Genomic DNA, 57671 nt, shown 5'->3' on the forward strand with positions numbered 1-57671 from the left:
CCGTACTTGGAGCGGGCCTGATGGCGGTTTGCAACGCCCTGGGTATCGAGGGAACCGCGGATGATATGGTAACGAACACCCGGAAGGTCCTTGACACGGCCGCCGCGAACCATAACGACGGAGTGCTCCTGCAGGTTGTGGCCGATGCCCGGGATATAAGCGGAAACTTCCATACCGTTGGTCAGCTTAACACGAGCGACCTTACGCAGTGCGGAGTTCGGCTTTTTCGGGGTCATGGTCTTGACAGTAGTGCAGACGCCTCTCTTCTGCGGGGACGGCTGGCTGGTTGCCTTCTTCTTCAGGGAGTTCAGACCTACCTGAAGAGCCGGAGCGGTAGACTTGTACGCTACTTCCTGTCTGCCCTTGCGAACGAGCTGGTTAAAGGTTGGCATTTAACTGGCACCTCCTTAAATAAGAATGAATAGATTTATTTCAGCGGGAGTTTGTCCCGTTAAAATCGGACTTATTCTGTGACCGCGACAACGGCAGCGCCGACGGCGATGCCGACCGCCTCGCCCAGCTGTTTCATGGACGAAACCCCGGTCACTTCGACATTGTGCTGCTCACACAACGCCCGGATAGGGTCGGTAATCCGCCGCTCTGCGTCCGCGGCAATGAATACCTGCTTTGCGCCGCCGTCACGGATGACTTTCTTAGACTGCTTGACACCGACGACTTTTGCCGCCGAAGACAGCTCTGAGAGCATAACGATACCTCCTTATCGCATACCCGTTTATTTTACCCCATGAACCCCCTGTTGTCAATCTTTTTTTCTTCGATTTTACAAAGCAGAAAACAGCATTCCCTCTCAGCCGGGTTTTATTCATACATTTGCACAAACCGGTAAAATTTTTTTGAAAAGCCGGGGAAACCCGGGCAAAAAAACGCATGCAGGAGGCGTCCTGCATTCCTGCAATGTGTCACCGGAACAGGCCTTTGAGATCGTATAGCAGCCCCTTATCCCACGCCTTGTCATACTTCGCCTGCTTTTCACTCGCCTGATACACTGCATTGTGATATCGCAGATATCCGCCAGACAGAAAGCCGAACGAAAACACGGCCGCCAGCGTAACGGAGATCAGCTGCCTGCGCGCGGCAGGGCGGTCGGCAATCCATTGCCACAGGGCAAAGACTGCATATGCCCCCACCAGTACGATCAGCAGCGGCAGCGCCAGTTCCCCGAAAAACGAGTCGAGTTCCACATCCTTACAGTATTTGCGCAGCATCAGATCGCGGCGCGCAACGGAAACACAAATGACAAGCATAGCTGCGGTCACAGCGGAACAGCCGTATTTCCAGTATTTGTCGTTCTTCATGGTTTTATCCCTCATACCAGCCAGTTTTCCGGATTTTCTGCCAGATTCTCAATATCCCGGAAGGCCTTTGCCGCATGCCAGCCGTCTGCCGCCGCGTGGTTGAGCGAAAGCGAGACCGGCAAAAGCAGTCTCCCATCGCGCGCGTGCCACTTCCCCATCAGGAAAATCGGAAACAGCATTTGTGGCGCAGTATAGGTATCGCAGCCGTGCCCGGTAAAGCTGAGCCATGGCAGCATGGACAGCGATGTAAAATTGTCCGGCCTGCCCGCCTTTGCTTTGACCCCCTTCACCCCGGCATATTTTCCCATGTCTTCCGCAGCCTGTGCATAAAACACGCGAAAATCATCGTTCCATTCCGTCCAGATATCGGAAAACGTATGGTCATCCTCATGAAAAATTGTGTACGACGGCACACAGTACTCCCAATAGCCCGGATTGCCGTCAGCATCTGTCGCCATGCGCAGCTCCATTGTGTCATTGACCACGCGCATGACCATCCAAAGCGCCACAGGATAAAATCTGAGCTTTTTCTGTTTCACATGTTGATGCAGTGCGGTGATATCAATCTCATAATTCAGGTTGTAGCGCGTGCGCACAACGTCGGTATAATACCGGAAATGCTCCGCACGCGGCCAGGTTTTACAGTCCAGCGGATGAAACAGCATCGTTCTTCGCCTCCTGCTGACAGTATACCATACCCGCAGGAGATTCGCACGCACTTGTTCGGCCACTGTCTGCGCCAAATCAATCGCACTTGCAGAAATATAAAAGAAATTGAAAAGAAGTTAGGGCGTATCTGAAAAGAAGCATAACAGAAGTATAACAGAAGCATAAAAAAGTATAGGTATAAACAGAAAAACAGACGCTGTGCGCGTTTGCACAGCGTCTGCCTGTATCTCGTTGTACCACAAACCGGAAATCCTCGCCAGCCGGCGGACCGGTATGTCCGCCGGCACGGGTTCGCGCGGGAGCGCGCGGAAAGGTTTTCTTTTGCGTACTTTTCTTTTCCTCAAAAAGAAAAGTACGGTACGGTTAATCCAGATTGTGGATTTCTTCGTAATGGCCGTCGCGGTATTCCTTCAGACCGGAGCCTGCCGGAATCAGCTTACCGATCAGGACGTTCTCCTTCAGGCCGGTCAGCGGGTCAACCTTGCCCTTGATGGCTGCATCGGTCAGGACACGGGTGGTCTCCTGGAAGGATGCGGCAGACAGGAACGAATCGGTTGCCAGTGCCGCCTTAGTGATACCCATCAGTACCGGCGAGTAGGTTGCCAGCTTGAGCTCGGTCTCACCTGCGTCAATGCGCTCCTGAATCTTGTTGTTCTCATCCTCGAACTCGATCAGGCTCATCATTGCGCCCGGCAGCATATCGGTGTCGCCTGCGTCCTCAACCTTGATCTTGTGCATCATCTGGCGGACAATAACCTCAATGTGCTTGTCGTTCAGATCAACGCCCTGCTGACGGTAAACCTTCTGAACTTCCTTAATCAGGTAATCCTGTACCGCGCGCGGGTCGAGAATGCGCAGGATGTCATGCGGGTTGAGCGCACCTTCGTTCAGCTGCTGACCCTGTACAACCTCTTCGCCATCGGAAACACGGATGCCGGAGGACGATGCGAGCTGATAGCTTCTGGTCTCGCCGGTCTTGCTGTTGACAATATTGACCGTCTTGACAGTGGTACGCTTGCTTTCCTCGATGGTGACAATACCGCCGATTTCTGCCAGCGTTGCAACCTTCTTCGGCTTTCTTGCCTCGAACAGTTCTTCAACTCGCGGAAGACCCTGGGTAATATCGGAACCTGCGATACCGCCGGAATGGAAGGTACGCATGGTCAGCTGGGTGCCCGGCTCGCCGATGGACTGTGCCGCAATAATACCGACGGCCTCGCCCATTGCACACGGCGCATCGAACGCCAGGTTGGAACCATAGCAGTGTGCGCAGACGCCCTTGCGTGCGCGGCACTGCAAAACGGTACGAATCTGCACCTTTTTGATGCCTGCATCGACAATGCGCTTTGCATCGTCTTCCGTCATCATGTCGTCCTTGCTCTGGAGCAGCTCGCCCGTTGCCGGATTATACAGGTCTTCGACCAGATAACGGCCTGCCAGACGCTCTGCAAACGGCTCAATGACAGAGTTGCCATCCATAATGTCCTCAACCCAGATGCCGCTGGTCGCGCCGCAGTCTTGCTCACGGATGATGACTTCCTGCGATACGTCAACCATTCGACGGGTCAGGTAACCGGAGTCCGCGGTACGCAGTGCGGTATCCGCCAGACCCTTACGTGCGCCTCGTGCGGAGGTGAAGTACTCCAGTACGGACAGACCCTCACGGAAGTTCGACTTGATCGGAATCTCGATGGTCTTACCGGCTGCGTTCGCCATCAGGCCACGCATGCCTGCCAGCTGACGAATCTGATTGATCGAACCACGGGCACCGGACTGTGCCATCATCGTGATCGGGTTGAAGCGGTCCATGTTGGAGGTCAGCGCCTCGGTAACGTCATTGGTGGTCTTCTCCCACTCGCGGACAACCAGACGGTAACGCTCTTCATCGGTGATAAAGCCGCGCTTATATTTCTTATCGATCATGGCAACCTTCTTCTCGGATGCCGCAATCAGCTCCGGCTTCTCCTTCGGAACGAAGATATCGGAGAACGAAACGGTCAGTGCGCCCTTGGTGGAGTATTTATAACCCATCGACTTGATGGAGTCCAGAACCTCAGCGGTCTTGTTGAAGCCATGGATGCGGATGCAGCGGTCGACAATCTTGCCGAGCTCCTTCTTGCCGCAGGTCTGCATGATCTCCAGCTTGAGCATATCCTGCTTGGTCTTTCTCTCAACAAAGCCCAGATCCTGCGGAATCTTCTGGTTGAAGATCAGGCGGCCGGCGGTCGCATCGACCAGACCGCTGACGATCTCACCGTCGATTTCCTTGGTCATGCGCACCTTGATCGGCGCATGAATTTCAATGACGCCCTCATCATATGCCATGAGTGCCTCATCGGTATTGCGGAATACCTTGCCTGCGCCGCGCTCGGTGTCGCGGTCGATGGTCAGGTAGTACGAACCGAGTACCATATCCTGCGACGGAATGGTGACCGGCTTGCCGTCCTGCGGCTTGAGCAGGTTATTGGCGGACAGCATCAGCAGGCGTGCCTCTGCCTGTGCCTCGACGGACAGCGGCAGATGCACTGCCATCTGGTCGCCGTCGAAGTCCGCGTTAAACGCGGTACAAACCAGCGGATGCAGCTTAATCGCACGACCCTCGACCAGAATGGGCTCGAATGCCTCGATGCCCAGACGGTGCAGCGTCGGTGCACGGTTCAGCATAACCGGATGGCCCTTGATGACGGTTTCCAGTGCGTCCCAAACCTCCGGCTTGCCGCGCTCAACCATCTTCTTGGCCGATTTGATATTGGAAGCCAGACCATCCTGAACCAGACGCTTCATGATAAACGGCTTGAACAGCTCGATTGCCATTTCCTTCGGCAGACCGCACTGATAAATCTTCAGATCCGGGCCTACGACGATAACCGAACGGCCGGAGTAGTCGACACGCTTGCCGAGCAGGTTCTGACGGAAACGTCCCTGCTTTCCCTTCAGCATGTCAGACAGCGACTTGAGCGGGCGGTTGTTCGGGCCGGTGACCGGGCGGCCGCGGCGGCCGTTGTCAATCAGCGCATCGACTGCTTCCTGAAGCATGCGCTTCTCGTTGCGGACGATGATATCCGGCGCACCCAGCTCAAGCAGACGCTTGAGTCGGTTGTTTCGGTTGATGACACGGCGGTACAGATCGTTCAGGTCGGAGGTCGCAAAGCGGCCGCCATCCAGCTGTACCATCGGGCGGATTTCCGGCGGGATGACCGGGACAACATCCATAATCATCCATTCCGGGCGGTTGCCCGACTTGCGGAACGACTCGACAACCTCGAGGCGCTTGATGATGCGCACGCGCTTCTGACCGGTTGCATCGCGCAGCTCGTTCTTCAGCTCCACGCTCAGCTGCTCCAGATCCAGCTCTGCCAGCAGCTTTTTGATTGCTTCCGCGCCCATTCCGGCCTCGAAGTCATCCTCGAACTTCTCCTTCATGTCGCGGTATTCTTTTTCTGTCAGAATCTGCTTCTTAATCAGGCCAGTGCCTTCGCCCGGATCGGTGACGATATAAGCGGCGAAGTACAGAACCTTCTCAAGCAGACGCGGGGACATATCCAGAATCAGACCCATACGGGACGGAATGCCCTTAAAGTACCAGATATGGGAAACCGGAGCGGCCAGCTCGATGTGGCCCATGCGCTCACGGCGTACCTTGGACTTGGTGACCTCGACGCCGCAGCGCTCACAGATCTTGCCCTTATAGCGAACCTTTTTATAGCGTCCGCAGTGGCATTCCCAGTCCTTCTGCGGTCCAAAGATGCGCTCGCAGAACAGGCCGTCGCGCTCCGGCTTGAGGGTGCGGTAGTTGATGGTTTCCGGCTTCTTGACCTCGCCGTAAGACCATTCGCGGATGAGCTCCGGCGAAGCAAGGCCGATTTTGATTGCATTAAACGTATTGTATCCCATGCTTACTCCTCCGTCTCGCTGTAATCATCGTCGCTGCCAAACAGATCGTCGGATACGTTAGATTCCCCGTCCATGAGCGGATGATCGCCGTCCTCGACGTCGGAAATGCCGAAGCCGGAAGCCTCGAACTCCGAATCGCTCGCGGTTGCGCGCTCATGCTGCTCGTAGCTGGTGGTATCGTCGTCGTCGTCCGACAGAATAATTTCCTCGCCGTTCTCGTCGAGAACGCGGATGTCCAGACACAGCGACTGAAGCTCCTTGACCAGAACCTTGAACGATTCCGGTACGCCCGGCTGCGGGATGTTGTGACCCTTGACGATTGCTTCGTAGGTCTTGACACGGCCGACAATATCGTCCGACTTGACGGTCAGAATTTCCTGGAGCGTATAGGCTGCGCCATATGCTTCGAGAGCCCAGACTTCCATCTCGCCGAAGCGCTGGCCGCCGAACTGTGCCTTGCCGCCGAGCGGCTGCTGGGTAACCAGCGAGTACGGGCCGGTGGAACGTGCGTGAATCTTATCGTCGACCAGATGATGCAGCTTGAGGTAATACATATAGCCGACGGTTACTTCGTTGTCAAACTTCTCGCCGGTACGGCCGTCATACAGAACCGACTTGCCGTTCGGGTTCTTGCCGGCTGCGGTCAGCGCGTCTGCAATGTCCTGCTCGTTCGCACCGTCGAATACCGGCGTTGCGATCTTCCAGCCCATGCTCATCGCTGCGTAGCCCAGATGAACCTCCAGTACCTGTCCGATGTTCATTCGGGACGGTACGCCCAGCGGATTGAGGACGATGTCCAGCGGTGTGCCGTCTTCGAGGAACGGCATGTCCTCCTGCGGCAGGATGCGCGAAACGACACCCTTGTTACCATGGCGGCCTGCCATCTTATCGCCGACAGAAATCTTTCTCTTCTGCGCGATGTAGACGCGGACAGTCATGTTGACGCCAGGCGACAGGTCGTCGCCGGCTTCTCTCGTAAATACCTTGACATCGACGACAATGCCTGCCTCGCCGTGCGGTGCACGCAGGGAGGTATCGCGTACCTCGCGCGCCTTCTCGCCGAAGATCGCACGCAGCAGGCGCTCCTCTGCGGTCAGCTCGGTCTCGCCCTTCGGCGTTACCTTGCCGACGAGGATATCGCCGGAATGAATCTCGGCGCCGACGCGGATGATGCCGCGCTCGTCGAGGTCGCGCAGCGCGTCCTCACCGACATTCGGGATATCACGGGTAATTTCTTCCGGTCCCAGCTTGGTGTCGCGGGATTCGGATTCGTATTCTTCAATGTGGATGGAGGTGTATACATCATCACGAACCAGACGCTCGTTCAGCAGGACGGCGTCCTCGTAGTTGTAACCTTCCCAGGTCATGAAGCCGATGAGTGCGTTCTTGCCCAGCGCAACCTCGCCGTTGCAGGTAGACGGGCCGTCCGCCAGCACATCACCCTTCTTGACGCGCTCGCCGAGGTTGACGATCGGGCGCTGGTTGATGCAGGTGGACTGGTTGGAACGCAGGAACTTGGTCAGGTGATAGGTCTTCTCGCCCATCGTGTCATAGTTGACAGTAACATCGCGCGCAGTAACGCGGGTGACGGTGCCGTCGCCCTCCGCCAGCGGAACAATACCGGAGTCAACACATGCCTTGTACTCCATACCGGTGCCGACAGCCGGGGATTCGGTCTTCAGCAGCGGAACGGCCTGGCGCTGCATGTTCGCACCCATCAGAGCACGGTTTGCGTCATCGTGCTCGAGGAACGGGATCATTGCGGTCGCAACGGATACCATCATGCGCGGCGAAACGTCCATCAGATCGACATCCTGACGGTCAACTTCGACGATTTCTTCGCGGCAGCGGCAGGTAATACGCGGATTTGCCAGACGGCCTTCCTCGTCCAGCGGCTCATACGCCTGGCAGACGGTGTACTCGTCCTCAATGTCCGCGGTCATATAGTGAACCTCATCGGTGACACGGCCGGTCTCCTTGTCGATAACACGGTACGGCGCCTCGATAAAGCCAAATTCATTGATGCGTGCATAAGTTGCGAGGTAGGAAATCAGACCGATGTTCGGACCTTCCGGCGTCTCAATCGGGCACATACGACCATAATGGCTGTAGTGTACGTCTCGAACCTCGAACGATGCGCGGTCACGCGACAGACCGCCAGGACCCAGTGCGGACATACGGCGCTTGTGCGTCAGCTCTGCCAGCGGGTTGGTCTGATCCATGAACTGGGACAGCGGGGAGGAACCGAAGAATTCCTTGATCGCTGCGGTGACCGGGCGAATATTGATGAGCGACTGCGGGGTGACGATGTCAAGATCCTGAATCGTCATGCGCTCACGGATGACGCGCTCCATGCGGGAGAAGCCGATGCGGAACTGGTTCTGCAGCAGCTCGCCGACACAGCGCAGACGGCGGTTGCCCAGATGGTCGATGTCATCGGTCGTGCCGATGTCATGACCGAGGCCCAGCAGGTAGCAGATGGAAGCCAGCATGTCGTCGACGATGATGTGCTTCGGAATCAGATCGTCCTTTGCCGCACGGATGTCGTCAATCAGCTCGTCCTCGGTCTTGCCCTCGGCCTCTGCGTCGTCCAGCAGTTCCTTCAGGACGACAAAGCGAACCTTTTCCTTGATGCCGCACTTTTCCAGCGGGTCGAACGAAACGAAGTCCTTCATATCGACCATGCCATTGCCGAACACCTTGACCTTCGTGCCGTCGTTGGCCTCGATAATCGTACCGTGTACGCCGCGGCGCGCGATGAGCGTTGCCTGCTCGCGGGTGAGGATCGTGCCCTCTTCCGCCAGGATCTCACCGGTCATCGGGTCGGTGACGGTCTCGCACAGCTTGTGGCCGACCAGACGGCGTGCAATGTTCAGCTTCTTGTTGTACTTATAGCGGCCGACCGCAGAAATATCATAGCGGCGGGTGTCAAAGAACAGCGCGTTGAGCAGGCTGCGGGCGGAATCAACCGTGGGAGGCTCGCCCGGACGCAGCTTTTTATAGATTTCGATGAGGGCGTCCTCGACCGTCTTGGACGGATCCTTGTCGAGGGTTGCCAGAATGCGCTCGTCCTCGCCGAACATCTCGATGATCTCCGCGTCGGTCTCAACGCCGATGGCACGGATAAACGAAGTGATCGGGATTTTTCTGTTTTTATCGATGCGGACGTAGAAGACATCATTGCTGTCGGTCTCGTACTCCAGCCAAGCGCCGCGGTACGGGATGACGGTTGCGGACAGCAGCGGCTTGTCGGTCTTATCCAGCGTCATGCCGTAGTAGACGCCCGGAGAACGGACGATCTGGGAGACAATAACGCGCTCCGCGCCGTTGATGATGAACGTGCCGGAATCGGTCATGCGCGGGAAATCGCCCATGAACAGCTCCTGCTCCTTGATCTCGCCGGTTTCCTTGTAGCGCAGGCGCATGCGCACGCGTAGCGGGCAGGCATACGTGGCGTCGCGCGCCTTGCATTCCTCCACGCTGTACTTCGGTTCATCGTCCAGCTTGTAGTCGATGAACGACAGCTCCAGATTGCCGGTGTAGTCGCTGATGGACGCAACGTCGTCGAATACCTCGCGCAGTCCGTCCGTCAGGAACCATTCATACGATTTTTTCTGAACCTCGATGAGGTTCGGCATGTCCAGGATTTCCGGAATCCTGGCAAAGCTCTTTCGGGTGGTACGTCCGTACTTTACGTCATGGACATGGACACCGTTGATTGTTGCCTCGTTTGCCATATTGTACCCATCACTCCGTTTCTCAAGTATTCGATACGCCTGGCCGCGTAGTGATTATTGCTATGCTCTTTCTTGCATCTTGACTGAAAAAATGCTAGAATGTATTTGGACAAAGTTCCATATACTTATGTGGAAACTATTAAATGATAGCATACTTATGCAAATTTGTCAAGCTGACCAAGATTGTAAAACCTCTCCAAATCGGAGAGGTTTTGTTGTTTTTGTTTGTGTTTTTCGACCAAAGAAACGCAATTTGTGCACTTTTCCGTGCGTTTATTCCGCGCGCTTCGCGCCCGGCGCACGCCCCTGCTTCAAAAACGCGGAGCGGAAGCGCAGATCCTCCGGCAGATGCGACTGGTCGTCATAAAATTTTGTTTCAAAATCGCCGTTTTCCCCGTACACTATGCAGGAAATTGAGGCATTGCCCACAATATTCGGCTCCATCTCGTCGAACGGGGTATCGAGGCACGCGAGATACGATTGCAGCGCAAAGCCATGCGACACGATGACGATGGATTTGCCCGCGTTTTCGCGGATCAGCCGATTGACGGTCTCCGTCATGCGCGTGTGAATCTGTCTGGCGCTCTCGCCGCCCGGCGGACAGAACCTTGCCGGATGGTTGCGGAAATTGTCCATCACTTCGGGATACGCCCGCCGGTTTTCCTCATTGGTATGCCCTTCGAGCAGACCACCGTCGATCTCGCGCAAACCGTCCACCAGCACCGGCTGTACCGACAGATGGCGGCACACGCCCTCCGCCGTCTGTCGTGCGCGCGTCAGCGGGCTGCTGTATACCGCATCCACCGGCATGCCGGCAAACCGCTCGCCCAGATAGTACGCCTGCCGCAGACCGGTCTGTCCCAGCGGAATATCCGAGCTGCCTTGAAACCGCCCGCCGACGTTGTTGTCCGTCGTGCCATGGCGGATGAAATAAACCGTTGTTTTCACAAAAAATTCCCTTCTTCCAAAAACAGAGCGGCCAGGCGGCCGCTCTGTATGTGTTTTACAGGCACTGTAAGTACTGTCCGTACAGCGTTTTTCCCAGCTGGATTCCAACTTCGTGCACCTGCTCTGCGGTAATCAGGCCCTTGTTGTAGGCACATTCCTCCGGACAGGCGATGTAGCGCCCGGTGCGCTCCTGTACCTCGCGCACACAGTTTGCCGCTTCGAGCAGGTTCTCCGCCGTGCCCGCATCCTTCCACACAAAGCTGTCGTTCAGCGGAACGACCTTCAGCTGGCCGCGGCGCAGGTATTCCAGATTGACATCGGTAATTTCCAGCTCGCCGCGCGCGGACGGCTTGAGATTCTTCGCAATATCCAGCACATCTGCGTTGTAGAAATACAGCCCCGGAATGATGTAATTGGACTTCGGAAAGCGCGGCTTTTCCTCAATGCTGATGGCATTGCCGTTCTCGTCGAACTCTACCACGCCGAAGGCGCGCGGGTCATCGACATAATAGCCGAACACGGTCGCGCCGTCGTTGTCGTCCACCGCCTGCATGAACTGATATTTCTTGGTTTCATCATAAAAAATATTGTCACCCAGAACCAGGCAGACCGATTCGCCCCGGATGAAATCCTCCGCGACAAGGAAAGCATCCGCAATGCCGCGCGGCACCTTCTGCACCGCATAGGATATATGAATGCCCCACGCACTGCCATCACCGAGCAGGCGCTCAAACGTCTCCTCCTCTCCATCCGGGATAATCACCATAATATCAGTAATCCCCGACTGGATGAGCACAGAAAGCGGATAATAAATCAGCGGTTTATCATAAACCGGAAGCAACGGCTTGCATACGGGCTTTGTCATCGGATACAGCCGCGTCCCCTTGCCTGCCGCAAGAATCAATCCTTTCATATTATCTGTCCCTCCATCACATCAGCTCTGCCCGTCCCCATTTTTCAGGCGCAGAAAGGTCTATTCCTCTATCTTATTCTTATTATACCGATACCGGCGTTGCCCTGTCAAGGAATCCCCTGCCATTTCCGCATAAAACCGCATCAAATCAGCTGCATGACGCGCAAAAGGAAAATCCATCCGGTCAGCGTGACTGAGGAAAGCAGGGTTGTCAGCACGATGATACTGGACGACAGTTCTCCGTCGTTGTCCATATTTTTTGCCATAATATAAGATGTGACGGTTGTCGGCGAACCGAGCATGATGAGCACGGCTACCATCTCTGTGCCGGAAAAGCCGAGGTGCACCGCCAGCGGCAAAAACAGCGCCGGCAGTGCGAGCAGCTTAATCACTGTCGCAGCAATCGTCGGACGAATCTTTGCGAGCGCCTGCGCGCCCTCAAAACCCGCGCCGACCACGAGCAGCGCAATCGGCGTCGCCGTAGACGCCACGCTGTCGATCATCTTGAGCGGAATGGTTGGAATCTCAATGCGCAGCAGCGAGAACGGCAGACCCGCAAAAATGCCGAGGATAATCGGGTTTTTGAGCACATTGATGCACGCGCGCTTGACCGCAGCCCGCCCATGTGCCCCGCCGCCCGCAGAAAATGTCAGGATGACAACGGAGAACACATTAAACAGCGGCACAGCAGAGACAATCATCAGTGGGGTCAGTCCCGCGTCGCCGTAAATATTCTGAACAAACGCGATGCCGAGCACGGCCACACTGCTGCGCGCAGCACCCTGTACAAACGCGCCGACCATCGTCTTGTCCGGCATGAGCTTTGCTGTCAGCAGCCACAGCCCGAGGAACATCACGATGGTCACACCTGCGCAATACAGCACAAAGCTCAGATTGAAATCCTGATACAGGTCGGTCTGTGCAATGTCACGGAACAGCAGCACCGGCAGTGCAACTTTGAACACATATTTGTTGGCAACGGCACAGAATTCCTCCGTGAACATGCCGATCTGTTTTAAAATATAGCCGAGCACCATGACGAGGAAGATCGGCACGGTGGCGTTCAGGCTGAATACAAAACTATCCATTTGCTTCCTCCACAGCCGGACGCCTGCGCGGCGGCAGCTGCAACACCAGAATCGAACTGAGGATCAGTGCCATGCCAAGCACGGTCCAGATGGTAAACGGGTCGCCAAACACAACGACTCCCAGCAGGCTGCCTACCAGCGGTTCAACCGTCGCCAGCACAGCTGCCTGCGACGCGGGCACACCGTCCAGCCCGCCGGTATACAGCAGGAACGGCACAACCGTGCACACCACTGCCAAGCCGAGCCCGACCAGCAGCGTATGTGGCTGAGCCAGCACCTTTTGCGTGCAGTGTGCCGCACTGAACGGCGCAGTTGCAAGTGCCGCAAACACAAACGTATAAAACGAAACGGTCATCGCGCTGTAACGCCGCAGCGCAAATTTTCCAAAGATACTGTACAGCGCGTAAAACAACCCCGAGCCGAGGCCGCACAGCACCGTCATCGGTGCAACTGCCTGCGCCTGTGAAAACACGCCTGTGATGCACGCGCAGCCCGCAATTGTGATGACAATTGCGGCAAGCCGATGTGCCGTCAGACGTTCGCGGAACAGCAGGATGGACAGCAGCAGGACAAACACCGGCGAGGTGTACAGCAGCAATGCCGCCACCGCTACGCTGCTGCGCGAGAGCGTATAAAAATAACACAAATTAAACAGCGCAATGCTGACCATGCCTGTGCCGACAAACATCCAGACATCGCGCAGGCGGATGCGCAGCGCTGACCGGTCGCGCACGGCTACCACAACGCCGAGCGCCGCGGCCGCAAGCAAGTTGCGAAAAAAGACGATCTCCAACGCGGACAGCCCCGCCGCGTTCAGCGCGCGCACAAACAGGGCAATCATGCCCCACAACGCGCCCGCGCCTGCGATCATCCACGCTGATTTTGCTTTCGTATGCATGTCGTTCCTCCTCTGCGGAAACCGCTAAAATTTCCGCCTGTCCAGTATAGCACCGTTGCGCGCCGAATGGGAAGTAAAATCGATTGTTTTCCCAAAAAACTCCTGCCCTTTTGCCAGATACGCCGGAAATCCTGCATTTTCGCGGTTCATTTTACACTTTCCCGGAAACGCACCGAACTTTTTGCACAAAAAATTGCAGTTTTTTTTGGGAGGTTTGCCACTACTCTTTCTCTATCCAGTGTGGTATATTTATAACTGTACTTTTTAGCAGGAGTACCGCATCATCCGCCCTATACAGAGGGCGTGAGTAATATGCCATACAGAGAAGAGAGAAGAAACGAGACGGTTGGGTGAACCGTCTCGTTTCGTTTTTCCGCTATTTTTGCACAAAAAAGCTGTTTCGGATACTGAAACAGCTTTTTTCTTTATTCTTCGGTTTCCTCCGCATCCGCATGGCGGAGCGCAGTATATGCGCGCATTGCGGCATACGTAAGCGCGAGGAATGCGGCCGCACAAAGCGCGTCCAGCACGATTTCCAGCCAGCTGCCGCCCCGCACGATAAGCTGAACTACATCCAATACGCGGCGCACACACAGTACGGCACAGGCAAATGCCGCCGCACGGTAATACCGCAACACATAGCACACAAAGCACAGTGCAAGCGCAAGCTCAACATATCGAATTCCAATTCCGGCGAGTACAAGTACGACAACCGTCAGCAGCGCCGGCCACAACAGGCGTACGGAAAATTCCTTCCGGGGTTTCTCCGGCTCAGACATGTCCGCCGATTCCGTCTGCTCGGTATCGTCAGATACTTCCATCAGCTCATCCGCTGCTTCTGCGGCGATTTCGGGTTCTTCTTCCGGTTCCGCGTCAAAATCCTCTTCCGGTGGTTCCTCTTTGAACATCGGCGGGAACATCTGCTCCCATATCGCGTCCTCCTCCGAATCCACATCCGATTCCACACGGTTCGCCTGTTCTTCCGATTCCCCGACAGATCCCTCTGCTGTCCGTCCCGTGTGGGCAGGTGCCTCCGGCCGATCTTCCTCAGACGGGAACAGCTGCTCCCACATCATATCCACATCCGGCTCCGCATCGGTTTTTTCCGGCTTTTCCAGCGCACCCAGCGCCTGTTCCAGCGCACGGGTCAGGTCTGCTGTGCTGCTGAGCATCTGCTCTATATCCGCCGCAGCTTCCGGCTCCACGCTGTCTGACTCCGATGCCTGCGGCAGGTCTTCGGTTGATTCCACTGCTGCCGGTTCGGTTTCTTCCACTGGCTCGGCTTCTTCTCCCGGCTCGGCTCCCGGACGGAAGATGTCGTTCCACATGCCGCGCAGCGGCATCGTGCCCTCCGGCTCCGCATCGGAAGCAGGTGTCTCTACCGGCTGTTCGGACATCCAGGCAAACTGTGCCTGCTGTTCCAGCGGCACATCCTGCTGTTGGTTCAGCACATCCTCCAGGGAGAGCAGTATCGTGCGGTCTTCTGCCATTTCCGGATCATCTGAACTGGACAGCTCTCGCACGGGTTCTTCTTCCCGCGCAATCTCCGGATACAACGGCTCGGTCCCCCTCGCCTGCTCCGGTGTCATCGGCTCCGTCAGGCCGATATGTGCCGCCACGGTCTGAGAAATCGAATCAATTTCATCCGGTTCCTCCTGCGGCAGCTGGCTGAGATCCAGCCCATGTGTGTCGTCGTCCACTCCGTCTTCTTCGGGCGCAGGCGCACGCAAATGAGCATCTCCGCTGTCCTTTGGTTCTGCTGCAACCGTGCGTCCATTCCTCTCGCCGAACGGGAGCACATCCGCACCGCGACCCGTCACAGCCTGCACAGCACAGCCGGCAAGCGTCAGCGCCAGCCCGAGCACAACGGTTGTGAGCCCCTGCGGTCTGGCAAACAGGTCTACCAACACGAATGCGGCAAAAAAGCCGAACACACCGGTGGACAGAATACCCGCCGGGCGCAGGAACAGCACGCCCGTCACGCCGAACAGCACGGCACCGCCTGCCAATACCAGCCAAAATGCCGCCTGTGCATGCTGCGCCACAAATAAGCCGGGCAGATACACGACCGCCGCACCGGCACAGGCACATACTGTAAACACACCGAGCGGATACCAGCAGAAAAATACGACACCGAGCGCAACGCCGAGCACCACGATCGCCAGCACGGTCAGCGTCAGCCCGAGCAGCTCGTTCATCGACGCGCTGAACAGGCTGGTGACACAGATGCCGAGCACCACGCCCAGTGCAACACCGCTCAGCGCGCTGACCGCGCGCAGCAGCCGGTACCCGGCAAAGCAGAACAGCAGGGACAGCAGCAGCAATACGATTTTCACCGGCATGGCGGCATACAATGCCGCCAGCGTCTGTCCCGCAATTCCGATTGCACTGTTAAGGGTAAGATCCATCTCGTTTCAACCTTCTTTTCTGTTATCGTCCGCTTTCCATCCAGCGGCACACGCCGGAAACAATACCCGACGCAATCTGCTGTCGATATTCGTCCGTCGCCAGCAGGGCATCCTCCTGTGCGTTGCTCAGGAACCCCATCTCCAGCAGCACACACGGCACCTCTGACCAGTTAAAGCCGGTCAGGTCGCTGCGCTGCACCAGTCCACGGCTGCGCGCGCCAGTCGCCGCGGTCACCTCTTCGAGAATGATCTCGGCCACCCGCGCACTCGGCTGCTCGATCTCCGGTGTCCCCAGCAGGCTGCCCGCAGGCACCTGCATCGACATGCCGGAAACCGAGGAATCCTCTGAGCCATCCGCATGAATGCGGATGCACAAGTCTGCACCCGCATTGTTTGCAATCTGTGCGCGTTCGATGTTGCTGACCGTTGCTTCATTGGTCTGCCGTGTCATGACAACCTGTGCCCCGCGCTCTTCCAATCCCGCGCGCACCAGCTGTGCAACGGCGAGATTGAGTTCTTCTTCGGTCTGACTGTTGCCCGCAGCACCGCTGACATAGGCCGCCTTGGTCTCCTGCGAAAGCGGAGAAACCCGCTCCTGCCCGGTGGCGTCCGTCACGCCGTGACCGGGGTCAAGACAGATGACAATGCCCGCAAGCGGCTGCGCCTGTTCGCTGGTGTCGGATGCTTCCTCCTCCAGCGGCGGGTCAATCAGCTCACCGGTATCCTCCGCAGCTCCTGCCGCGCTGCCGGAATCCACAGTCTGTCCCGCAGAACCGGAATCCGCACTCCCTGCCGGACTCACGGCGGCTTTGCCGCAGCCATACAGACACCACAGCAGCCCTGCAAGCAGCACAGTCAGAACCCATCGTTTCAGCGCCATCCCTTGCTCTCCTCATACGCAACTATGGTGCTGATATTCGCGCGTTCTATCGAGGACAGACGTGCACGGATCGTCGATTCGGTGCAGGTGCTGTCGCGGTCATACCATGTCTTGGATGCAAAATAGGTCTGCCAGCGCGCCGTGGTAAACGCATAGCCGTGGCGCGCATAAATTTCATTGCGGATGGCCGCAACCGTGTCCTGACTCAGACCACGCAGGTCAGAGGTGGAAATATATTGTGTATCCGTCGGCCACAGGTAGCCCGAGCTGGTCACGCGCGTGTAGTAATCGTTGTCACTCGCTGCGCCGTCACCGTAATAATAATAGTTGTTGGTGACTGTTGTCGCGGCTTGCGTGCTCTCGCCGCTGCTGTCTCCGGTCTCCGTTTTCTCCTGTTCGGAAGCCGTGCTGTCCAAATTGCCGTCTGCCTTGTCCGCATCCGCTGTCTGGGTGTTGCTCTGCCCGCTCTGCTGCTGTGTCTCCCCCACCGCTGCAAGCTGTGCCTCCTGGCTGCTCCGGTTTATCAGCGTAAAGCAGATGATACATGCCACCAACACGACAGTCACGGCTGCAATTGCCGCAATGACAATCGAATTTTTTCCGTGTGCCTGACGCACCGGCTGTGCCTGTCTGGGCGTGGGGGCGCCGCAGGTCGGACAGAAATCTGCATTGTCCGGCAACAATGTGCCGCATTTATTACAGTACATACTCTCTCTCCTTTTTCCGATGTGAAGGTATAGCTATTGGTATTATAGCATGGCATGTCGTATCTGTCACGGATTTCCCGCCATATATCCGCTTTTCCGGCACAAAAACCGGCCGATATCGCGTGGATACCGACCGGTTCTGTCTGACTTTATTTACTTGCCGACATTGATTCTGGTCAATGCACGCTTGAGCTTGGCCTGCGCCAGCTCATATTCACGCTGATCCAGATGCTTCTGCATCAGTTCCTCCGCGCGCTGGCGTGCACGCTCGGCGCGGCTGATGTCAATGTCTTCCGCCCATTCAAACGTAGTCGCAACGAGATTTACCTCGTTGTTCATCACGGACAGCATGCCGCCGATGCAGGCGGCGCGGCGGGTCTCGCCATTGCTGCCGGTCACGCGGCACTCGCCCATGCCGAGCGCAGTCAGGTACGGCGTATGATGTGCCAGAATGCAGACATCGCCGTCAATCGTGCGCGCGATGACGCGCTGCGCCTCGCCGTCAAAATACAGGCCGTCAGCCGTGACAATCCTCAGATGGAATACACTCATGCGTTATTCCCCCTTCTGGGCTTTTTCAACGGCCTCCTCAATGGTACCGACAAACAGGAAGGCGGACTCCGGAATATCGTCGTGCTTGCCCTCAATGATCTCCTTAAAGCCGCGGATGGTCTCCTTCAGCGGGACATATTTGCCCTGCATGCCGGTGAACTGCTCTGCGACGGAGAACGGCTGGGACAGGAAACGCTGAATCTTACGCGCACGCGATACGGTCAGCTTGTCCTCCTCGGACAGCTCGTCCATACCCATGATGGCGATGATATCCTGAAGCTCCTTATAGCGCTGCAAAATCTTCTGTACGTCGCGCGCGACCTGATAGTGCTCCATGCCGACGACTTCCGGCGACAGGATACGGCTGGTGGAATCCAGCGGATCGACTGCCGGGAAAATGCCCTGGGACGAAATGCTTCGATCGAGGACCGTCGTCGCATCCAGATGGGTAAACGTGGTTGCCGGCGCCGGGTCGGTCAGGTCGTCCGCCGGGACATAAACCGCCTGTACCGACGTGATCGAGCCGCGCTTGGTGGATGTAATGCGCTCCTGGAGCGCGCCCATCTCGGTTGCCAGCGTCGGCTGGTAGCCAACGGCGGACGGCATACGGCCGAGCAGCGCGGATACCTCCGAGCCGGCCTGCGTGAAGCGGAAGATGTTGTCGATAAACAGAAGTACGTCCTGACCCTCGCGGTCACGGAAATATTCTGCCATCGTCAGGCCGGACAGGGCGACACGCATACGTGCTCCGGGCGGCTCGTTCATCTGGCCATAAACCAGCGCGGTCTTGTTCAGAACGCCGGACTCGGTCATTTCTCCGTACAGATCGTTGCCCTCACGGGTACGCTCGCCGACGCCTGCGAATACCGAAATACCGCCGTGCTGCTTGGCGACGTTGTTAATCAGTTCCATGATAAGGACGGTCTTGCCGACACCGGCACCGCCGAACAGGCCGATCTTACCACCCTTTGCGTACGGGCAGATCAGGTCGATGACCTTGATGCCGGTTTCGAGGATGGTGGTTGCGCCCTCCTGATCTTCATAGGACGGCGCCGGACGATGAATTTCCCAATACTCTTCTGCCTTGACCGGCTCGCCGTTGTCGATCGGCTCGCCGAGCAGGTTGAACATGCGGCCGAGCGTCACATCGCCGACCGGAACGGAAATGCTCTTGCCGGTGTCGAGCGCCTTCTCGCCGCGGACAAGGCCGTCGGTGGAGCTCATGGCGATGCAGCGCGCGGTGTTGTCGCCGATGTGCTGCGCAACCTCGGCAATCAGCTTGGTACCGTTGTGGTCAATTTCAAGTGCATTGAGAAGATTGGGAAGCTTTCCGTCTGCAAATTTTACATCCAGTACAGGGCCGATAACCTGAGCCACTGTACCAAAATTTTGCTCGTTCATGCACATATCTCCTTCTTGGTTTGGGTAAGGCAGGCGGGGAACTTAGTGCTCCGCACCGGCCACAATTTCGGTAATTTCCTGCGTAATCGCACCCTGACGGGCACGGTTATACTTCAGGCTCAGATCGTCAATCATATCGCTGGCGTTCTGGCTGGCCGCGTCCATCGCCGTGCGGCGGGCCGCCAGTTCAGATGCCCAGGACTGGCTGAGCGCACCGTAGAAAATACCGGAAATATATTCCGGAACGACCGCGTTGAACACGGCTTCCGGGTTCGGTTCATACAGCACCAGGCTCTTCAGGTCATCCTTTGCCTCGCTCTTCTCATACGGAATCGGAAGAATCCGCATCGCCGTCGCGTTCTGCGACAGCATGGAGACAAAGTTTGTATAGACAATATACAGCTCGTCAAACGCGCCCTTACAGAATTCATCTGCGAGGAAGTGTGCCGCCTCAAAGCAATTGCCGACGGTGACATCTTCGACAATGTTGTATTGCTCGGTCAGAATTTCCAGCTTCTTGCGCTGGCAGTACTCCACGGCCTTCTTGCCTACCGGCACAACACACACCGGCTTGCCGTGCGAGGCGATATGCGCCTCAAGCGCTTTGTTGATGTTGCTGTTATAGCCTCCCGCAAGGCCTCTGTCGCCCGCGATTACGATATAGCAGACCTTTTTGATCTCCTCACGCGGCTCGACGAACGGCGAGCGGAAATCGCGCTTGCCGTATGCAATGGTGCTCAGCGTCTCGTGCACGATGTTGAAATACGGCTCCGTGCGCTCAATGCGCTCCTTGGCGCGGTTGAGCTTGGAGGACGCGACGAGCTCCATCGCCTTGGTGATCTGCATGGTGCTCTGCACACTTTTGATGCGCAGCTTAATTTCCTTCATCGAGGCTCCCATGTCTCAGCCCCCTTATCTGGTCTTCAGAAAAGCGGCTTTGACTGTACCGATGGCCTCTTCCAGCTTGGATGTCGTTTCGTCACCCATGGTTCCCTTTTCGCGGATTTCTGCCAAAATATCCGGGTTTGCGTCCAGATATTCGTACAGCTCGCCTTCAAACTCGCTGATGTCGCTGACTGCGATGTCATCGAGGAAATTCTTCGTAACGGCGTAAATGATTGCGACCTGATTTTCAACGGCAATCGGGCAGCTGCGATTCTGCTTGAGCACCTCTACGATGCGTTCGCCCTGTGCCAGACGGCGCTTGGTGTCGGCGTCCAGATCGGAGCCGAACTGTGCGAACGACTGCAGCTCGCGGTACTGCGAATATGCCAGCTTCAGCGTGCCGGCAACCTTCTTCATCGCCTTGATCTGTGCGTCGCCACCGACTCGGCTGACCGAAATACCCGGGTTTACTGCCGGCATGATGCCGGAATGGAACAGCTCGGTCTCAAGGAAGATCTGGCCGTCGGTGATAGAAATGACGTTGGTCGGAATGTAGGCCGAAACGTCGCCCGCCTGCGTCTCGATGATCGGCAGCGCGGTCAGAGAGCCGCCGCCGTATTCCGGAGCCAGACGCGCTGCGCGTTCGAGCAGTCTGGAGTGCAGATAGAATACGTCGCCCGGATACGCCTCACGTCCTGGCGGTCTGCGGATCAGCAGAGACAGTGCACGGTAAGCGACTGCGTGCTTGGACAGATCGTCATATACGACCAGGACATCCTTACCCTTATTCATGAAATATTCGCCCATAGCGCAGCCGGAATACGGCGCGATATACTGGAGCGGAGACAGCTCGCTGGCTGTCGCGGTGACGACGATGGTGTAATCCATCGCGCCTGCCTTGGTCAGCTCTTCTACCAGCGTTGCAACGGTAGAGTTCTTCTGGCCGATGGCGACATAGATGCAGATGACATCTTTGCCCTTCTGGTTGATGATGGTATCGGTTGCCAGGACGGTTTTACCGGTCTGGCGGTCGCCGATGATAAGCTCACGCTGACCGCGACCGATCGGGATCATGGAGTCGATTGCCTTGATGCCCGTCTGGAGCGGCACGTTTACCTTCTGGCGCTCGATGATGCCCGGAGCCGGAGATTCGATCGGGCGGTTTTCGGTCGCCTCGATCGGGCCCTTGCCGTCGACCGGCTGGCCCAGTGCATTGACAACGCGTCCGATCAGTGCCTCACCGACCGGGACGGAAACTACTTTGCCGGTACGCTTTACGATATCGCCCTCACGAACCCCTTTGTCGGAACCCAGCATTACGATGGATACCGAATTTTCTTCCAGGTTCAGAGCCATGCCGTATTCGCCGTTGGCAAACTCAACCAGTTCGTTTGCCATACATTTTTCCAGACCGGATGCACGCGCGATGCCGTCGCCGATCAGGATGATGCGGCCGGTTTCGCTCTGCTCGATCTTGGTATCATAATTCTTTATCTGTGCCTTAATGACACTGCTGATTTCTTCAGGACGTAACTGCATAGTCTCACCAACTTTCTGCTTTATGCGATCGTGTGCAGCAGACGGCTGCGGATCGCATCCAGTTTATTCTTAACGGTGCCGTCCATCTGAAGCCCCTCCATTTGCAGGCGGATGCCGCCGATGACAGCCGGATCGACCTTTTTCTCCAGATGGATGGTCTTACCGGTCACCTGGCTGAGCTTTTCCACCAGCTGAGCTTCCTGTTTTGCACCGAGCGCGACGGCGGAAACCACCGTCACGGTTTCAATCCCGTTTTCCCAGTTATATTCATTGCGGAACTGTCTGGCCGTGTCGATAAACTCGTGTGCCGTGCCGTTTTCCGCGATGATCTTGAGGAAATTGAGCAGATAAATATGGATCTTCCCGCCGAAGGTCTCATCGACGATGGAAACGCGCTCTTCCTTCGTGAGGTTGGGCGTGTTCATCAGTGTCAGAAACTGCGGGTTCTCCTCGAAAGCCTGCCGAAGGGTGGTTATTTCGTCGAGCATCTGCTCTACGCTTTCACATTCGACTGCCAGATCGTACAGCGTTTTGCCGTATGCTTTTGCAATCTCTGTCATGAAGCCTCACCTACACCCTTGATAAACTCCGAGATCAGCGCTTCGTGATCCTTTGCATCGATCTCACGCTCGACGACCTTGGAGGCAATATCGACGGCAATGCCCGAAATCTCATTTTTGAGCTCGTTCATGGCTTTCTTCTTTTCCTGCTCGATCTGTGCGTCCGCCTTCTCCATCAGGCGGGAAGCCTGGGACTGGGCATCACGGACAATTTCCTCACCGTGAAGCTGCGCCTTGCGGGTCGCGCTCTTGACGATATCGGAAGCCTCCGCCTTTGCGTCGGCGATACGCTTCTCATATTCGTCGCGCAGCGCCTCAGCCTGGGTCTGTGCGGCCTCGGCATCGGCGTAGCTCTTGTCGATCTCCGCCTGGCGGGCGTTCAGGACATTCTGCACGGGCTTGAAAAGAAAGTGTTTGAGCAGCAGGAACAACAGCAGAAGGTTAATCAGCTGTGTAATGATTTCCCACGGGACAATGGAAACTAGATCTAATGTACCCAAATTCGTTCTCCTTTCTCAAAAAATGATTCCGCCTGCGCGGAAATCCCGGCAATTACAGCTTGCCGAGGAAAGGATTGACGAACATCAGGATCAGCGCAACAATCAGGCCATACAGACCGGTGGTCTCTGCCAGTGCACAGCCGAGGATCAGGGTGCTGGTAACCGGGCCCTTTGCTTCCGGCTGACGTCCGATTGCTTCACAGGCCTTGCCTGCTGCATAGCCTTCACCAATACCAGGGCCAACGCCCGCGATCATTGCAAGACCGGCGCCGATTGCAGATGCTGCAAGTACGATTGCTCTTTCCATAATATTTTCCTCCTGAAATTATCTGAATGTTGAATCTCCAAGAAACGGTTTGCCGTCATGCGGCATATGGTTCTCTCCACACATTGCCGCATGCCGCAAAAGCATGTTGAAACGGTGTGTGTGCTCCTCATTCGTCCGATGCAGCGGATGCAACGAACTGCATAGTCAGCATACAGAAGATGTATGGCTGAACGCAGCCGGAGAAGCAGGTAAAATAAACGTTGAGCACAGCGGGAATACCGATTTGCAGAATCGGTATTGCGCTCAGGGATCCTGGCAGCCAGAACAGGACTGCCTTGCTCACCGCGCCGAGTGCCGCATACAGCAGCAGGCCGATGACGTAGCCGGATACGATGTTTGCGAAGTGACGCAGAGCCATGGACACCGGCGTTGCAATCTCACTGATGATGTTCATCGGTGTCATGACAAAAATCGGTTCCGTAAAGCTCTTCAGGTAGCCGCCAAACCCCTTTGTCTTGATTTTGTAGTATGTGATGAGGACAAAGACCACAATACTCCATGCGAGAAACGTGTTCAGGTCATTGGTCGGCGAATATGCACCGGTCAGGCTCATGAACGAGCTGACAACCGACATACTCAGGATTGCGGCAATGAACGGAACAAAATCGTCCCAGCCTTCACCCATGCTGCCTCTGACCAGATTCTGCGCCATCTGAACAGCCATCTCGGCGACCGTCTGACGTTTGGTCGTTGCATGAACCTTCAGCCCGCGGGTCAGCCAGATACACACGCCCACGATGATAATCATTGCAATCCAGGCATTGACGACAGTCTGCGTCACCGGATAGTTGATCCCGGGAATCGTATAGTATATTTTGGCACCAGCGATGGATATATTATCCATGAATCATTCTTCCTCCTTTCTGCGAAAGATAGGCAGGGTTTTGGCGTAAATGATGAGTTTTGGAAAAAACAGCGGAAGCACAACCGCAACCCAGTTGAAATAGGGCAGCTTGATGCCCACAATCACGACTACCGCCAGCAGGAGCAGCCGTCTGGTATGCGAATTCTGAATGACCAGCTTGGCTTCCTCCGGGGTATCCCGCTGCACCGACTTCTGGACTGCAAGCGCCATCAGGAAAAACTCCAGAATAGCAAACCCGCCGCCCAGCAGGGTTCCAAGCAAAACTGTGTAGTCAAACTTGCCGATAACCGCAAAAAAAATCACCATGATGACGCTCATGACGGTAACACCGATGGCGATATCCCTGCTCTCGTGTTTGACTGCCGGTTCAATCTTGATATTCCTCACCACCAATCACGTTAAAATTCACCTGCGCCGGGCTCATTCCCTGTGCTGTTTCTCTCCGCGCCGTTCAATCATCTTCCACGTCCGCCAGACGTTGACTGCCGCGCCGCCCATGCCGAGCAGCAGCGCAATGGCCATGATCCACAGTCCGAGATTCAGCCGGTTCCGAAGCCAGTCCGCCGCATACAGGCAAAGCAGAGGCGGCACAACCACAGAGAGTCCGAGCTGTGTCAGAAGCGCAAGATTCTCCGCACATTCCCGCAGGATCTGATGCTTATCCACCCTGTCCTCACAATCCTTTCCGAAACATGCGCAAAATTTACTCTTCTTCAGGTTGCCTTCATTATATCAACTCATAACCAAAAGTTCAACCGTCTTTTATACATTTTAGTGTGCACGCGCCCGTCCGTCTGTGAAATTTTTACCAATCTGTACAACTTTCTCCGGCGTTTTGTGCCAGAGAGTGACACATTCTGATGTATTTGATTTTCTGTCTCCTCCCCAATTGTACCCCTCCCCCCGGAAAAGTATGCAAAAGATTACCAAAAAGCGCCGCTCCGGCGGAAACCCGGAGCGGCGCAGGCGCTTGTGAATTAGAAAACACAGTATTTTTCCATATAAGATTCCATCAGCGGGAGAATGGACGCATACTCCGCCTGTCCCTGCAGATATTCATGGATATCACGGACATCGATGAGCGAATGCACGCGGATGCCGAATTCCTCGCCGACCTCCATGACAGCGGTCTTGCCGGGGGTCTGGCCGACCTCACAGCGGTTGACCGAAATGAACATATCGGTTACCTTGACGTCAGCCGCGCCGTACAGCACCGGCAGTGTCTCGCGGATTGCGGTGCCCGCCGTGATGACGTCTTCGATGATGACAATGCGGTCGCCGTCCGCCGGCTTGTAGCCGACCAGGCTGCCGCCCTCGCCGTGGTCCTTCGCTTCCTTGCGGTTGAAGAAGAACGGCTTGTCAATGCCATAGGTGCGCGCCAGCGCGCCTGCAACCGAGGTCGCCAGCGGGATACCCTTGTATGCCGGGCCGAACATCGCGTCAAAATCTTCCCCGATGGTCTCCTTTACCATAGCGGCATAGAACTCGCCCAGTTTGGACGACTGCAAACCGGTCTTGTAGTTGCCCGTGTTCACAAAATACGGCGTGTTGCGTCCGCTTTTGGTGACAAAGTCGCCGAAACGCAGCACATCCGCGCTCATCATAAATTCAATAAATTCCTTTTTTGCCGGTGTCAGCATGGAAATCAGTCCTTCCTGATTGATGTTGCTTCCAGTATATCAGAAATCCATGGGCAGGACAAGAAAAACCGGCTTACAGTCACTCAAATGCCCCGATTTGATACAGCATGCCCCCTACTGCTACGGCAATGACAGCCAACAGTACCGCACCAAAGGCAAGCAGGCCGCCGATCCTCGCCGGTCTTCTTTCACGTGAGAACAGGATTTTCACCAGGCTGTACAGCATATAGCCCGCGGAAACAATCGCAAATGCTTCCAGCATCAGAAGTGCATTCTTGAACCCGCCCCGAAGCCCGTCTTTCGGCAGGATATAAAATGTATACAAAAACCAGTTCAGCAGCACGTAAAAACCAAACGACACAATCGCGCCCTTGGTATAGGAGCCTTGAATGGAAAATATGCCCCATGTCTTTTCAAAATAATTCTTCTGGTAGTCCTCCAGAATATCCCCCATCACATCACGGAACTTCTTGCCTTGCTGTTCGCGCTGCCGGATCAGTTCATCATATGTATCCACGGAAAGTGTCTCTATGCTTTCCTCCCGCTCCTGCATGATATCACACAGCTCCAGTGAGCCCTGCAATTGTTCCAGCCGTTCCTGTAACGCCTGTTTTGTCTGCTGTACCGCATCCTGTAAAGCCAGTTCACCATTCAATATCGCCTGAATATCCTCGATGGACATATCCAGCCGCCGGAGCAGGATAATCTTCCGCAGGGTCTCCACATCCTCCTCGGAATAATCGCGGTAGTTGTTGCCCTGCCGTTCCGGATGTACAAGGCCCTTGCTCTCATAAAACCGGATATTCGCACGGGCAAGCCCGGTTCTTTCCTCAATCTCCTTGATTTTCATGGCTGTCTCCCTCCTTCCTTTCCCTATCTTACACGTTCAAGCTGGTTTACAGTCAAGCCTTTTCTCCAAATTCCCGGTAAAAAACAGCCGGCAGGGAATCCCACCGGCTGTCAAACGCAATATAGACTTATCTGTTCGGGTTCTGGATGGTCTGGATGCCGTCCGGGCCTGCGGAAATGATGATATCCGTGCGGTTCAGGAAGAAGCCGGTTTCCAGAACGCCGAGCGTGCCCTTGAGGAAGGCTTCCATTGCGGCATAATCCTTGCCGAACTTCGAGTTGGTATACTTGGTGTCAAGGATGTAGTTGTGGTTGTTGGTCTCGTAGATCGAGCCATCCTTGTTCATGCGGAGTACCGGCTCAAAGCCTGCCTCCTGCATCTTCTTGACAACGTGCTTGTAGCCAAACGGCAGAACCTCTACCGGCAGGCCGAACGCGCCGATCTCATCGACCAGCTTCGCGCTGTGGCAAACCCAGATGTTGTACTTTGCACTGGAAGCGACAATCTTCTCGCGGAACAGTGCGCCGCCGCCGCCCTTGATGCCGTTGAACTGCGGGTCGACCTCATCGACGCCGTCGATGCAGATATCCAGCTCCGGTGCATCGTTGGTGTCCAGCAGCTCGATGCCGAGGCTCTTCGCCTGCTCGGTGGAGGCATCCGACGTGGAAACACACTTGATCTTCAGGCCTTCCTCCTTGACACGCTGACCGAGCTTCTCAATCAGGTAATATGCCGTAGAACCGGTGCCAATGCCGACCAGCATGCCGTCCTTGACATATTTTGCAGCTTCGTAGCCTGCCATCTGCTTTTCATTCATTTCGCTCACCTCATAAACATTCAATAATTTGTCAAACCAATTCCTGCTTGATTTCTCTTTTCCTATTGTAATACACGCGGCTGCCGGAGTGCAATAGATTTCCTGCTTTTTCTTACACAGAAAAACAACACACTTACCCATTTTTGTGTTATACTGTAACCACAGAGGAGCGCATGAGAGGGGAGGTATCCGCATGGAGCATATTTTTCTGTTATGTGCGGCAAAGCCGCACAGGCAGGCAGACAGCCGACTGGTTGCGCGCATCCGCACAGCAGCCGCGCAAACCGGTGCGCTGTGTCTGATCCGCGAATGCCGCAGGCCGGGCGACATTGCATCCGTCATCTGCCGCGATGCGGCGCGCGGCGGCGCCATGCGGTTTTATGTATGCGGCAGCGACGCAGACCTGTGCGCCGCTGCGCGTGTTGCCTCCGGCTTTTCCAACGCGGAAATCGGCATTATTCCGGATGCACGGGGCTGTGACTTCGCGCACAGCTATCCACATGCCGATTTTTCCAGCCCGCTGGCACAGCTGCGTGCCACGCCGCGGGCTGTCGATATGATCGACTGCAACGGGCAGCGCTTCCTCAGCTCAGTGCGCATCTGTTCGCCCGGCACCCTCAGCCGTGCCGGAGGGCAGCTCTCCCCGCCGGTATCGCTCGCCGCCGCCTGTGATGACGGGTCCTTGCTGACTGGAGCCTTTGTGGTTGCCGCAGTCGGCAACAGCGCCCATTCCGGCAGGAAAACCCTCTTCCGGTACGCCGACCCATCTGACGGGCAGCTTGACCTCACGTTGCAGCGCAGCCTTCCGCCGCGCGGTACGGCGGCATTCATCCGCAAGCAATTCCGCCGCCTCACACTGATTCCACATCAACCGCTGTATGTCTGCGGCGACGGACAAAACTTCCGTGCGCTGCGCCTGTCGTTTACCGCAGTGCCCGGCTGTGTGCGTTTCCTGATCCCGGCGGCGCGGACGCATCACCTTCCGATTCAGCTCACATGAATGACCAGAACCGGACAGCCTTCTGCGGCTGCCTGTACGTCCTGCTCTTCCGCCGCATCCGGCTGGCGGATGACCTGTGCCAGTCCGTCTGACGCCATTTCAAACACCGACGGACAGGTTCCGGCACACTGGCCGCAGGCAATACAGCCCGCTCTGTCAATTTCTACCTTCATAACCAGACCCCTCCTCTCATCAAATCTGATCCAGCATGCGCAGGATGGCTTCCTTGCTGTGCACGCCGGTCACGGACGCCGCAGGTTTTCCGCTGCGGAACAGCATCACGGTCGGAATTGAGCTGATGTGGTACAGGCTCGCCAGCTGCGGGTCATGATCAACATTGATTTTACACACCCGCACCGCGTCGGTTTCCGCTGCAATTTCCTCCACAACCGGCTCCAGCTTGCGGCATGGGCCGCACCAGTCCGCCCAGAAATCCACCAGTACCGGTTTTTCGGCGCGCAGCACCTGCTCCTGAAAGCTGTCTGTTGTCACGGCAATCGGCTGATTCATCGCCATTCCTCCTCCGCCCGCCATCCGGCGGGCGGTTTTAGTTTTCCCGTTTTTGCACATGCTATCCATTCGCCCGCCGCAGCACAGGCTTTTTTTCGTTTTTCGCACATTTTCTGTTCCACGAACGCACACCTGTGGTATAATAGACCAAACCCATGCCCAATGCGCCCAGATCTGAGGCAAACCCTGGGGCATGTGAGGAATTTTTACCGCATGGCACACGCCATGCGTACATGAAATTTAGGAGGGAATTTTTTCATGAGTAAAAAACGCAGCAGCTTTTCCAGCCGCATCGGCTTTGTCCTGGCCGCGGCGGGATCTGCCGTCGGTCTCGGCAACCTGTGGCGGTTTCCGTATCTGGCAGCCAAATATGGCGGCGGTACGTTCCTCGTCATTTATCTGATTCTCGTGCTCACCTTCGGCTATTCGCTGATGACGGCAGAGATCACTCTGGGACGCAAAACCCGTCTGAGCGCAGTCGGCGCCTATGGCAAAATCGACAAGCGGTTTAATTTCATCGGCCTGTTGTCCTGCCTCGTGCCGATTATCATCATTCCGTATTACTGCGTCATCGGCGGCTGGATTCTCAAATACCTCGGCGTATTTGTGACAGACGGTGCGAAAACCACAGCGGCAGACAGCTATTTTACCGATTTTATCACCAGCCCGCTTCAGCCTTACGTGCTGATGGTCATCTTCCTGACCATTACGGCAGTGATTGTCTCGTTCGGCGTCAAGCGCGGCGTTGAAAACGCCAGCCGCATCATGATGCCGCTGCTGATCGCGCTCTCTATCGCCATCTCGATTTATTCCATGACCCGTCCGGGCGCATGGGAAGGTGTAAAATATTACCTCACCCCGCATTTCTCCGATGTTTCGCTGAACACACTGCTCGGCGCACTCGGCCAGATGTTTTTCTCCATGTCGCTCGCCATGGGCATTATGATTACCTATGGCTCGTACATGATGGATGATACCGACATTGAAAAGTCGGTCTCTCAGATTGAAATTTTTGACACCGGCATTGCATTCCTTGCCGGCCTGATGATCGTCCCGTCTGTCTTCGCCTTTTCCGGCGGCGACGAGGAGGCACTCAACGCAGGTTCCGGCCTGATGTTCGTCACCATGCCGAAGGTATTCGCAAGCATGGGCTTCGGCACTGTCATCGGCATTGCGTTTTTCGTGCTGGTCTTCTTCGCAGCACTGACGTCGAGCATCTCGCTGTATGAAACCGTCGTCTCGATTTTCTGCGACAAGTTCCATATTTCGCGCAAGCTGTCCTGTGTCGTCACCTATGTCATCTGCCTTGTGCTGGGATTCTTCAGCGCACTGGGCTACGGCACACTGTCGGGCATTGCACCGCTCGGCATGAGCTTCCTCGATTTCTTCGATTTCATTTCCAACAGCATTTTGATGCCGACTGTCGCCTTGCTGACCTGCCTCTTCCTCGGCTGGATTGTGGGACTGGACACGATTTTGGATGAGGTCAAGAAAAATTCGTCCTTCAAGCGCGAGAAGATGTTCCGCGTCATGATGCGCTGGATTGCGCCGATTTTCCTCATTGCAATCCTCATCAGCTCGGTACTCAGCGCGCTCGGCATCATCAGTATCTGACCCCATTTCAGACAGTACAAAAGCCGCTCCGGAAAACCCGAAGCGGCTTTTTGCATATCCTGCCGTGTGTACCCGTTTTGCTCACACGGCGCAGCACCGGACGAATGACGGGGATGGATCCTACGATCCGCATCCGCCCGGCGCGCCCGTGCGAGGAAAACAAAAAAACTGCCGTGCAGGGCTGTGAATGCACGGGGAGCACGCTTCACAGAAACACCCATAAGCAGTAGTCTATGCAGACGGCAGTCTGTATATTCCAAATGCATTGCGGAGCCGTCGCACTGCGCAAAGCGCTACAGGTTTTGCTGTCGGTACAGGCGGTCAGCTTTTCGATAAAAGGGGAGAATGCCCCTAAAAACGCTTGTATCCGGCAGAAAAAAGAGCTACAGGTTTTCCGGCGGCACAAGCGGTCAGCTTTTCGATCAAGGGGAGAGTGCCCCTAAAAATGCTTGTATCCGGCGGGAAAATAGCCTATAATAAGTGTGCGGTGCGGATGATCCGCTGTGTATGGTGTCGTAGTCACCTGCGCAGGCTGTGGGAAGGTTCCAGCTTTCCACAGCTGCCGCATCTTTTTGTTTCCTCATGCCTATTATACATAATCCGGCAGGGAAATGCAAATCTTTTTCACAGCCGCACAAAAGCCGCTTCGGAAAACCCGAAGCGGCTTTTCAGCCTGTCGAAAAAGTCGCCGAAAGGCGGCTTTTCTGTTATAATAAAGATAAGAAAGACAGGTGATAAAATGATAGTAAAAGGGAAGGAAAACAGAGAGGCAGTAGAGATTGTAAGTCTGGATATGTTAGTGCCCGAGGATCATCTACTGAGGAAAATAGATGCAGCAGTAGATTTCAAACAAATTTATGAATTTGTAGATGATTTGTACTGCAAGGACAACGGCAGGCCAGGTATCGATCCGGTAGTATTGTTTAAGATTGTAATGATACAGCACATATATGGGATACCATCGCTCCGGCGGACGCTGGAAGAAGTGAATATGAATGTTGCATACAGGTGGTTTATCGGTTATCCATTGAATGAACAGGTGCCGCATTTTTCAACAGTAAGCTATAATTTTAAGCATCGTTTTACAACAGCAACTGTAGAATATATATTTCGGTGGATATTGAACACAGCAGCAAAGGAAGGATTTCTGGATACGAGTGCAATTTTTATCGATGGGACACATATCAAAGCAAGTGCAAACATGAAGAAAAAAGCACGAAAAGCTGTTCCAGTTGAAGCAAAACGATATGCAAAGGAGCTGCGGGAAGAAATTAACAGAGATCGCGAAGAACACGACAAAAAGCCATTCAACGGTGATGACGATTCAACACCGCCAAAGGAGAAAGAAATAACAGTTTCGACAACGGATCCGGATGCCGGCGTATTCCATAAAGGTGAACACAAGAAGTGTTTTGCCTACGAAGCGCATACAGCCTGTGACAAGCATAATTTTATTCTCGACGTAGAAGTAACAGCAGGAAATGTACATGACAGTGTAGCGTTTGACCCGTTATATGACCAGCTTTGCGAACATTACCCAGAACATAAAACGATAGTAGCAGACAGCGCCTACAAAACTCCTTCGATTTGCAAACGTATTTTTGAGAGTGGAAGAGTATTATCTACAGCATATAAACGTCCAATGATAAAGAAAGAAGGTCATGAATGGTGGAAATATGTTTATGATGAGTATTATGATTGTGTAATCTGTCCGGAGTATAAAACACTTCATTATGCAACAACGAACAAAGATGGATATCGTGAATATAAGAGCAGGTCATACGTCTGCGAACATTGTCCGACCAGAGAGCTGTGTACATCGAGTGCAAAGTTTGAAAAGACTGTCACCAGACACGTATGGGCTGATTATGTAGAGTTGGCAGAAGACGCACGTCATATGACTGAATATCGTGACTTATATAAACTCCGACAACAAAAGATTGAACGTGTATTTGCAGATGCCAAAGAAAAGCATGGTATGCGCTATACACAATATCGAGGCTTGGCTCAAGTTACCAACTGGGTGAAGCTTAAATTTGCTGCCATGAATCTGAAAAAGCTGGCTATGTGGAAGTGGAAGATCCATTTCCCTATTCCAGTTTTCCGGCTTTTTCCCTATATGTGCCAAAATCTGGCTCTCGCTTAATGCGCGGCCGGGTTCTTCGACAGGCTCAAAAGCCGCTTCGGAAAACCCGAAGCGGCTTTTTTCTGTCATTGCCGGAGCGCCAATGCCTCCCTCCGATGAGGCAGGCTGTCTGTATGATTTACGGGTTTCCCTTCACCCGCTCCAGAATCCAGTCGGCACAGCGGGCAGATGCCTTTCCGTCCACACAGAAGCCCATCTTTTCAAAAAATGCCGCGCAGTCGCGCTGATACTCTGCCTCATCAAATGCCGCAATGTGCTGCATCATTTCCTCATTGGATTTCGCCAGCGGGAACGGTGTGTCATCAATCGGAAAATAGAAATTCCGGTCGTTTTTATAGGCGTCAATATCGGTCGCAAACTGGAAGCACGGACGGCGTGTCAGCGCAAAGTCGAACATCAGCGACGAATAGTCCGTAATCACCGCGTCGCAGGCGGACAACAGAAGCTGCATGTCGTCAAATGCCGTCGCGTCAAAGGTCGTCTTATTATCAAAATGAAGGTCTTTTGCACGCTGCATCACATGCGGGTGCAGGCGCACAAGCGCAATCCATTTTCCGCCGAACCGTTTTTCACAGGCGGCACAGACCGCATGATAATCCAGACTGTATGCATCCAGCGAGCCGTCCGCACGAAAGGTCGGTGCATACATGACCAGATTGCTGCCCTCCGGCAGGTGCAGCGCACGACAGACCTTCTCCTTTGCATCCTTCGGCGGATGCACGAGGATGTCATTGCGCGGTGAGCCGTACTGCTCAACCGGGCCGTCATACCAGAACGATTGCTGATAAATTTTCGTCATGAAGGTACTGTCGGAAATAATCGCATCAATCTGCCGGGAATCACGCTGCGCATAAGCCGCATAGGTCGCATCTTCCTTGCTCAGCGTGTCCGCTACATCGCGCTCAATGCGCTTGAGCGCAAAGCCATGCCAGGTCTGCATATAATACTGCCCGGCTTTCTTGTGACGCGCACCCTTGCGGCAGTTATCCACCCAGACACGCGCCGTGCACAGCTCCCGGATCGCCGCCATGGTGTCATATCTGACCACGCGCACGCCGGACGGCGTGCCTGCTTTTTCCGGGTCATTTGCCAGCCAGACGAGGTCGAGGTCTTCATCCCGCTTGAGCAGCTCATCGGCAACTGCCTTCGGATTGTCCGAATAGCCGCGGCCATAATAGCTGGTGAATACAATTTTATTTTTCTTTACCGGCAGGACGCTGCCCAGCGTCCATGCCAACCCCTTTTGGAGCTTCTTTCCTATGGACATGTGCTCAGTCCTCCTGTTCCACGTGCAGCAGCGCACGGTTTTTCCAGATTACGATAATACGGAACAGCAGGATGGCAATTTCCGCAATCGATACCAGTGCGCCGAGCGTGACCATATTCATATTGTCGGTGAAATACAGCACCAACAGGTTGAACACATGCAGCGCTGAACCAAAGACAACCGAATAATTCGCATATTTTGACAGTCCCATTGCGCTCAGCGTCGGGAAACCGAGGATATAGCTCGGCAGGATGACAATGACAACCGGCAGCATCGCGCGCAGTACCGGTGCCGCATCGCCATAACCCGCGCCAAACACGATTTCACACAGCGGGCGCGCAAATACAAAGACAACCGCACAGCCGCCGATGATAATCGGCATGAAAATCTTCAAAATCTTCCAGACCAGCTTGAAATCCTTGTTTTTGGTCATATACGGATACATACTGTCGGAAATTGGCGACAGACCGTTTTTTGCAGTCGTCACCAGCTTGTCCGCCAGCGTATAATAACCGATGGACGAGCCCGCGGAAATAATACTCAAAATAACCGTATTGCTCGCGGTGTATACGGAGGTTGCAATGCGCGAATAGAAAAATGTGCTCGATCTGCGGAAGCTGTCCCAGATCTCCCGTGCCCGGCATTTGACAAACCGGATATTCATCTGGCGGTACAGATGCAGATATACGCCGAGAAGCGCGGCTGTATTGCCGATAATATTTAAAATCGGGATAATACAATACTGCTCCGGCTGCTTGAGCAGCAGCACAATCATGACAGTGAAAAACGTCTTGATCGCAACCGTCCGCACCGTAATCGCAGTCATCTGCTCCAGTCCACGGTACAGGTAATCCGGAATCATGGAATTGACTGCGGTGGCAATCAAAAACAGCAGATAAAATGTGCGGTCTTCGCGCCACGACGGCAAAATCTGACACAACACAAGCAGCACAATGACCGAACCAATGGTCAGGAAAATTTTGTCGATTGTAACTGCGGTCAAAATCCTGGATACCTTTCCCCTGTCCTCGCGGTTGCGGGAAACATCTTCTGTTGCGCTGAGCAGAAAGCCGAAATCAATGACCAGCTGGAAATATACCATGATTGCCGTCGCAACACCCAGCTTGCCGTAATAGGTCGGGCCGAGCACACGGGTCTCATATGGAACGACAATAAAGCTGAGCAGATACGTCGAAAACTGCATGATATACAGCATGACCGTATTTTTTAACAGCACGCCCTTTTTGGAGCTGAGGGCATTTTTATTGAGCTTCAAAACAGGAAATCCTTTCTTTTTTTCTCAACCGCCAACTCTGTTCTTTGCGCGGAACAGGGTGGCGAGCAGACGGTACCGGCGATGCAGCAGCAGATTGAATGCCAGCTTTTTGGAGCGCGGCAGCTGTGCCACATAGCGGTTTTTTTCAAACCCCGGGAAATATTTGCGCATGTACTGATAAAACTCCTGAAGCAATGGATGCTTCGGGTCGGTCATCAGCACACGGACAGAAGCCGCGAGGAAAATATGATCGATTGCCAAACGGCACAGTTCATCGCGGTAGCGTTCAAACAGCCCGTTCTCGCGGTACCAGCCCAGCAGGTCGTCAAACGCATCCATAATCTCATGGTTGCGGTCGACATTCTTGTTGCGCGTGATGGAATTTTCCCGCACGACATAGTAGTAATACGGCCGATGGACAGAAGCGACACTCTTTGCCTTTGCAAACAGCTTAGTGGTCGTGCGGATGTCCTCATACCACACGCGGCCCGGATACCGAATCCCGGTTTCCAAAAACAGCCGGCGCGCATAAATGCGTGTCCATGCATTCGGCAGGGCAAGCAGCAGCTCCGGCGTATCCGCCAACGTAAACACCCGGTCTTCCGGCAGCGGGTCAATGAACACCTGCGAAGTATCTCCGCCATTGTCCACGCGGAAACCAAAGCTGATGATTTCAGCATGTGTCTCGTCTACTTTTTCAGACAGCTCTGCGAGCATTGTCTCGTCGATATAATCGTCGCTGTCCAGAAAAACCAGATAATCGCCCAGTGCATGTTCCAGGCCGACATTGCGCGCATCACCCAGTCCGCCGTTCGGCTTATGGATGACACGGATTTTTTCCGGCGCCTGCGCCGCAAGCTCATCGCACAGCGCACCGCTGCCATCTGTCGAGCCGTCATCTACCAGAATCATTTCATACTCGTTATTGTTCTGTGCCAGAACCGACCGGACACACTTTTCCAGATAGTCTTTTACATTGTATACGGGGATTACTACACTGAATTTCATACCATTCTCCTCATTTCCCGATATGGGGTTATTATAATCCCTTTATACAGCGTATGCAAGGGAAAGTACATCGTGCAACCGCCGGTTGCGGATAAATCACCCGCAAATGGTAGCCATGCAACCGTTATTTCTGGTATGATAGAAACAGAAAGAGAGGTGTTGATGATGACGATCTCCGACCGAATCCGTGAGCTGCGCCGCACCCGGGGCATTTCACAGGAAGAGCTCGCCGCACAGATCGGCGTATCCCGCCAGGCGGTGTCCAAATGGGAGAGCGGACAGAGCGTGCCCGACCTCGACCGGGTGATTGCGCTCAGCGATTATTTTGATGTCACAACCGATTATCTGTTAAAGGGCATTCAGCCGTCTGCGCCGCAGGCGGGCAGACAGGCGCCCAACGCATCGGTATTTGCCATCGCCGGGACGGCATTCAATGTCATCGGGCTTGCCGCCGCCTGCGGCATCTGGTACGAGCAGCAGACAGCAACCGCCATTCTTATCGGGCTGATTCTCATGGCAATGGGCTGCATGATTTTTGGCATCGGCATCGTCTGCTCCGCAGAAGCCACCAGACCGGCAGCAAACCACTTGTTCTGGAAGGTCAATATCTGGGTGCTGGCATTCTTGCCGCTGGCTGTCGTATACAACCTCCTGACATACGGGATTCCGGCACCTTATCCGCTGCTGTTCCGGCCAATCTTCCTCTTTTTCCTCTTCTGGCTGGTGTATTTCGCCATCTGCCTGCTGGCGCGGCGGCAGCTCTTGCGAAGTGACCGCACAAACGACGAATAACGCACAAAAAGGAGACATCCGCGGATGTCTCCTTTTTCTTTGTCCATTGTATCCGGCTCGTATATCCAAGCGGCGTTGGGGGGCGGACTGGCGGACGCGTTCGTCCGACATGTCCGCAGTGCGCGGGAGCGCATCGGAACGATTTTCTTTTGCTTCTCCCCGAACTGCTTCCAGCCCGCTTCAAAATCCACTTCTGCGGCGTTGGGGCGGACTGGCGGACGCATTTGTCCGACATGTCCGCGGTGCGCGGGAGCGCACCGGAAAGGTTTTCTTTTGCTTACTTTTCTTTTCCTCAAAAAGAAAAGTAAGAGAGAGAGTTAGAATAGACCCTTAATGCGATCCCACAGGGTTTCCTTTTCCGGCTCCTGCTTTGTCGTGTCGTCCTCGTCCTCTGTATTCTGCACTTCTTCGGTACGCATGACATACTTGGTCGTGGTCTCCGTGGCCGACTCCGGTGCGCCGGAATAGCAGGACGCAGACTGTGCAAATTCGCGCTGTTCATCCAGCACCTTGGCTGCCGTGCGCAGGTTGGTCAGCATCTCGTTATCCGTAATCTTGCTGATACCCTCTTCATTGTATTCTACAATGCCGTCATACAGCTCGCCGGAACCGTCCGAAAGCTGGGTACCCGCTTCGTCAAACTGCCGGATGGCATCCTGTACCGTCGCACTTGCGGAGGAAAGCTGCTTCATGCCTGCTGACAGGTCATCTGCGCCGGAGGTCAGCGAATCCGCACCATCTGCCAGCTGGTTCACACCGCCAGTCAGCGTCGGAACCTGACTGTTCAGCTCACCAATGCCGCCAGACAGCTGATTTGCACCGGAAACCAGTGTGCCGGTACCGTCTGCCAACGCCGACGCACCGCCATACAGCGTCTTTGCACCGGAAGCCGCCTGACTGACGCCCTTTGTGTACTGCGCAATCCCGCTGTCAAGCTGAACTGCGCCCTCCTGCAACTGTGCAACCGAGGTTCCGAGCGTCTTTGCCAGCTGTTGCAGACCTGCATCCATCGTGCTATAGCTGGATGCCGCTGTTTCCAGGCCGCTGTTAATTGTACCCAAATTCTCGCTGAGACTGGACATCGAAGAAGAAATCCCACTCTTTACGCTGCCCGCACCGGAGGCAATCTGTCCCGCCGCGCCAGCAAGCTGACCGCAGGCCTGCGCCATCGCGTCGACGGTCTGACGGTTGGTCTCAAACTTGCGCAGAATCTCCGCGCCGCCCTCCATACTCTGGAGTGCGGCAATTTCACTCTCACTCAGCGATTCGCCCGACTTGGCCGACAGTGCGGACAGATTGCTCTCCAACTCGGAGGCACAGGAAGCAATGCTGTCCAAACCATCCATTGCTTCCTGTAATTTACCGGAATTCAGCGCCTGCATGACCTGATTCATGCCGCCGGACAGCTGGTTCAGGCTGCTCTTCATTTTGGACGAACCAGAGAACAACGCCTGTACATCGTCACTTTCCAGCGCCGCACCCAGCTGGTTCAGGCCGTCCGCCAGATCGGACGCACCGGCGGACAGCTTGCCGGAATTGCCGTCAATCGTGCTCAGGCCCCCGGACAGGTCACCCGCACCCGATTTCAGCGACTGTGCACCGCTGTCGACCTGTGCCGCACCGCTTGCCAGCGACTGTGCGCCGTCCGCAAGCTGTCCGACACCATCTGCCAGATCGCCTGCCCCCAGCTTCAGCGTGCGCATGCCGGAAGACAGCTGCTTTGCGCCGTCGGTCAGCAAGCCCGCACCAGAAGTCGCGTCGATAATGCCGTCATGAAATGCGACATAATTGGAGGACAGTTCACCCAGCTTTTCATCCAGCGTATGGCATCCGTCTGCCAGCTGCTCTGCGCCGTCAATCAGCTGCTGTGTTGCGTCCTTCAGGTCATCCAACTGGTCAAACGTATCATCCAGATCAAGGTCTTCTGCATCCAGATCATCCAGATCAGACGCACAGGCGAAATAGATGGACGGCAGTTCGCCGTCAGTCATATCGCATTCAATCTCAACATCGTCCAGCAGCATGTCGGCAACATCGCTCAGGTCATCGGTCAGCAGATCGCCATAGGTCTCCTTCATGCCCGGCATGGCGAGAAATGCAACAATCTGGTTGCTGCTGTCCGTCTGTACCGTGCCGTTTTCCGCCTTGATATTTTTGAAGTGATCCACCGACATGTCCGTGCCGATAACTGTAAAATACGGCATGCAGACGGTATACTTCTTCCCGTCTACCGTGACCGTTTTGGTCTGTTTGTTTTCCAGCGCGATATGAATGACAAGATGCCCGTCCGCACCCTCCAGCTGGGACGGCTCCACCTGCTTGCCATCCAGCGTGTAGGTGATCTTCGCCTGTACCGGCAGCTCTGCTGTGGAGGTACCCTGATAATAGACATCATTGCCCTCGATGTTCCAGGTCAGCTTACTGCCATTCTGCTTCGGCTGTTCCTTGCCTTTGAGATTTACAATATCGTCCAGATTACTGACATCCGCAAAGTTACTCAGCCCCTTATCCGAATGCAGCCAGTCACTCACCGTCTGATGTGCAACCGTGCCGTCCGGCTCGAGCGTTGCAAATACCGTTTCATCCTTGCTGACAGATGCCGCCAGTGCGGGCGATACCATGCCGCACACCATCAGGGCGCTCAGCGCGCCCGCCGTTACTTTATATGCCTTTTTCAATTGGAACACGCTCCTTATTTTGCTTTGCTTTCGCACCGGACGCATTGTCTTCAATCCAGTGCCATGAGGTTTTGCGGATGACCGGCGCAAACAGGACGAGCAGCGCCGGAAGAACAAACAGGATGACGAGCATGGAAATAATCGCGCCGCGGCTGATGAGCAGGCACAGACTGCGGATCAGGTCGATTTTGGAGACAAACGACAGTCCGACGGTCGCGGCAAAAAAGGTCAGGCCGCTTGTGATAATGCTCGGTGCACAGGTCTGCACCGAAATCGCCGCCGCCTCGCGCGGGGCAAGGCCGTTGTTGCGCTCCTCACGATAGCGCGTCGTCATCAGGATCGCATAGTCCACTGTTGCGCCGAGCTGGATCGTACCGAGGACAATGCTTGCGATAAACGGGATGGTGGAACCGGTGAAATATGGCAGGCCGAGGTTTATCATAATTGCGCCCTCAATGGCGAATACCAGAAGCACCGGAACAGAAATCGATTTGAAGGTCAGCAGGATGATAAGGAACACCGCGAGAATCGAGGTGACCGAAGTGGCGCTGAAGTCGTGGTCACTGACAGTAATCAGATCCTTTGTCATGGCTCCCTCACCGGTGATAATGCCATTTTTGTCATAGCGCTTGACAATCTGATCGATGGTATCGACCTGTGCGTTCATCTCATCGTGTCCCGGTTTGTATTCCGTTGTAATCATCATCAGCCGGTGCCCGCCTGCATGGAACAGGGACGCCACATCCTCCGGCACGACGCTCTGCGGGATGCCGCCGCCGATGTATTTTTCATAGCACAGCGTATTCTTGACGCCGTCCACATGGTCGATCTCATCCGCGAGATTCTTCATATCCGCCGAATCCAGCGACTCATCCACAATGACAAAATGGAAGCTCGGCATGCCGAAATCCTCCGACAACCTGTTGGTACCGGCAATGCCGGTCAGTGTCTGCGGCAGACTGTCGGTCAGCGTGTAATAGACATTGGTTAGGCTCTGCGCCCGCCCGAATACGACAAACAGGACAAGAAATATCGCCAGAATCGATTTCGGATGTCCGGTGATAAACTGTCCGGTGCGTTTCAAATTCGGCCAGATAACCGGATGTTTGCTCTTTTCAATGACGCGGTCGAAATAGATGATGAGCGCCGGAAGGATGGTCAGCGTGCTCAGTACGCCGAGCGCGACACCCTTCGCCATAACGATGCCGATATCTGCGCCGAGCGTCAGCGACATCGTACACATCGCGAGGAATCCAGCAATCGTCGTCAACGAGGACGACATGATCGCTGTACTCGTTTTACAGATGGCAGAGATCATCGCCTCCTCATTCGGCTTCTCCGCTTTCTCATCCTGATACCGGTTCAACAGAAAAATACTGAAGTCCATCGTGACGCCCAGCTGCAAAACGGCCGCAAGCGCCTGTGTGATGTACGAAATCTGCCCGAGAAAGACATTGCTGCCGAAGTTATAGACAATCGGGAAGATCAGACCGAGCAGGAAGATGAACGGCACCACCGTGTTCTCCAGGAACAGAAACAGCACCAGCAGGCTGAACACGACCGCACACAGCACATATTTCGGCAGCTCCTGATTGACCAGCTCCTTGGTGTCCTCCAGAATGGCGGACATGCCGCCGAGGAAACAGCCCTTGCGCATCGTGGATTTGATTTCCGCAATCGCATTCATCGTGCTGTCGGACGCGCTCGATTCATCGAACCGCACCAGCAGCATGGTCGAGTCATTTTTGCCATAAAGGAAATCCTTCGCGTCAGACGGCAGCATTTCCTTCGGAACCGAAACATCCAGGACATCACTCGTCCAGAACACGCTGGAAACGCCATCGATCTGCTCCAGCTCTTCCTTCATGTCCAACAGATCCGCGGTCGGCATACCCTCTACCGTAACCATCGCTGTGGAGGCAATCTGGAAGTCATTCTCAAGATATTGCTCGCCCTCCATCGATTGCAGATCAGACGGCAGATAACTCAGAATATCATAATTGACCCGTGTGTTGATGTATCCGAAAGCGGACAGCACGAGCAGTATACATGCCGTCGCGAGCACAAAGCCGCGGCGTTTTACTACAAAACGAGCCATACGCTCCATACAGAATACGCCCCTTTCTTTGGGAGTTTTCCGGCAGATTTCGCCGGTTTTTAACAAAGTGACCATTCGTCACTTTTACAGTACACCCAGTATAGTTCAAAACTGACCAGTGGTCAATATCTATATTGCCGACTTTGCTACCCTTTTCCAACATCGCGTTGTTCATTTCGCAGAATATCAGTTTTCCCACTCGCGTTTCTTGCCAAATCCCGGCGAATGGGCTATACTTGTGGCAATCCGATTGGATACAAAGGGGTGAGACAGCATGAGCGAAAGCATGGAACAGAAAAAGGAAACAAAAAAGAAAAATCTGCTGCACGCCGCGCAGACGCTGTTTCTGGAAAAGGGCGTGTCAAAAACCAGCATCAGCGAGATCGCAGAGCGCGCACAGGTCGCCAAGGGCACCTTCTATCTCTATTTTGCAGACAAGGATGACCTGCTCCAGCAGCTGCTTTACCAGATCAGCTATGACATCATCCGGCAGGCCTATATCTACGCCGAGCAGCGCCGTACCGACGACTTCGCGGAAAATATTATCATCTTCGCGGACTGGATCATCGATTATCTGACAGAGCACACGGATATCCTGCGTCTGATTGAGCGCAACTTCTCATGGCCGATGATCCAGCGCAGCCTGACCGGGCATACGGATGACCCGCTCTGGCGTGCCATCGTCATGCGCCTGCACGACACGCCGCTCGCCGATATCCACAACTCACAGGAGCTGTATGACGTTATCTTTATTATCGTAGAAATGTGCGGCACGGTCTGTTATTCCAGCATCATCGAGGGCCGCCCCGACACGATTGACAACATGAAACCGCTGCTGTACCGCATGATACGGAGATTACTGCGATGAATTCCACAAACCTGCAACACCCGGCACTGGTTTTCGATATGGACGGTGTCATTCTCGATACAGAATCGCTTGTCCGCCGCTGCTGGCACCTGCTGGCGCCGGAATACGGTCTGGATGCAGGCGACCTCGACCAGGTCTTTCTTTCGACCGTAGGCACGACCCGCATGTATACCGGAGAAATCCTGCGCACACATTACGGCGCAGACTTCCCTTCCGAACAATTTAACAGCCATGTCAGCCGCACCTTCCATGCCATCGCGGACACAGATGGCATCCCGGTCAAGCCGGGTGTTCGTGCGCTGCTGGACTGGGCAAAGAACGCCGGCTTCCGCATTGGTCTGGCCTCCTCCACGCGTGAGGTGACCATTCGGCGCGAGCTGGAGCATGCGCAGCTGTACCACTGCTTTGACCACGTGATCGGCGGCGACCGCATCGCACGCAGCAAGCCCTATCCCGACATCTATGAGGCCGCCTGCCGCGCACTCGCTGTCCTGCCTGCGGATGCCTTCGCCATTGAGGACTCCTACAACGGCATCCGTGCCGCAGCCGCGGCAGGCATGCGCCCGGTCATGGTTCCCGACCTGTTGCCTCCGACGGACGAAATGCGCACGCTGTGCCACAGCATTTTCCCCGACCTCGCTGCCTTCCGCAGCTTCCTCGCCCAACAGTTCTCTGCCTGATTTCACATCTTCATCCCGCCGGTTGTTCCGGCGGGATTTTTTATCCGCACCTTCGTTTATATAGCTATTTCTCTATTGTTATACTCTGTTTCAATTTGCACGTTTGTTCAAATTTGCGTTTTCATTCTCTTCCATCCCTTCAAAAAACTCCCATATTATCTGCATGTCCAGCCTGTCGTTTTCCGCACGGAAACACGTGCGTTTTGTCCGCGAGACATGGAGCTTTGTTCGCACCTGTATGAAACAAACATATGAAACATCTTGTTTTTTCATTCCATCGATTTTTCCATCTTTTTTGCAGTAAAATTTCGAGTTTATCTTGAATTTTTATTGATTTTGAAATTTTAAGAAACAATATGCATGATTTATCTGAGAAATTTTTTTAAATTTCTTGCGAAAATTATGAAAGACTTGCACAAAATCACAGATTTTATAAACAAACTTTATCACGCTAAATCGTTTTCGGTTATTTCTGTATAAGATAGTAAAAAACACATGTTTTTCATAGCAATAATTCGGTGAATTTGCGCCGTGACAAACGTAACGAAATGGGATATTATATTAGCGAAGACAGAAAGCCTGGTGCAATGCACCGGTCGACCGTTTTCGGCAAAATATCGGGCCATATGGCTCAGAAAGGAAGCGAGCACGATGGGCATCTTAGGCGAACTCAATCAGATGGTGAAAGCAGGAAGCATGGAACAGTTCCACACATATCTGACCAACGAAAGCAATCTTTCCCGTACAGACGCAGGCACTTCGGCAAACATCGACCTGAATGACCCCCGCACAGCAGGCGCACACAGACGTTCGATGCATCACGACGCGGAAATTTCCATCGCTTCTCACCGTTAATCCGATTCCCCCAATTTTTTTCATACCTATTTCTCTTATCTCTTTTCTCTGTAAAAGCACCACCGCAGTCAGACCGACTGCGGTGGTGCTTTTTGCATGCCAAAAACAGCGAGAGACCGGCAGGTTGCCGGTCTCCCGCTTATAGGGGTTGGGAAAAAAGGGGTGGCTGTTTTTTATCAGCGAACCGTCAGGATGCGGTCCCCGGTCTTGACATCGCCGGACGGCTGCATCGCAATCTCTGCGAAATCATCCGAGTTGGTGACAATGACCGGTGTAGTCAGCGGATAGCCCGCCTTCTTGATGGCTTCCATGTCAAAGGTACCGATGAGGTCGCCCTTCTTCAGCGTATCGCCCGCCTTGACCTTGATGTCATAGCCCTCACCGTTCAGGCGCACGGTGTCGATGCCGATGTGGATCAACAGCTCGAGATCGCCTGCAACCAGACCGATGGCGTGTTTGGTATCAAAGACATTGGCAACCTCACAGTCGCACGGTGCGACAACCTTGCCCTCTGTCGGTTCAATCGCTGCGCCATCGCCCAGCATGCCTTCCGAGAATACCTCATCCTTGACCTCGCTCAGCGGGATCAGCTTGCCGGTAATCGGCGCACAAAGCGTAACGGCCGGGCCTGCCTTCTTTTCTGCCGGAACGGGTGCTTCCGGAGCCGGTGCCGGTGCCGGAGCTGCCTGCGGGGCAGCGTCGCCGCCATGCTCCAGGAAGTCCTCCAGATTGGATTTGATTACCGTGACGCGCGGTCCATAAATGACCTGTACGCCCTGGCCCTTATGAATGACGCCGGATGCGCCGGTGGATTTCAGAATACCATCGTCAACCTTTGCGGAGTCATGCACCGTCATGCGCAGACGGGTTGCGCAGCAATCGATATCCGAGATGTTTGCACGGCCGCCGAGGCCTGCAACGATCTGTGCAGAAAGCGCATCCGCGCCGCCTGCGCTGTTCTGTGCATCCTTTGCCGCATTGACATCGGCACGGGTGTACAGCTTGTTCTCCGCGTCGCCGCGGCCTGGGGTCTGATAATCAAACTTGGTAATCATGAAGCGGAACAGGAAGTAGTATACGGCGAAGTAAACAACACCGACAACAATAACCCAGATCCAGCTGGTCTTTGCATTGCCCTGCATGATGCCAAACAGCGTCAGGTCGATGATGCCGCCGGAGAACGTCATACCAACTGTGCAGTTGAGGATATGCATCAGCATATAGGAGAGGCCTGCCAGCACACAATGTACGACATACAGCGGCAGTGCGACGAACAGGAACGTAAATTCAATCGGTTCTGTAATACCGGTCAGCATGCCGGTCAGCGCTGCGGACAGCAGCAGGCCGCCGACTTCCTTGCGGTTTTCCGGATTTGCGCAGTGGTACATTGCCAGCGCGCCGCCCGGCAGACCGAAGATCATGAACGGGAACTTGCCGGTCATGAAGCGGCAAGCCTGAGAGGCATAGTGAGTGACGGTCGGATCAGCCAGCTGTGCGAAGAAGATGTTCTGTGCACCCTCTACGACAACGCCGCCGACTTCCATCGTGCCGCCGAGTGCGGTCTGCCAGAACGGCAGATAGAAGACATGGTGCAGGCCGAACGGAATGAGCGCACGCTCAATGAAGCCGTACAGCCAGGTGCCCGCGTAACCGGAGCTGAGTACCAGTGCGCCCAGCGCATAGATGCCGCTCTGGACAATCGGCCAGATGAAATACATAACGATACCGACAACCAGATAGACAACTGCGGAAATAATCGGGACAAAGCGCGTGCCGCCGAAGAAGGACAGCACCTGCGGCAGTTCAATCTTATAGAACTTATTGTGCAGCGCCGCAACACCGAGGCCGACGATAATGCCGCCGAATACGCCCATCTGGAGCGAATTGATGCCGCAGACGGTCGCCGTCGCACCATCCATATTCGGTGCACCGAAGTTTTCGATCATCGCGCTGATGGAGGCATGCATGATGAAGAATGCAATCGCGCCGGCGAGCGCCGCGACTTCCTTCTCCTTTTTCGCCATGCCGATCGCAACGCCGATCGCAAAGATCAACGCCAGATTGTCGAACACGATGGACCCCGCCGCATTCATGACGTTGAGTATGGAATTGGCCACCGTACCCGGGCCAAGGATTCCCATCAGCCCATAGGTTTCCAACATGGTCTCGTTGGTAAACGAGCTGCCGATGCCAAGAAACAGACCGGCTACCGGGAGCAGCGCAATCGGAAGCATGAATGATCTGCCGACACGCTGTAAGACGCCGAAAATCTTGTCTTTCATTTCTTTCTCCTCCTGATAAATTTAATATTGCCAAGCGGATGCCCGCTTTATGCACAAAAAAGACCTTACGCAGGGCAAACAACCCGCCGGATTTCCGGCAGGAGCAAAACGCCCCATCAGCGCAAGGTCTTGCCCAAGCATTTCTGCCCGGTCACAAGCTTCCATATTCTGTTATTCTTTGCTTCCGGAAACCCGGCGCAGGTGCACCGTGAGGAACACCATTTCCTCCTCCGAAAGATTGCAGTGAAATTGTTTTTCCAGATACGTCCGGATCCGCTGTGCGCAGATATAATCGCGCGGATAGCGGTCACGGATCATGCGCTGAAACTGCTCATCGTCACCCTCCATGGTCTCCCGCCGCGCGATGCGCTGGCCGAGGAACTTGAGGTGCGTGATAAACCGCCCGTAATCGAGCGAATTTTCATTCAGCGTAATGCCGTAATAGTTGCGGACGGTCTTCAGGATAACCTGAATCATCTCGGTGATCTTGACCATATCCGACATATCGGTGTCCAGCTCAGCGTTGACGATATGCAGCGCCACAAATCCGGCTTCGTCCTCACTCAGCTGTACGTCGAGCCGGTCGTGCACCATTTCAATTGCGTGCTGACCGATTGAAAATTCATTTGGATAGAAATTTTTGATCTCCCACAGCAGGCCGTTTTTGTATTCCAGCCCTTTCGCCTTGCGCTCAATGGCAAAGCTGATATGATCGGTCAATGTGATGTAGATATTTTCGCTCAGCTTTTTCCCGAGGCGTTGCTGGGCGCATTCGATAATCTCCGTGCAGACGGCGACATGCTCGGTCGGCACATCCTTCACCAGCTCCATGAGCTTGCTCTTGGCTCGTTCATCCCGAAGCGCATAAACCTTCTCAATGGTCGCAGGCGGCACAATGTCGCCCTTTTTCTTGCGGAATCCGATGCCCAGACCGCGCAGAATGACCTCTTGTCCATCCTCCCCGACCGAGCACACAAAATTATTTCCTATGACACGCGCAATGCGATACATGGTATGCTCTCTTTCCCTGTGTTCCCATTTCCCTGTTTTCCAGCTTTCCCTCTGGAATAAAAAAAGACTAGTTGCAAACTTTTCCGCGAGTCTTGCGCAAAGTATGTAATCTAGTCCTGCCTGCTTTACCAGTCACAGCTGTGTTCGTTTATCGTATCTTCAGTATAGCCTGCCCCGCGAGATTTGTCAACGCGGTTTTCAGCGTCTCTCGAGATTTTGTCTGATCTTCCAAATTCATATAAAACAAGTTATGCATTTTTACCATACCATGGTATTTTTTGTTTTCTTCAGAAATTATTAAGATTTCTGTGATATCCTTTGAAAGGAAGCTTTTTTATCCTATACCCATAGACAGCAAGGAGGACACACAGATGCTGTACCGTATTCTCGTCTGCGACGACGATCCCGCAATTGCGCGGGCGATTGGCATTTACCTGCGCGCCGCCGGTTACGAGGCGGTCGAAGCACATGATGGTCTGGAGGCGCTGGACATCTGCGCAAAGCAAACCATCCATCTGGTCATCATGGATATCATGATGCCGGGCATGGACGGCATGCGGGCGACCGAGGTGCTGCGTGAAACGCAGAACATCCCGGTTATCATGCTTTCCGCCAAGAGCGAGGATGTCGACAAAATTGACGGCCTGACGGTCGGTGCGGATGACTATGTAACCAAGCCGTTCAACCCGGCGGAGCTGATGGCACGCGTCCGCTCCCAGCTGCGGCGCTATACAGCACTTGGCGGCATGATGGTGCAGGAGCAAAGCCGTGTATATCGCACCGGTGGACTTGTGATCGATGACGCGGCGAAATCTGTCACGGTCGACGGTGAGCCGGTCAGTCTGACGCCGCGCGAATACGGCATTCTCGCTTTCCTGACCAAACATGCCGGGCAGGTGTTCTCCATCTCGCAGATCTATGAGGCGGTGTGGAACGAGACTGCATACAGTCCGGAAAACACCGTTGCTGTTCACATCCGGCGCATCCGGGAAAAAATCGAAATCAACCCAAAAGAGCCGAAATACTTAAAGGTGGTGTGGGGAATTGGCTACAAAATGGAGAAACTTCACCCGAAACTGCTGGGTTAAGGCAGTTGCGGTCATCCTCGTGGTGGCCTCCGCAGGCGTCGCCGCATGGCAGGCGGCTGCTTTCGCAGACTATGTGTACAACGCGCAGGACAACTATCTCGATTCCATGCTCGACGGTCGCATGCTGTTCACGCGGGAGATGCCCGCCAATTATCTGATAGAAAATCAGGATTCCCTGATCTATCAGCTGTACAGCCAGGTACAGCAGGGAAACGAGAGCTATGTCGCCTCCGGGCAGAGTATCGACGAAGTTGAGCTTTGTGAGCAAATTTATAATTTCTACTATGATCTGTATTACAACGAATATGAGGACGAATCGCTTGAGATGCAAACCATACGGCGCACCGTATATCCGGCAGAGGAAGGTTCGTCCAATGCACTGTCCGACGAAAAGATCAACGAACTGGTCACGCTGGCAATGAACTATGAAATCACGCAGGACGGCGGCGATGCAGCAAACTTTCGCGGCTGGCTGGAAATGAATCGCGGAGTTTATGCTGTCTTTCGTCAGAAAATGATTGCCGAACAATTGGACAATGTCCGCGATACCGCCCGGCTGACATCGCTCCTTGAGGGCTACGACTACTATGCGTACTGCAAGGAAACCGATACAACCCTGACCAATCTGGATGTCACAAATGCTGCCGCTGCAAAGAAGCAGCTGACCGCATCCGACTATCCGCTTGTCTGTTCTCTGAACGCAAACGGATTCTTCGACTGGCAGGGACAGCTGTGGGATGACACCGCGCAGCCAATTGAGGATATTTCCAGCTATTACGACCAACCCTTTGGTTCTGGCGATGTGCTGCTCCTCGCGCTCAGGCCGACCACATATGACAGCATGGCTGCACAGTGGGCGACCGCCAGCCGCGTCGTACAGCGCTTCGCAGGCATCATCTGCATCGTTGTACTCGCCGCGCTGCTGGGTTTTGTCCTCCTGTGCTGCGGCGCAGGCCGCAAAACCACAGCCGATGGCATTCATCTGATCGGCTTCGACCGCGTCTGGACAGAAGCGCAGATTGTCCTCGGCACTGCCGCATGGCTCACATGGGTCGGTATCATCTGCGTCCTCATCGACCAGTATGACTCCATTCCGCAGAACATACTGTATCCCATTGTCATTGTCTCGTCCATGCTGCTGGCAGCTGTCACGCTCGGTCTGGTGCTCGCGCAGATCCGCCGCATCAAAGCGCGCAAATGGCTCAACGGATTTCTGTTCTGGCGGTTGTTCAAGAAGTATATCGTGCATGGCGTGCGCTGGCTGGCGCAGCAGTTCGGCAAATCATCCCTGCGTCAGAAAATCGCAATCCTTTCCATTCTGCTCCCGCTGCTCTGTATATTCTGGTTCACTGTCCCGTTTATTATTGCCGGCCTGCTGTACTTCGGCATGCGCGAGGCGGATAGTTTTGAAGCGGTCACAAACGGTGCTCGTGACATCCGCGCCGGAAAGACGGAAACGCACATCAAGCTGGAGTATGGCAGCAGGGAGCTGCATGCGCTCGCCGACGATCTCAATGGCATTTCGGACGGCTTCGGCGACGCAGTCAACACCGCGGTCAAGTCGGAACGGCTCAAAGCCGAGTTGATCTCCAACGTATCGCACGACATCAAAACCCCGCTGACCAGCATCATCACCTACATCGACCTGCTGAAAAAATGCAATCTGACCGATCCGACCGCCCGCGAATATGTGGATGTCCTCGACCAGAAGGCACAGCGCCTGCGCATCCTGACCGGCGACCTGTTCGACGCGTCCAAGGCCTCCAGCGGCGCGATGAAGGTCGAGCTGATGCAGGCTGACTTTGATGCCCTGCTGCGGCAGGCACTCGGCGAACGCTCGGAGCATCTGACAAAGGCAAATCTCGATGTCCGCATCGATTCCAATCCGCCGGTCTATGTCAACGCAGACGGACGGCTGCTATGGCGTATTCTTGACAACCTGCTTTCCAACTGTGCGCGCTATGCGCTGCCCGGAAGCCGCGTTTATATCGCCATCCAGCCGGGTACGGAATTTGCAACCCTGACGATAAAGAACATCAGCGCATCCGAGCTGAACATCTCCTCTGACGAGCTGATGGAACGCTTTACGCGCGGCGACCGTTCGCGTCACACCGAAGGCAGTGGACTGGGCTTGTCAATTGCCAGAAGTCTCGCCGAACTGATGGGTGGCACCTGCCGTGTCGAAATCGACGGCGACCTGTTCAAGGCAATGGTTACCATCCCTGTATGGAAAGAAACATAACGTCATACGGACATGCAAAAAAAGCCGCCGCGGCTGCGCCAAAAGCGCCCGCGGCGGCTTGCCTGTCCCCGATTGACAGGTTTTGTCCAATCTGCTAGAATCGTGCACAGAGACATACCAAAACGGTGGCGGCTGTCCCCTGATTTTTCGATGGGGACAAACTTCTTTCCCCCAAATCTGTAAAGGATCGGGGGTGGATGATGTGAAAAACGTTACGTATTCAGAGCTGTTTCAGTTCTGTACGCTGATTGTATCGATCATCAATCTGGTCATTTTACTTTCCAGATAAAAAAGAAGCAACCGCCTAACCCTTCCAAAGATGGCGATTGCTTCAATCACTTTCTATAAGGGACAGCCGTTGCCGGTATGTCTCTCTTGTTATATTCAGAATAGCACGGATTACCAAACCTGTCAAGCAGACGTTATACACGCAGGAACGACGGATCTGCACCGGTTCCGGTGGCAAGCACAGAGCATGCCTTTGTGAGGTCGATCTCCCCGCCCTCCACACGTGTGACAGAGCCTCCCGCCTCGCGGACAATGAGAGAGCCTGCTGCATAATCCCACGGCTGCAAGCGGAGTTCAAAATACAGCTCCGCGCGTCCCGCTGCAATCGTACACAGATCAATCGCCGCTGACCCGCTGCGGCGAATATCCATGGAACGGTCAAAGCACAGGCGCAGCAGGCGGAATGAATCATCCACCAGTTCTTTGTAATAGGAAGCGGAGCCGAACAGCGTGAGTCCCTGCTGTAACGGTTTCTCGGAGACATGAATCGGCTTTCCGTTGCAGAACGCACCCTTACCGCGCTGTGCATAAAACATCTCATCAAGATATGGGTTATACACCACGCCGATTTCCTGCGTCCCATCGTGCGTCATTGCAACAGAAATCGCACTGCACTTGTAATCCTTGACGAAATTTGTCGTACCGTCAATCGGATCGACAACAAAGGCATCGCCGCGTGCGATCGATTCGTGCACATCTTCTTCTTCCCCGACAAAATGTGCCTGTGGTGCAATCTCCAGCAGCTTGTCACGCAATGCCTCCTGCACAGCTCTGTCATATTTCGTGACCAGATTATTCGACTGTCCATCTTTTATTTCGGCCGCCGCCTGCGTGCGGTCGGCCTGCAAAATCATTTCACCGCACTCACGCACGGCCTGAATGATCTGTTCGAGAATCATATCTGTTCCTTCTTTCGCTTTGATATTTGTATCATACCACGCGGATGGATCGGCTGCAAACCCTTTCCAATTTGGAACATTTCGCAAGATTATTCTATTCTCCACGCGTCCTTTCTGCTACAATGACAACAAAGGGGCAAACATGCCTCTTGTAAAAAGAGAGAGAGGAATGAACTCCATGACAAAAACTGTTTCCTGGGTGCGCCGGATTCCGGTGTATCTTGTCGGCCTGTTTCTGATGACAGTCGGCGTCAATTTATCCGTCCTGTCCGGGCTTGGTGTTTCCCCGATTGACACCATTCCTTATGTTGTCAGCCTGATTTCCGGAAAAAGCCTCGGGCTATGTACTACGCTGGTGTTTTCCGTGTATATCGTATTGCAGATTCTGATTCTGCGCCGCGATTTCCAATGGTTTAACCTGCTCCAGCTCGTTATTTCCACAATTTTCGGTTGGTTTGTCACACTGTCCGGTATGCTGACCAACCTGCTGCCCGCCAATCCGGGCTATCTCATCCAGTTTATCTATATGCTGTGCAGCATTGTTTTTCTCGGCACAGGAATTTTCCTCTATGTCGCAGCTGATATCCTGAATATGCCGGCTGATGCAGTCGCACTGGCACTGGCATTTAAAACCGGCAAGCCGATGTCCACAACAAAAATCTGGTTCGACTGGACAGTTGTAGCACTGACCGTGATCCTGTCGCTTTTCTTCCTGCACAACATCAGCGGTATCCGGGAAGGAACCTTTATCGCCGCATTCGGCGTTGGCATGTGCATCCGATTCTGGGAACGGCATCTGACCGAACCGCTGCATCGATTCTTATTTCCGTAAAGACAGAAAAAATGCTCCCTCCGCAAAGCGGAAGGAGCATCTTTTTTACATCATTGCATCTTGATGCAGTTTGACTTAGTCAGCCCAGTCCTTCAGAGACAGGTACTTAGACAGCATGGTAGCAGCCTCTGCACGGGTTGCATTGCCCTGCGGGTTGAGGTACAGCTCGCCGTTGTCAGCGGAACCGTAGATGATGCCGACCTGGTTTGCCCAGACAATTGCATCCTTAGCCCAGCCCTGAACCTTGTCTGCATCAGCAAATGCCTTCAGCGACCAGTCAGAAACCTTCGGCTTGCCCTCACGAGCGTACAGCATCATAGCGAGCTCTTCGCGGGTAACATTGCCCTTCGGCTGGAAGGTGCCGTCCGGATAGCCTGCAACAACCTTGTTCTGGCTTGCCCAGATAACAGCATCATAGTACCAGGAATCGCTGTTGGTTACGTCGCTGAATACGGATTCACCGGTTACTTCCGGCTTGTACGCCTGTGCATACAGGATCTGTGCAACCATCGCACGGGTCAGCGGGGACTTCGGAGCGAAGGTGGTTGCGCTGGTGCCGTCCATCAGGCCGTAGGAATATACGTACTGTACGTACGGAACGTACCAGGAAGCAGCCGGGACATCAGTGAAAATCTCGCTGACCGGCTTGGTGGTCAGCTTCGGCAGTCTTACGGTCTTGGTCTCACCGCAAATTTTGCAGGTATAAACCTTGATGCCGGTGGTCGTCTCAGTCGGCTCAACCGTCACCTTGCCAGCATCCCATGCATGTGCGCCTGCCGCACAGTCAACCGCAGTCTCTACCGTTGTTCCCTGCCCGTCCTGTGCCGGCACGTCTGCCGCCATAGCAGCCGTTGCCAGTACGGAAACCGACATGCAGCCTGCGAGCACAAGGCTCATCAATCTTTTCTGCCATTTCATATTTGCCATTCCTTTCTGCGTGTCGCAAATAATTCCCCATGGGCTTTCCACGGATTGTTCTTGGAATATTATATCATCTTATGATACGAATTGCAATAGCCTTCCTTATTTATCTCTACCCAATATGCTCGCATTTGTGTCATTTTTCCGCATGCTCCGTCTCATATTGCCGCAATGAACCCTCCGTCATGTGTGACAGCGCAGCAATGCGTTCATTCACCATATCCCACAGGCACATCGGCAGATGGTCGCGGTGTCCGCGGTGGATGGTCACACACTCGAAACAGTTTCCATGATGCGGACAGGCCTCCGTACATGGGCAGTGGTCGCCGCTCTCGCGCACCTGCTTCAAAAACTCCATCTTCATCTCATACGCTTCTTGTTTGAAGCCCTGCTGATCCAGCTCATTCTGGCGGATTGCCAGCTCATTTCCGTCAATTTTCATGCTCTCGTCCTCCCGGCATTCTGTTTCTATTTATATCATAGCATTGTGCGCAACTGCCGTCAATCCTTGCTCCTCCCACAGCGCAAAAAAGAGGAGCAGGCATTTGCTCCTGCTCCCCTGTATGTATCACATCATTTACAGCGTTGCCGCCATAACTGCCTTGATGGTGTGCATGCGGTTTTCCGCCTCGTCGAACACAATGGACTGCGGGCCCTCGAAGACCTCATCCGAGACTTCCATTGCATCGCGGCCGAAGCGCTCGCCCATCTCCTTGCCGATGGTGGTTTTGTGGTCGTGGAATGCCGGCAGACAGTGCATGAAGACCGCCTGTTCGCCTGCGTTTTCCATCAACTTGCTGTTAACCTGATACGGTGCCAGCGCGTCAATGCGCTCCTGCCATACCTCAACCGGCTCGCCCATGGATACCCATACATCGGTATACAGGACATCTGCACCGCGCGTTGCTTCCATCGGATCCTCACAGAAGCGCAGCGTCGCGCCGGTTTCAGCGGCAATCGCCTCGCACTGTGCAATCAGCTCAGCATTCGGGAAATATTCCTTCGGCGCACAAGCAGTGAAATTCAGTCCCATCTTTGCACAGCCGACCATCAGTGAATTGCCCATGTTATAGCGCGCATCACCCAGATAGACAAAATTGATGCCTTTCAGACGGCCGAAATGTTCCCGGATGGTGAGGAAGTCCGCCAGAATCTGAGTTGGATGGAATTCATTGGTCAGTCCGTTCCAAACCGGGACTCCTGCATACTTTGCCAGCTCCTCGACAATGTCCTGACCGAAGCCGCGGTATTCAATGCCGTCAAACATGCGGCCGAGCACGCGCGCCGTATCCGCGATGCTCTCCTTCTTGCCGATCTGCGAACCGGACGGGTCGAGATAGGTCACCTGCATGCCGAGGTCATGCGCTGCGACCTCGAAGCTGCACCGCGTGCGGGTGCTGGTCTTTTCAAAAATCAGCGCGATATTTTTTCCGCGCAGCGTGTCATGCGGTACGCCCGCCTTTTTCTTTGCCTTGAGGTCAGCCGCGAGGTCGAGCATTCCCTCGATTTCCTCCGGTGTGAAGTCCAGCAGCTTGAGAAAATTTCTGCCCTTGAGATTCATGTGCGTTCCTCCTGTTATCGTCAGCCGCCCAGCGGGACGGCATTTGTATTCTGTAAAAACAGTCCGGCTTTATTATACCAGAGAAACGACGGATTGCAAAGCGCTCACCGTTTGCATAATCCAATATGTCATTACTTCTTTTTTCCGTATTTCTACCACTTTATCAGCACATTTTCCCATTTTATGAAATTTTCTCGCAGTAAAATTGCAGAATTTACGCATTTTGCTGTTGTCCGCCGCGCAGATATGTTACAATTAAGATATCAAATCCCACTGAAATGAGGTGTCACCATGGCAGCATTTGACCGCATCCTGTCCGGTCTGCCCGGTCTGGACAAAGCGCTCGACAATATCCGTCTGGGCGACAATGTCGTCTGGCGTGTTTCATCGGTCGACGATTTCCGTTTTTTTGTAGAGCCATATGTCAGGCAGGCGCTTGCCGATAAGCGCAACCTGATCTATATCCGTTTTGCCAGCCACGACGAATTGGTGCCCGAACAGGAGGGTGTCACGCGGTACACGCTCGACCCGTCTGAGGGCTTTGAGCCGTTTACTGTCGCCGTGCACAACATCGTGGAGCAGGAAGGCTTTGATGCATTTTATGTGTTTGACTGCCTGTCTGATTTACAGGTCGTATGGGCAGCGGATCTGATGATGGGCAACTTCTTCCGTGTCACCTGCCCATTCCTGTTCCAGCTGGATACGGTTGCATTCTTCCCACTCATCCGCGGACGGCATTCGTTTGACGCGGTTGCGCGCATTCGAGATACAACCCAGCTGCTGCTCGATGCCTATTCCGATGGCGAAACGCGCTATGTCCAGCCGCTCAAGGTGTGGAACCGGTTTTCGTCTACCATGTTCCTGCCGCATCGGTTTGAACCGGACGGCACGCTCATCCCGCTGACCGATGGTGTTGGCATTGGGCGCTTTTATGCCCTGCATGACGAGGAAGAGGAACGCGCTGCCGATCAGAATCTGGACAGCTGGGAGCGTTTTTTCTCACTCGCACGCTTACAGCACGACCAGGGTGTGCTGGATGACGAGGGCTACCGCAACATGTGCCGTTACATGATGACGCGCGACGAGCGCATGGGTGCGCTCATCGGCAAGCATTTCCGCGCACAGGATTACTTCCGCGTGCGCGGGCGCATGATTGGCACGGGCACCATCGGCGGCAAGGCATGCGGCATGCTGCTCGCGCGCCGTCTGGTACGCGCTGCCATGCCGGAGCTGGGCGATACACTCGAACCACACGATTCCTATTACATCGGTTCGGATGTCTTTTATACCTATATCGTCGCCAACGACTGCTGGGATCTGCGTGTGCGGCAGAAAACCGAGCCGGGATACTTTACACTCGCCGCCGAGTTGAAAGAAAAGCTGCTGTCCGGCAGCTTCCCGCCCAAAATCCGTGAACAGTTCCGTGCCATGCTGGAATATTTCGGTCAAAGCCCGATTATTGCACGCTCTTCCAGCCTGCTGGAGGACAGCTTTGGCAATGCGTTTGCCGGAAAGTATGAATCCGTGTTCTGTGTCAACAGCGGCACACCGGAGGAACGGCTGGAACAATTCGAGCAGGCAGTACGCACTGTCTATGCGAGCACGATGGATCCCTCTGCACTGGAATATCGCCGCCGCCGCGGACTGGACACCAAGGACGAACAGATGGCAATTCTTGTCCAGCGTGTTTCCGGCACCAATTACAACGGAAAATTCTTCATGCCGGGGGCAGCCGGTGTCGGTTATTCGCACAGTGCCTATCGCTGGCGCCCGGATATGGACCCGTCCGCAGGCATGCTGCGCATTGTCATGGGTCTCGGCACACGCGCCGTCGACCGCACGGAGGGTGACTATCCCCGCCTCGTCAGTCTCGACCGCCCGGATACGACGACACACACAACCATGGCGCAGAAGCATCGGTTTTCCCAGCACTGTATCGATGTGTTGGATTTCACAAGCAATTCCCTTGTCACGCGCAAGCTGGAAGAACTGCTTCCCGATCTGCCCGACTGGTACAAATACATTGTATTGGAACACGATTACGAGGCCGAAAGCCGCCTGCGTGAGCGCGGTGCATGGCGCGAGGTATGCTTTGCCACCTGCCAGCACCTGCTTGCCAAAAAAGAGTTCCCTCGGCTGATGCACCGCATCATGGAAATTTTACAGGCAGAATACGGTGTGCCGGTCGACATCGAGTTCACAGTCAACTGCGACAAAGACGGTGATTTTTCTGTCAACCTGCTGCAATGCCGCCCATTGACCTCCCGCAATGGCAGCCGTACAGTCACTGTCCCACAGCTCCCGCCGGAACGCACTCTGTTCGCGCTGCATGACGCGACCATGGGCCAGTCAACCGAGCT

General features: G+C 54.6%; 50 protein-coding genes (2 of these 50 running past the window's edge). 11 read left to right on the top strand and 39 right to left on the bottom strand.

The window, feature by feature from the left end:
• The 26 genes from rpsL to rpiA form a co-directional block, all read right to left on the bottom strand.
• Positions 1-392 carry the 5' portion of a 30S ribosomal protein S12 gene (gene rpsL / locus CBW42_RS06650; RefSeq protein WP_087018983.1) on the bottom strand. Its footprint begins 28 nt before the window's first position, so only the first 392 of its 420 coding nucleotides appear in the window; the start codon lies at positions 390-392; the stop codon falls past the left edge of the window.
• A 71-nt stretch (positions 393-463) separates the two neighbouring features.
• Positions 464-706, bottom strand: coding sequence for a L7Ae/L30e/S12e/Gadd45 family ribosomal protein (locus tag CBW42_RS06655; protein ID WP_087018985.1), 243 nt, complete (start codon positions 704-706; stop codon positions 464-466).
• A gap of 214 nt (positions 707-920) precedes the next feature.
• The gene (locus CBW42_RS06660; RefSeq protein ID WP_087018987.1) at positions 921-1316 is read right to left on the bottom strand and encodes a hypothetical protein; all 396 of its coding nucleotides are present in this window, start codon (positions 1314-1316) and stop codon (positions 921-923) included.
• An 11-nt stretch (positions 1317-1327) separates the two neighbouring features.
• A complete protein-coding gene (locus CBW42_RS06665) occupies positions 1328-1981 on the bottom strand; it encodes a CatA-like O-acetyltransferase (RefSeq protein WP_087018989.1) in 654 nt (217 codons plus the stop codon).
• Between the two features lie 367 nt (positions 1982-2348).
• Positions 2349-5879: a DNA-directed RNA polymerase subunit beta' gene (gene rpoC, locus CBW42_RS06670; RefSeq protein WP_087018991.1), complete on the bottom strand. Its 3531-nt coding sequence runs from the start codon at positions 5877-5879 to the stop codon at positions 2349-2351.
• Positions 5880-5881: 2 nt separating this feature from the next.
• Positions 5882-9616 (bottom strand): DNA-directed RNA polymerase subunit beta, encoded by a 3735-nt coding sequence (rpoB, locus tag CBW42_RS06675; protein WP_087018993.1) that lies wholly within the window; start codon positions 9614-9616, stop codon positions 5882-5884.
• Positions 9617-9889: 273 nt separating this feature from the next.
• Positions 9890-10564, bottom strand: coding sequence for a histidine phosphatase family protein (locus tag CBW42_RS06680; RefSeq protein WP_165761091.1), 675 nt, complete (start codon positions 10562-10564; stop codon positions 9890-9892).
• A 55-nt stretch (positions 10565-10619) separates the two neighbouring features.
• Entirely contained in the window at positions 10620-11477 is an 858-nt protein-coding gene (gene rfbA / locus CBW42_RS06685) for a glucose-1-phosphate thymidylyltransferase RfbA (protein WP_087018997.1), read from the bottom strand.
• Positions 11478-11620: 143 nt separating this feature from the next.
• The gene (locus tag CBW42_RS06690; protein ID WP_087018999.1) at positions 11621-12565 is read right to left on the bottom strand and encodes an AEC family transporter; all 945 of its coding nucleotides are present in this window, start codon (positions 12563-12565) and stop codon (positions 11621-11623) included.
• Complete coding sequence (locus CBW42_RS06695) at positions 12558-13463, bottom strand: DMT family transporter (protein ID WP_087019001.1); 906 nt, start codon at positions 13461-13463, stop codon at positions 12558-12560. Before CBW42_RS06695 ends, CBW42_RS06690 begins: the two co-directional genes overlap by 8 nt.
• A gap of 425 nt (positions 13464-13888) precedes the next feature.
• Positions 13889-15871 (bottom strand): TMEM198/TM7SF3 family protein, encoded by a 1983-nt coding sequence (locus CBW42_RS06700; RefSeq protein ID WP_087019003.1) that lies wholly within the window; start codon positions 15869-15871, stop codon positions 13889-13891.
• Between the two features lie 22 nt (positions 15872-15893).
• Entirely contained in the window at positions 15894-16751 is an 858-nt protein-coding gene (locus CBW42_RS06705) for an N-acetylmuramoyl-L-alanine amidase family protein (protein WP_087019005.1), read from the bottom strand.
• Positions 16742-17458, bottom strand: a complete 717-nt coding sequence (locus CBW42_RS06710) for a YARHG domain-containing protein (protein WP_087019007.1) — start codon at positions 17456-17458, stop codon at positions 16742-16744. Before CBW42_RS06710 ends, CBW42_RS06705 begins: the two co-directional genes overlap by 10 nt.
• A gap of 153 nt (positions 17459-17611) precedes the next feature.
• Complete coding sequence (atpC, locus tag CBW42_RS06715; RefSeq protein WP_087019009.1) at positions 17612-18010, bottom strand: ATP synthase F1 subunit epsilon; 399 nt, start codon at positions 18008-18010, stop codon at positions 17612-17614.
• A gap of 3 nt (positions 18011-18013) precedes the next feature.
• Entirely contained in the window at positions 18014-19411 is a 1398-nt protein-coding gene (atpD, locus tag CBW42_RS06720) for a F0F1 ATP synthase subunit beta (protein ID WP_087019011.1), read from the bottom strand.
• Between the two features lie 42 nt (positions 19412-19453).
• Positions 19454-20311, bottom strand: coding sequence for an ATP synthase F1 subunit gamma (gene atpG / locus CBW42_RS06725; RefSeq protein ID WP_087019013.1), 858 nt, complete (start codon positions 20309-20311; stop codon positions 19454-19456).
• 12 nt (positions 20312-20323) lie between these two features.
• On the bottom strand, positions 20324-21835 hold the full coding sequence (gene atpA, locus CBW42_RS06730; protein WP_087019015.1) for a F0F1 ATP synthase subunit alpha: 1512 nt from the start codon (positions 21833-21835) through the stop codon (positions 20324-20326).
• A 20-nt stretch (positions 21836-21855) separates the two neighbouring features.
• Complete coding sequence (gene atpH, locus CBW42_RS06735) at positions 21856-22395, bottom strand: ATP synthase F1 subunit delta (RefSeq protein WP_087019017.1); 540 nt, start codon at positions 22393-22395, stop codon at positions 21856-21858.
• Positions 22392-22895, bottom strand: coding sequence for a F0F1 ATP synthase subunit B (gene atpF / locus CBW42_RS06740; protein WP_087019019.1), 504 nt, complete (start codon positions 22893-22895; stop codon positions 22392-22394). The genes atpH and atpF overlap by 4 nt, the downstream gene beginning before the upstream one ends.
• Positions 22896-22947: 52 nt before the next feature.
• Positions 22948-23202: an ATP synthase F0 subunit C gene (gene atpE / locus CBW42_RS06745; RefSeq protein WP_087019021.1), complete on the bottom strand. Its 255-nt coding sequence runs from the start codon at positions 23200-23202 to the stop codon at positions 22948-22950.
• Positions 23203-23329: 127 nt separating this feature from the next.
• Positions 23330-24067, bottom strand: coding sequence for a F0F1 ATP synthase subunit A (locus tag CBW42_RS06750; RefSeq protein ID WP_087019023.1), 738 nt, complete (start codon positions 24065-24067; stop codon positions 23330-23332).
• A 3-nt stretch (positions 24068-24070) separates the two neighbouring features.
• The gene (locus tag CBW42_RS06755) at positions 24071-24475 is read right to left on the bottom strand and encodes an ATP synthase subunit I (RefSeq protein ID WP_133058274.1); all 405 of its coding nucleotides are present in this window, start codon (positions 24473-24475) and stop codon (positions 24071-24073) included.
• Between the two features lie 33 nt (positions 24476-24508).
• The gene (locus tag CBW42_RS06760; protein ID WP_165761092.1) at positions 24509-24754 is read right to left on the bottom strand and encodes an AtpZ/AtpI family protein; all 246 of its coding nucleotides are present in this window, start codon (positions 24752-24754) and stop codon (positions 24509-24511) included.
• Between the two features lie 311 nt (positions 24755-25065).
• Positions 25066-25728, bottom strand: coding sequence for an orotate phosphoribosyltransferase (gene pyrE, locus CBW42_RS06765; RefSeq protein ID WP_087019029.1), 663 nt, complete (start codon positions 25726-25728; stop codon positions 25066-25068).
• A gap of 79 nt (positions 25729-25807) precedes the next feature.
• Positions 25808-26578, bottom strand: coding sequence for a MerR family transcriptional regulator (locus tag CBW42_RS06770; protein WP_087019031.1), 771 nt, complete (start codon positions 26576-26578; stop codon positions 25808-25810).
• Positions 26579-26705: 127 nt separating this feature from the next.
• Positions 26706-27395 carry a ribose 5-phosphate isomerase A gene (gene rpiA / locus CBW42_RS06775; RefSeq protein WP_087019033.1) on the bottom strand — a complete coding sequence of 230 codons (690 nt, stop codon included), beginning with the start codon at positions 27393-27395 and terminating at the stop codon, positions 26706-26708.
• Between the two features lie 193 nt (positions 27396-27588).
• Here rpiA and CBW42_RS06780 point away from each other — a divergent pair, with 193 nt between their 5' ends.
• Positions 27589-28395 (top strand): diacylglycerol/lipid kinase family protein, encoded by an 807-nt coding sequence (locus CBW42_RS06780; protein WP_087019036.1) that lies wholly within the window; start codon positions 27589-27591, stop codon positions 28393-28395.
• Here the strand turns inward: CBW42_RS06780 and CBW42_RS06785 are convergent.
• Positions 28383-28568 carry a ferredoxin gene (locus CBW42_RS06785; RefSeq protein WP_087019038.1) on the bottom strand — a complete coding sequence of 62 codons (186 nt, stop codon included), beginning with the start codon at positions 28566-28568 and terminating at the stop codon, positions 28383-28385. The two genes, CBW42_RS06780 and CBW42_RS06785, sit on opposite strands and share 13 nt — an antisense overlap.
• A 19-nt stretch (positions 28569-28587) precedes the next feature.
• A complete protein-coding gene (gene trxA / locus CBW42_RS06790) occupies positions 28588-28905 on the bottom strand; it encodes a thioredoxin (protein WP_087019041.1) in 318 nt (105 codons plus the stop codon).
• A 258-nt stretch (positions 28906-29163) separates the two neighbouring features.
• Here trxA and CBW42_RS06795 point away from each other — a divergent pair, with 258 nt between their 5' ends.
• Positions 29164-30519 carry a sodium-dependent transporter gene (locus tag CBW42_RS06795; protein WP_087019043.1) on the top strand — a complete coding sequence of 452 codons (1356 nt, stop codon included), beginning with the start codon at positions 29164-29166 and terminating at the stop codon, positions 30517-30519.
• Positions 30520-30880: 361 nt separating this feature from the next.
• A complete protein-coding gene (locus tag CBW42_RS06800; protein ID WP_133058275.1) occupies positions 30881-32665 on the top strand; it encodes an IS1182 family transposase in 1785 nt (594 codons plus the stop codon).
• 118 nt (positions 32666-32783) lie between these two features.
• Here the strand turns inward: CBW42_RS06800 and CBW42_RS06805 are convergent, their stop codons facing one another.
• From CBW42_RS06805 to CBW42_RS06815, 3 genes are read right to left on the bottom strand one after another with little or no spacing between them, the layout of a single operon-like run.
• On the bottom strand, positions 32784-33932 hold the full coding sequence (locus tag CBW42_RS06805) for a CDP-glycerol glycerophosphotransferase family protein (protein WP_087019046.1): 1149 nt from the start codon (positions 33930-33932) through the stop codon (positions 32784-32786).
• A gap of 4 nt (positions 33933-33936) precedes the next feature.
• Entirely contained in the window at positions 33937-35208 is a 1272-nt protein-coding gene (locus tag CBW42_RS06810) for an oligosaccharide flippase family protein (RefSeq protein WP_087019048.1), read from the bottom strand.
• A gap of 24 nt (positions 35209-35232) precedes the next feature.
• Positions 35233-36216 carry a glycosyltransferase gene (locus CBW42_RS06815; RefSeq protein WP_087019050.1) on the bottom strand — a complete coding sequence of 328 codons (984 nt, stop codon included), beginning with the start codon at positions 36214-36216 and terminating at the stop codon, positions 35233-35235.
• Between the two features lie 162 nt (positions 36217-36378).
• Here CBW42_RS06815 and CBW42_RS06820 point away from each other — a divergent pair, with 162 nt between their 5' ends.
• Positions 36379-37008, top strand: a complete 630-nt coding sequence (locus CBW42_RS06820) for a helix-turn-helix domain-containing protein (protein ID WP_242969820.1) — start codon at positions 36379-36381, stop codon at positions 37006-37008.
• Between the two features lie 317 nt (positions 37009-37325).
• Here the strand turns inward: CBW42_RS06820 and CBW42_RS06830 are convergent, their stop codons facing one another.
• Positions 37326-39686, bottom strand: coding sequence for a YhgE/Pip domain-containing protein (locus tag CBW42_RS06830; protein ID WP_165761093.1), 2361 nt, complete (start codon positions 39684-39686; stop codon positions 37326-37328).
• Positions 39670-41793 carry an efflux RND transporter permease subunit gene (locus CBW42_RS06835; RefSeq protein ID WP_087019056.1) on the bottom strand — a complete coding sequence of 708 codons (2124 nt, stop codon included), beginning with the start codon at positions 41791-41793 and terminating at the stop codon, positions 39670-39672. The genes CBW42_RS06830 and CBW42_RS06835 overlap by 17 nt, the downstream gene beginning before the upstream one ends.
• A gap of 265 nt (positions 41794-42058) precedes the next feature.
• Here CBW42_RS06835 and CBW42_RS06840 point away from each other — a divergent pair, with 265 nt between their 5' ends.
• The 3 genes from CBW42_RS06840 (at position 42059) to CBW42_RS06855 (ending at position 44187) form a co-directional block, all read left to right on the top strand.
• Complete coding sequence (locus CBW42_RS06840) at positions 42059-42652, top strand: TetR/AcrR family transcriptional regulator (protein ID WP_087019058.1); 594 nt, start codon at positions 42059-42061, stop codon at positions 42650-42652.
• Positions 42649-43332 carry an HAD family hydrolase gene (locus CBW42_RS06845; protein WP_087019060.1) on the top strand — a complete coding sequence of 228 codons (684 nt, stop codon included), beginning with the start codon at positions 42649-42651 and terminating at the stop codon, positions 43330-43332. The genes CBW42_RS06840 and CBW42_RS06845 overlap by 4 nt, the downstream gene beginning before the upstream one ends.
• A gap of 651 nt (positions 43333-43983) precedes the next feature.
• Positions 43984-44187, top strand: a complete 204-nt coding sequence (locus tag CBW42_RS06855; protein ID WP_087019064.1) for a hypothetical protein — start codon at positions 43984-43986, stop codon at positions 44185-44187.
• A gap of 176 nt (positions 44188-44363) precedes the next feature.
• Here CBW42_RS06855 and CBW42_RS06860 read toward each other — a convergent pair whose 3' ends face one another.
• On the bottom strand, positions 44364-46469 hold the full coding sequence (locus CBW42_RS06860) for a PTS transporter subunit IIABC (protein ID WP_087019066.1): 2106 nt from the start codon (positions 46467-46469) through the stop codon (positions 44364-44366).
• Positions 46470-46640: 171 nt separating this feature from the next.
• Positions 46641-47480 carry a BglG family transcription antiterminator LicT gene (gene licT / locus CBW42_RS06865; RefSeq protein ID WP_087019068.1) on the bottom strand — a complete coding sequence of 280 codons (840 nt, stop codon included), beginning with the start codon at positions 47478-47480 and terminating at the stop codon, positions 46641-46643.
• A 371-nt stretch (positions 47481-47851) separates the two neighbouring features.
• Between licT and CBW42_RS06870 the strand changes: the two genes are divergently transcribed.
• Together CBW42_RS06870 and CBW42_RS06875 are read left to right on the top strand one after the other, a co-directional pair.
• Positions 47852-48568, top strand: coding sequence for a response regulator transcription factor (locus CBW42_RS06870; RefSeq protein ID WP_087019070.1), 717 nt, complete (start codon positions 47852-47854; stop codon positions 48566-48568).
• Positions 48525-50810 carry a sensor histidine kinase gene (locus tag CBW42_RS06875; protein ID WP_133058276.1) on the top strand — a complete coding sequence of 762 codons (2286 nt, stop codon included), beginning with the start codon at positions 48525-48527 and terminating at the stop codon, positions 50808-50810. Before CBW42_RS06870 ends, CBW42_RS06875 begins: the two co-directional genes overlap by 44 nt.
• Positions 50811-51232: 422 nt before the next feature.
• Here CBW42_RS06875 and CBW42_RS06880 read toward each other — a convergent pair whose 3' ends face one another.
• A complete protein-coding gene (locus CBW42_RS06880; RefSeq protein WP_087019075.1) occupies positions 51233-51997 on the bottom strand; it encodes an inositol monophosphatase family protein in 765 nt (254 codons plus the stop codon).
• Positions 51998-52175: 178 nt separating this feature from the next.
• Between CBW42_RS06880 and CBW42_RS06885 the strand changes: the two genes are divergently transcribed.
• The gene (locus CBW42_RS06885) at positions 52176-52829 is read left to right on the top strand and encodes a YczE/YyaS/YitT family protein (protein WP_133058277.1); all 654 of its coding nucleotides are present in this window, start codon (positions 52176-52178) and stop codon (positions 52827-52829) included.
• A 75-nt stretch (positions 52830-52904) separates the two neighbouring features.
• Here CBW42_RS06885 and CBW42_RS06890 read toward each other — a convergent pair whose 3' ends face one another.
• The 3 genes from CBW42_RS06890 to argF form a co-directional block, all read right to left on the bottom strand.
• Entirely contained in the window at positions 52905-53747 is an 843-nt protein-coding gene (locus CBW42_RS06890; protein WP_165761094.1) for an S-layer homology domain-containing protein, read from the bottom strand.
• A 139-nt stretch (positions 53748-53886) separates the two neighbouring features.
• Positions 53887-54192, bottom strand: coding sequence for a hypothetical protein (locus CBW42_RS06895; RefSeq protein WP_087019081.1), 306 nt, complete (start codon positions 54190-54192; stop codon positions 53887-53889).
• A 135-nt stretch (positions 54193-54327) separates the two neighbouring features.
• Positions 54328-55311 (bottom strand): ornithine carbamoyltransferase, encoded by a 984-nt coding sequence (gene argF / locus CBW42_RS06900; RefSeq protein WP_087019083.1) that lies wholly within the window; start codon positions 55309-55311, stop codon positions 54328-54330.
• A gap of 291 nt (positions 55312-55602) precedes the next feature.
• Here argF and CBW42_RS06905 point away from each other — a divergent pair, with 291 nt between their 5' ends.
• Positions 55603-57671 carry the 5' portion of a PEP/pyruvate-binding domain-containing protein gene (locus CBW42_RS06905; RefSeq protein ID WP_087019086.1) on the top strand. Its footprint extends 514 nt past the window's final position, so 2069 of the gene's 2583 nt are visible here — the first part of the coding sequence; its start codon is at positions 55603-55605; its stop codon lies beyond the right edge, outside the window.

It is taken from the genome of Butyricicoccus porcorum, assembly GCF_002157465.1.
GTDB classification, from domain to species: Bacteria; Bacillota; Clostridia; order Oscillospirales; family Butyricicoccaceae; genus Butyricicoccus_A; species Butyricicoccus_A porcorum.

What these genes read in the sequence shown, in the direction of transcription:
- CBW42_RS06695 (WP_087019001.1), bottom strand. Translation starts at nt 13,463, where the DNA reads ATGCATACGAAAGCAAAATCAGCGTGGATGATCGCAGGCGCGGGCGCG.
- CBW42_RS06705 (WP_087019005.1), bottom strand. Translation starts at nt 16,751, where the DNA reads ATGGCGCTGAAACGATGGGTTCTGACTGTGCTGCTTGCAGGGCTGCTG.
- licT (WP_087019068.1), bottom strand. Translation starts at nt 47,480, where the DNA reads ATGTATCGCATTGCGCGTGTCATAGGAAATAATTTTGTGTGCTCGGTC.
- rfbA (WP_087018997.1), bottom strand. Translation starts at nt 11,477, where the DNA reads ATGAAAGGATTGATTCTTGCGGCAGGCAAGGGGACGCGGCTGTATCCG.
- CBW42_RS06870 (WP_087019070.1), top strand. Translation starts at nt 47,852, where the DNA reads ATGCTGTACCGTATTCTCGTCTGCGACGACGATCCCGCAATTGCGCGG.
- CBW42_RS06835 (WP_087019056.1), bottom strand. Translation starts at nt 41,793, where the DNA reads ATGGAGCGTATGGCTCGTTTTGTAGTAAAACGCCGCGGCTTTGTGCTC.
- CBW42_RS06805 (WP_087019046.1), bottom strand. Translation starts at nt 33,932, where the DNA reads ATGTCCATAGGAAAGAAGCTCCAAAAGGGGTTGGCATGGACGCTGGGC.
- CBW42_RS06820 (WP_242969820.1), top strand. Translation starts at nt 36,379, where the DNA reads ATGATGACGATCTCCGACCGAATCCGTGAGCTGCGCCGCACCCGGGGC.
- atpC (WP_087019009.1), bottom strand. Translation starts at nt 18,010, where the DNA reads ATGAGTGTATTCCATCTGAGGATTGTCACGGCTGACGGCCTGTATTTT.
- CBW42_RS06890 (WP_165761094.1), bottom strand. Translation starts at nt 53,747, where the DNA reads ATGAAATGGCAGAAAAGATTGATGAGCCTTGTGCTCGCAGGCTGCATG.
- trxA (WP_087019041.1), bottom strand. Translation starts at nt 28,905, where the DNA reads ATGAATCAGCCGATTGCCGTGACAACAGACAGCTTTCAGGAGCAGGTG.
- atpH (WP_087019017.1), bottom strand. Translation starts at nt 22,395, where the DNA reads ATGACAGAGATTGCAAAAGCATACGGCAAAACGCTGTACGATCTGGCA.
- CBW42_RS06665 (WP_087018989.1), bottom strand. Translation starts at nt 1,981, where the DNA reads ATGCTGTTTCATCCGCTGGACTGTAAAACCTGGCCGCGTGCGGAGCAT.
- atpA (WP_087019015.1), bottom strand. Translation starts at nt 21,835, where the DNA reads ATGCAGTTACGTCCTGAAGAAATCAGCAGTGTCATTAAGGCACAGATA.
- atpE (WP_087019021.1), bottom strand. Translation starts at nt 23,202, where the DNA reads ATGGAAAGAGCAATCGTACTTGCAGCATCTGCAATCGGCGCCGGTCTT.
- CBW42_RS06840 (WP_087019058.1), top strand. Translation starts at nt 42,059, where the DNA reads ATGAGCGAAAGCATGGAACAGAAAAAGGAAACAAAAAAGAAAAATCTG.
- atpG (WP_087019013.1), bottom strand. Translation starts at nt 20,311, where the DNA reads ATGGGAGCCTCGATGAAGGAAATTAAGCTGCGCATCAAAAGTGTGCAG.
- rpiA (WP_087019033.1), bottom strand. Translation starts at nt 27,395, where the DNA reads ATGAATGAAAAGCAGATGGCAGGCTACGAAGCTGCAAAATATGTCAAG.
- CBW42_RS06855 (WP_087019064.1), top strand. Translation starts at nt 43,984, where the DNA reads ATGGGCATCTTAGGCGAACTCAATCAGATGGTGAAAGCAGGAAGCATG.
- CBW42_RS06795 (WP_087019043.1), top strand. Translation starts at nt 29,164, where the DNA reads ATGAGTAAAAAACGCAGCAGCTTTTCCAGCCGCATCGGCTTTGTCCTG.
- CBW42_RS06780 (WP_087019036.1), top strand. Translation starts at nt 27,589, where the DNA reads ATGGAGCATATTTTTCTGTTATGTGCGGCAAAGCCGCACAGGCAGGCA.
- rpoC (WP_087018991.1), bottom strand. Translation starts at nt 5,879, where the DNA reads ATGGGATACAATACGTTTAATGCAATCAAAATCGGCCTTGCTTCGCCG.
- CBW42_RS06785 (WP_087019038.1), bottom strand. Translation starts at nt 28,568, where the DNA reads ATGAAGGTAGAAATTGACAGAGCGGGCTGTATTGCCTGCGGCCAGTGT.
- CBW42_RS06845 (WP_087019060.1), top strand. Translation starts at nt 42,649, where the DNA reads ATGAATTCCACAAACCTGCAACACCCGGCACTGGTTTTCGATATGGAC.
- argF (WP_087019083.1), bottom strand. Translation starts at nt 55,311, where the DNA reads ATGAATCTCAAGGGCAGAAATTTTCTCAAGCTGCTGGACTTCACACCG.
- CBW42_RS06750 (WP_087019023.1), bottom strand. Translation starts at nt 24,067, where the DNA reads ATGGATAATATATCCATCGCTGGTGCCAAAATATACTATACGATTCCC.
- CBW42_RS06655 (WP_087018985.1), bottom strand. Translation starts at nt 706, where the DNA reads ATGCTCTCAGAGCTGTCTTCGGCGGCAAAAGTCGTCGGTGTCAAGCAG.
- CBW42_RS06700 (WP_087019003.1), bottom strand. Translation starts at nt 15,871, where the DNA reads ATGGATCTTACCCTTAACAGTGCAATCGGAATTGCGGGACAGACGCTG.
- CBW42_RS06860 (WP_087019066.1), bottom strand. Translation starts at nt 46,469, where the DNA reads ATGAAAGACAAGATTTTCGGCGTCTTACAGCGTGTCGGCAGATCATTC.
- atpD (WP_087019011.1), bottom strand. Translation starts at nt 19,411, where the DNA reads ATGAACGAGCAAAATTTTGGTACAGTGGCTCAGGTTATCGGCCCTGTA.
- CBW42_RS06895 (WP_087019081.1), bottom strand. Translation starts at nt 54,192, where the DNA reads ATGAAAATTGACGGAAATGAGCTGGCAATCCGCCAGAATGAGCTGGAT.
- CBW42_RS06815 (WP_087019050.1), bottom strand. Translation starts at nt 36,216, where the DNA reads ATGAAATTCAGTGTAGTAATCCCCGTATACAATGTAAAAGACTATCTG.
- CBW42_RS06880 (WP_087019075.1), bottom strand. Translation starts at nt 51,997, where the DNA reads ATGATTCTCGAACAGATCATTCAGGCCGTGCGTGAGTGCGGTGAAATG.
- pyrE (WP_087019029.1), bottom strand. Translation starts at nt 25,728, where the DNA reads ATGCTGACACCGGCAAAAAAGGAATTTATTGAATTTATGATGAGCGCG.
- CBW42_RS06710 (WP_087019007.1), bottom strand. Translation starts at nt 17,458, where the DNA reads ATGTACTGTAATAAATGCGGCACATTGTTGCCGGACAATGCAGATTTC.
- CBW42_RS06770 (WP_087019031.1), bottom strand. Translation starts at nt 26,578, where the DNA reads ATGAAAATCAAGGAGATTGAGGAAAGAACCGGGCTTGCCCGTGCGAAT.
- CBW42_RS06660 (WP_087018987.1), bottom strand. Translation starts at nt 1,316, where the DNA reads ATGAAGAACGACAAATACTGGAAATACGGCTGTTCCGCTGTGACCGCA.
- CBW42_RS06885 (WP_133058277.1), top strand. Translation starts at nt 52,176, where the DNA reads ATGACAAAAACTGTTTCCTGGGTGCGCCGGATTCCGGTGTATCTTGTC.
- CBW42_RS06690 (WP_087018999.1), bottom strand. Translation starts at nt 12,565, where the DNA reads ATGGATAGTTTTGTATTCAGCCTGAACGCCACCGTGCCGATCTTCCTC.
- rpoB (WP_087018993.1), bottom strand. Translation starts at nt 9,616, where the DNA reads ATGGCAAACGAGGCAACAATCAACGGTGTCCATGTCCATGACGTAAAG.